Source organism: Spirulina sp. LEGE 11439, assembly GCF_059821285.1.
In genome coordinates this window covers 1-57,671 of record NZ_JCAMRX010000036.1, presented here as the reverse complement: position 1 = coordinate 57,671, position 57,671 = coordinate 1, and the positions used below count along the sequence as shown (strand labels likewise).

The window sequence follows — 57,671 nt, the reverse complement described above, 5'->3', positions numbered from 1 at the left end:
CCCATTTAACTGCTTTGTCCTTCGATTACCGTAGAAATTCGCGTACTCAATGCAATTAATGTACCAGCAAATGCCAACGCGATCGCGCCTCGGATTCCGGTTGCGGGAATCCCTTTCACGGCCAAGAATATGCCATCAAAGAAGCTCATAGCGGCACTAAACCCGCCAAAAAACAAGCCGATCCCCAATCCCGATCGCACTGGGGGGACTAATCCCAAGACAAAGGGAACCATCCCATTGAGAATGAGGCTAAAGGCAAAGGCCAAGAATACCGATGCGATCGCGACTCCGACTCCATTGGGAAAAAATGTAACAATTTCTAACAAAACGATCGCGCCGCCAATTCCCGCTAACATTCCTCGAGTATTGCCCAATTTGACTGCCAATTTTCCGGCGGGAAGGGCAAAAATTGCCATTCCCAAACTAAATCCCGTCATTCCCCAACCCACATTCTCGGCTAAGAAACTGCCATAAACCGGCCCCAAGGTGGCGAATAAAAAGCGAAATGCCCAAGCAATACCAATTCCGGTGCCAATAATGACTAACACAGTGGGTAAACCGAGATTCTCGCTATTTTGACTTTCTTCGGGTTGCGGGGAATCTGGCGGGGTGACAAAGCGTAAAAAGGCTGCCCCGATTAATAACGCGACAGAGCCGATCGCAAAGGCGAATGCGGGTCCAAAGCCTAAAATGAAGCCATAAGCGGTAAATCGCAACCCGCCGACCAATTGCTGAATCAGAGTCAAACAACTTGCTGCAACGGGTAAGGCGACGGGAGGGGCGGTTTTTCCCAGTAATACCACGGCGGGACTGCGGAAAATTGCCATCGCCGATGCCCAAGCGACAACAATAAAAGGAAAAATTGATTTCGCGATCGCGGAAGAACCACCGAAGATAGCGATCGCGGGAATGCCAATAAAACAAGCAGAAGCAAGAATTACCCCCCCTGCAATAAAAGGAAACCGCGTCCCCATAAACCGTTGAAAGCGATCGGACAAACCGCCAGCAATGGGTTCGATAACGGCTTCTAAGGCATGTTCGATGGTTAAAAGAACGATCGCGAATTCTTTGGCAAAACCTAACTGTTCTAATAATGGCGGTAAATATAGCGCATAAATCACCCATGTCAGGGTAATAGCGCCTTGCACTGCCGTAATTCCACCAACGCGCCACCACAAAACTCGATCTCGTGCCATTGTTTTTTTACCCAAACTCTTTATGATTCTATTTTGCCTTTGCTGTCAGTCGAAATGACTTGTGAAGCGATCGTAATCTTCTTTTGTCACTCTGAGGAAAGCGCCGATTCAAAAATGAAACGCGATCGCAGACTTTTCCCAACTCAACAAAAGCACGATCGCAATTCTTATAATACAGATAAATTTTGTAAATAATGTCATTTATTGCGTTATAATAGAACAAAATAGTTGTCTTTCTATCTCTCTAAATCAGCAGGAAAGGACAATGACTAAACATCAAAAAGTAGTTGGTATTATCGGCAGTTATCGCAAAAATGGGATCGTAGATTCGGCAATTACAGAAATTCTCACCGAAGCAGAGAATCAAGGGGCAGAAACCCAGAAAATTTACCTTCAAGATCGACAGATTGAGTTTTGTACGAATTGCCGTACTTGCGTACAGAAACCGGGCAAGGAAAGAGGAAAATGCGTCCTCGAAGATGATATGAATGAGATTTTACAAGAGATCGAACAAGCAGATGCTTTAGCGATCGGTGCCCCTGTTAATTTTGGCAATATTAATGCCTTAACGCAACGGTTTTTAGAACGCTGTGTGTGTTACAGTTATTGGCCGTGGGATGCACCCATTCCTAAACTGAGAAATCCTCAACCCAATAAAAAAGCGGTTCTGGTTTCCTCGAGTGCTGCCCCGGCTTGGATGGGAAGGTTTTTAAGCGGGGCTATGCGATCGCTGAAAAATTTGGCGCAAATGTTAGGGGCGAAACCCGTAGGTATATTATGGGTTGGACTGGTTAATCCGAAGGAAAATAAACTCAACGATCGCATTGTACGACAAGCTAAAAAATTAGGTCAAAAGCTGGCAACTGCAAGTTAAGAATTTGTGCCGACAGCGAACTTATTATTTTATTCCTCCGATACCTTAATAATAATTTTGCCAACGGCTCTTTCTGACTCGCTGTAATCATGGGCGATCGCCACTTCTGAGAGAGGGTAAACGCGATCGATAATTACACGCAGGCGATCGCTTTCAAGCCAATCTTTGAGAATATTTAAATCTTCTGCCTTGGGGTTCAACACGATCCATTTTGATTTTTTCCCCGGTAAAATACTCGTGACAACATTCCAAAATGCCCCCGAGAGATCGGGAAGCGTTGAAATATAAATACCTTTCGGTTTGAGAACCTGACGGCATTGAGGAAATGTCTTTTTGGCAACCACATCAAAAATGCAATCGTATCGGACAGAATTTTGAGTGAAATTTTCTTGAGTATAATCGAGGACGGTTTCTGCTCCCAGCGATCGCACTAAGTTTAAATTTTTTGTACTGCAAACTCCCGTTACTTTTGCTCTTAATTTTTTGGCAATTTGTACGGCAAAAACGCCAACTCCTCCCGATGCACCATTGATGAGAACGCGATCGCCTTCCTTAACTCGCCCTAGATCTCGCAATGCCTGCAATGCCGTCAAAGCCGCTAAAGGGACTGCTGCCGCTTCTTCATAGCTTATATTAGCAGGTTTAGGAGCAAGAATACTTTCGGCAACAGCAATATATTCAGCATTGGTACTGCCTTGAAAACCTGCACTCGTGCAAGCAAATACAGCATCTCCCGATTTAAATTGCGTGACGCGATCGCCAATTTCTTCAACAATTCCCGCAACATCAAAACCCAATATTTTCGGAAATTTCTTGCCCGAAAAGGCTTTCAGCATTCCTTTGCGAACTTTCCAATCGAGAGGATTGATACTACTGGTACAAACTTTAATTAAGACTTGTTCTGCTGTAATCTTCGGCTTGTCAATCTCGACATATTGTAGCAGGTCGGAGGAGCCATATTCTTCAAGGATAACTGCTTTCACGATCGCAAATTTAGAGAAATTATTCGAGCGATCGTTATCATAGGGAATTTTCCCTCGCAGAATGGTAAATCTTAATAAATCTTCAGAGGATTTTCTTGGACTTATTAACATATTAGAGAGAGCAAGTTTGACGATCTCTTGCTCTATCTTGAGTAACTTGACGATAACTCTATTGAACGGGTGCATCTCAGTTTTGCAACAACACCAGAATCGGAAGCTAAAACCCTGATTCTACCGTTGTCTAAATTATCGATTTACAAATTTGAGATGCACCCCTATTGAACTTTGTCTTGATTCAGACTGTCTAAATGTTGATTTCCATTCATTTGTACAGGAGATTGAGCTATTTTTCCTTTTTCTAATGCGTCCGTCCATTGTTTAGCTAAAGAAATTATATCGGAAGGCATCATTACTAAGGTAGTCGTGTTATTTTCCGCACCAATTTCGGTTAGCATTTGCAGTCTTCGTAACTCCAAAGCTGCCGGATTTTCCATGATTTTTTGCGAGGCTTCTGCTAGTTTGATTGAGGCTTCTTGTTCCGCAGAGGCTTTAATTAAACGCGCCCTTTTCTCACGTACTGCTTCTGCTTCTTTCGCCATTGCACGCTGCATGGCAATAGGAATTTCAACATCTTTAATTTCGACTCGTTCGATTTCTGCTCCCCAAGGGGCAGTAACTTCATCGACAATTTCTTGGACTTTATAATTAATCTTATCGCGATTTTGCAAGACATCATCAAGAATATTCTGTCCGACGACATTTCGTAAGGTGGTCATCGCCGTTTGATACACTGCATCTTGATATTTTTCAACTTTATTAATGGCTTTATTGGGGTCGAGAATGCGATAATAAAGGACGGCATTTACTTTAATGGTAACACTATCGGCAGTTACGGCTTCTTGTGGGGCGATGTCAACGGTTTTTGTGCGAATATCGACTCGAGCTTTCTGGTCGATCGCAGGAATAATCCAATAGAGTCCAGGTCCTTTAATCGCTTTATAGCGCCCTAAACGAAAGATAACCCCTCGCTGATACTCGCGATCGATTTTAAACCCACTCAAGGCATAAAAAAAGGCAATTCCACCTAGAAAAACTAGAACTTCCATCTCAATTCCCCCAAGATAATTCGCGCGGCTTCTATCTCTAGGTTGACTCAGAAAATAAGAATTTGAGCATTTGAGCCAAATTTTCAATAGTTTTTTACAATTGCTTTGCAAAACTTTAGAAATTGGTTACTCGTATTGTTCGCTAAAGTAAGGATATTTTATTTGATAAGGCGAAATTTTGCCATAATGGGGAGGTGATCCGAGGCTTGTTTAGCTTCGGTAATGACTCGCCATTCGAGGAGTTCTAAGCGATCGCGACTATAAAAAATATAGTCAATTTTGGCGATCGCTGCATCTGAAGGAAAGGTTTTGGCTTCGTCAGAGAGGAGGCGATCTCGAGGGACAGCAGAAGCCATTTCCGGCAGATCGAGGAGGAGGGAAATGGTCGGATCGGGATGTTCGGCAGTAGGAGGAGGACTGTTAAAATCTCCAATGAGTAAAATAGGATATTGTTTGTTATATTTTGTGAGTAATTGCTGGATAAATTGTGTTTGTTTGCGACGAGTATTTTGATTAAAGGCTTCGAGGTGAACGTTAATGATAATTACAGTTTCTTCTTGAATTTTAACTCGTGTAACTTGAGCGAGGCGATCGATATAAAAGGCGTTGTAATAAAAAGGATTCTCGGCTACTTTTTCTAAAACAATGCGATCGTGTTCTTGAATGGGATAGCGACTGAGAATCGCCTGTCCGGAAAGGATACGCCCAAAATGAGCAGAGAAGGGCAAATAAGGAAAGGGAACGTAATTTTTATCCCAATTCACTGCGATCGCGCGATTTGCAATCCCTAACCCTTTTGCTAATACGTCAACTTGATTGACCTGAAAAGAACGCTGAGAAGCTAAATCGATTTCTTGCAGTCCGATTAAGTCTGGTTTGAGAGGTTTTAACGCCCCAATTGCTGTTTGTAAATTATTCTCAAAAAACGCTGGCTTTCGAGGTTCTGTGGTATTATTGGTTAATCCCGATAAATAACCAATATTGTAACTCACAACCGTTAATGTTTCATTGGGTTTGCGATCGCTTTCAAGCTCATTGCTTTCAAGTTCATTGCTTTCAAGTTCATCCGCAATGATTTCTGCATACTTTTCTTGAGGATAGCCTCCCGAAGAAGCCCACAAATAAAAGAGAACAAGAGCAACAATAGGAATACTCAAGGTAATTCCCAGAATTTGTAAAATTCCGATCAAGTTTGCAGTTTTAATGCTTCCCTCCTTTTTTCTGCGAATAATTTCACTCAATCCTTATTGCTCAATAATTATTCAATCAGTGAAAAATTTATCCCATTAATAATCCTTTTGATTTTGCCATTTTTAACCAGTTAGGATACTCAGTCATTAACTTATCGTAAAGTTTATCATCGCTAAACGCGAGAGGATCGGGAACGCTGAAAAAGTCGGCATTATCGATGTAGCGATTTCTCAAATTGTCCAAACCTTCTAAAAATTCAAAATTCCCCGAACCAATCGCCATAAACTGCCAAAAGATAGGTTCATAGGAAGCCCGAGTCAGTTGTTCTTCTGTGACTTGGCGATCCATCGAAGCACCATCGGTCACAAACATCACATAGACGGGTTGAGAGGCTGCAATTGGTTCTTTTTGAGTTGTTTTTCCTCCACCAAATAAGCTGCCAAACATTCCGGTTTTCGGTTCATTTTTCGTCCCCGGAAAATAAAAATTACGGATTGTTTGCATCGCCTTTCCGTAATAAGTCCCCCCTTCCAAAGGATAGCGTTGCTGAAGAGTGCCAATAAAATTTTGGCAGTTTCTTAAATTCATATCTCCTGCTTCGTGAGATTTGAGACCGAAGAGAAAAATATTAATTGCGCCATCGTCATCAAATTGACAGCCGAGGGCGAGAATACGTTCGGCGAATTGTTGTATTTTTCCGGAAAAATAAAGAGAAGACATCGAACCGGAAATATCCAAGCACAAAGCAACTTTAGCGCGATGTTGAGTTAAATTCGCTTTTTTCAGGGAAATGTCTGCTTTTTTAGCTAGATCGATTAATTGCGGTGCTTCTTTTTCAATCTTTTCTAAAGAAATGCCCATGATTACAATTCTCCTGAATTTATTTTTGTGACAATGCGATCGCGAGAATCCTAATAATTTTGTCTCATTGAGGTGGGCATTGCCCACCCGACTATTATTAAGGGGCTTGATAATATTTTTCAACAAATGCAGATAAGCCAGCATTGTAACCTTGACCTACGGCTTGAAAACGCCAAGTTCCATCCTTACGATACAAGCGACCGAACTCGAGGGCGGCTTCTGTGGAAAAGTCCTCATCAAGTTCGTAGCGCGTAATTTCTTTCTCCGTTTTTGCATCAGCAATGCGAATAAAACCATTTCTGATTTGACCAAAATTTTGTCGTCTCGTTTGTGCTTCGTGAATGGTGACGACAAAAATCAATTCTTCAATACTGGGATCGATTTTGTCTAGATTAACTTCAATGGTTTCGTCATCACCTTCTCCAGCCCCAGTACGGTTATCGCCTAAATGTTCTATGCCGCCATCAGGAGAGGTTAAATTATTGTAATAAACAAAGTATTTATCGGCGGGGATTTTGCCATTTCCTCCTAGCATAAATACAGAGGTATCTAAATCAAAAGTCGTGCCTGTATCTGTGGCGTTAATATCCCATCCCAAACCGACCCAAGCATTGGTTAATCCGGGGGCTTCTTTGGAGAGATCGATGCGTTCGCCTTTACTTAAATTAATGGTCATGTTAACTCCCTAGGATTGCAATTTCGATCGCATTTGACGATGACTCAATTTTATACTCGATCCCTACAAAGCTGCCATTCAGATTCCGGATTTTTTACAATTGTTTAGCGATAGGATTGCAAAATTTCTTCGAGTCCATTAACATTAACTCCTTCACCGATGGCTTGCATGTCCCAGCCATTGTTATCGCGGTAGACTTCGGCTAAAATCATTCCCGTCATGCCGCTATAGGTAGCACCAGACAGATTGTAACGGGCAATTTCTCGATTATCGGCCATATCGATCAAACGAACAAAAGCATTTTTCACTTGTCCGAAATCTTGTTTGCGCTGATGGCATTTATAAATATTGACGACAAAGACTAATTTTTCAATTTCAGCAGGAATTTGCGGAAGTTCAACGATAATTTGTTCGTCATCTCCCATCCCTTCTCCTGTTAAATTATCGCCGAGATGAGCGATCGCACCGGAATTATGACGCAGATTGCCAAAGTAAATCACATCACTTTTGTCACGGAGTTGTTGTTGCGAATTTAAACAAATTATCGACGCATCGAGATCGTAATCGTAGGTGCTGCCAAACAGCCCGAGAAAACCGCCGGAACTCGGGGCTACATCCCACCCTAAACCGCAAAGCACTCGGGTTAAACCGGGAGACTCTTTAACAAGAGAAATTCGCTGTCCTTTTTTGAGATTAATGGTCATAGTTCGATTTTGACAGACAGGGTTCAAGAGTTGCGGGCATTGCCCACTTTTATATTCTAGAGAAAACCAAGGTAAAAACAGAAGATATCCCACGTCAAATATTTATTTGACGTGGGATAGTCTAAATGTTCTCATTAAAGTTTATTGGGTGGCTAATTCAACCACTTTAGCAAAGGCATCGGGATCGGCAACAGCAAGTTGAGCCAACATTTTCCGATTGATTTGGATGTCTGCTTTTTTTAACTTACCCGTGAGTTGACTGTAACTAATGCCATGCTGTCTGGCGGCGGCATTAATCCGGACGATCCATAAGCGGCGAAAATCCCGCTTGCGACGGCGGCGATCGCGATAAGCCGATCGCAGGGCTTTCATTACCTGTTGATTGGCAGTGCGAAATAGTTTGGAATGAGAGCCTCTAAACCCTTTCGCCAATTTGAGAATTTTTTTACGGCGCTTGCGGGCGACATTGCCTCGTTTTACTCTAGTCATGGTTCTGATTTACCTATTTTTATAAGGTGGAAAAATTGCAAAGGAACAGGAAGCAAAGTTTGCCAGCGCGATCGCATTGCGGCAAATTTTATAACCACTGATTACATATAAGGCATCATCAAATGCACATTTTTTTCGTCGCTCCCATCAACCAATGATAAATTAGAGAGGCGGCGACGCTTGCGTTCGGCAGATTTATGCTCGAGCATATGGTTTTTATAAGCTTTGCGGCGACGAATTTTACCGCTTCCCGTCGGTCTGAAACGTTTGGCGGCAGCTTTACGAGTTTTTAGTTTAGGCATAGATTTGTCTGAATTCGACACAATTTATTATTTTATCATACTTTCGATTTCCGATTCCCAATTTATAAATTTATGACGATCTGGCAAGCCGATCTTTATCTATCTTCCCGCTTAAGTACGGCACGACAAGCGGTTTGGGAGTTAGTGCTATGCGATCGCCAAGGCAATCTCATCTCTGAGGCAATCTGTTCTCAAAAACAGGTTGATACTGATTGGTTGCTCACTCAAATACATAATATAAATAAAAATTATCCCGATCGCATTCAAGTTTTTCGCCCACAATGTGCAAACTTATTCGAGATTGCCAGCAAACAATTGGGAATTCCTCTCGAAACGACACGACGTACCCCCGCCCTCAAACAACTTCTGAGACAGCGAGGAGAATCCACCGAAATAGAAAAGCCTCCCCCACAACCTCTGCCCGATCGCCTTTGGGGGGAAAAATGGCGTTTTGCCAGTTTGCCAGCCGGAGAAGTCGTGAGAGAGTTTTGCGATCGCCCGATTCCCATTCTTGATATCCCTGAAGATTGCGCTCCCGATAGATTGGGATTATCTTCCTCTTTGCTCATCCCCGGCATTATTATTGAAGGTGGGAGACAATCAATGCAACTGGCTCGATGGGTGCAAGAAATACGTCCTTATTGCCTCGATTATATTTCCGTAGAGGCTGAGCGATCGGGGGGAATTGTCTTGGAAGCGGGACTTTGCGATCGCTGGGTTTTCCAAACGTTTGACGATCCGGAAGTCTCTTTAGCCGCCCGGGAATATCAAAAAAGACAACAACACAGTCAGGGTTTGCACTTTCTCCTCATCCAACCCGATAATGTTAGCAGTAATTTTACGGGATATTGGTTATTAATGAACGAAGAGTGATAAATATTCATCTCCTAATTCCCCATGCAACTTCGACACAAAACCTTACTCGCGATCGGCGGGCTGTTAACGGGCTTAATTGCAGTTCTTTCCGTTAGCTTGTCCAGTATTCTTTCGGGCAGTTTTGCGCGGGTCGAGAAAAAGAGCGCGATCGCAAACGTACAAAGAGCGATGGAAGTTCTCAAAGAAGAAATTAACCTCTTAGGGATTTTATCAAAAGACTGGGCGTATTGGGATGATATGTATGAGTTTGTCGAAGATGGCAATCAAGAATTTATCGAGGCTAATTTAATCAGTGCCGGGATCGAGAATTTAGAATTAAATTTTGTTGCCATTCTCAACACCCAAGGACAAGCAATGTATGAAACAGAATTCGATTTGGAAAACTTGCAAGAAATCCCGCTCACATCCAGCCTTAAAAAACATTTATCTGTCGATCTTCCCCTACTTCAACACGAGACTATTGAGAGCAATTCTCAAGGGATTCTCCTCTTACCCCACGTCATTGCTTTAGTAGCCTCTCAACCAATTTTAACTTCCAACGAAGAAGGTCCCGTGCGCGGAACCCATGCCATCGGACGCTATCTCAGTCCAGCTAAAATTGAAGAAATTGAAAAACGCACGCGACTGACTTTAAACTTTTATCGCTTGGACGATCGCAATCTTTCCCCAGATATACGCAATATTTACGCTCAACTTGATGAAAAGTCCGTCATTGAGCCGAAAGCCGTCGCGATCGTGACTCAACCTCTCAATGAAGAAGAAATTGCCGGATATACAGTTTTTCGCGATATTTACGATAACCCAGCTTTAATTCTACAAGTGACCATACCTCGAGAGATTTATCAACAAGGTCAAAACAGCTTACGTTATTTGATTTTATCATTATGGGGAGTTGGCATTACTTTTAGTATTGGAACTTTAATTTTTATTGAAAGGATGGTTCTTTTGCGATTGAGCCATCTCAGTACGGAAGTCAAAAAAATTGGTGTCGCTCATGATTTATCTCAGCGCATCCGCTTATTTGGTAATGATGAATTAACCGGTCTTGCTCAAACTATTAATTGGATGCTGGAATCTTTAGAAAGTAGCGAAGAAGAAGTCAAACGAGAGCGCGAAAAAGCAGAAGCATTGCTCTTAAATATTTTTCCTGAACCAATTGCACGCACTCTTAAATCCGAGCGCAGGGCGCTTCCTCAACATTTTGAGAGTGTTACTATTTTATTTGCCGATCTCGTCGGTTTTACAGAGTTATCCGGACGATTATCTCCCATTGAACTCGTTGAATTGCTCAACGAAATTTTTTCCCAATTTGATAAATTAGTCGATGACTTTGGCTTAGAAAAAATCAAAACTATTGGTGATGCGTATATGGTTGCTGCGGGGTTGCCTATTCCTCGAGAAGATCATGCCGAAGCGATGGCAGAAATGGCATTAGCCATGCACAAATCAATGCAAAAATTTCATCGAAATAATGGTGAAACTTTTCAAATGCGAATTGGCATGAATACGGGAGTTGCTGTTGCGGGGGTCATTGGAAAAAAGAAATTTATTTACGATCTTTGGGAAGATGCTGTGAATATTGCATCGCGCATGGAATCTTTAGGAAAACCGGCTGCCATTCAAGTTAGTACGACCACTTACGAACTTTTAAAAGAGCGCTATCATTTTGAGAGACGAGGGCAAATTTGGGTGAAAGGAAAGGGGATTATGACAACCTATTGGTTGATGGGCAAAAAGGAAACTATCGAAATATCAATTTAGGCTCAATAATTGTGTCTAAAATGAGATCGAGAAAAAGACAAAACAATCCAATAATATAATAGAGACAATGTATCTATTCTGGTCTTTGATACAAAAAATGCTATAATAAAAATAAAATAAAGACCCATGCCCCTTCGTCAAAAAACTTTAATTATTATTAGCAGTCTTTTGTTAAGTTTAATCATTGTTCTTTCTGGTAGCTTATCTCTTGTATTTTTAACCAGCTTTTCTCAACTTGAAAAACAGAATACGCGGCGAAATGTAAAACGGGCAATCGCTGTTATTCAACACGAGCTTTTTCTTTTAAGTATTTTAACAGAAGATTGGGCATATTGGGATGATATGTATGATTTTGTTAAAACTCGCGATCGGGATTTTCTCAACAAGAATTTACCTTCTACAACAATCGAAAATTTAAATTTAAATTTTCTTTCTATTTTAAATCTACAAGGAGAAAAGATTGTTTTTAGAGAATTAGATGAAGAAAGTAATTCTCATTCTGAGATGCTTTACGAACGCGAAATAACTATCCCATCCATTTTGCAGCAGCAGTTATCTCCCAATCGCCCTCGCTTGAATCAAGAAAATTTTGATAGTAGTTTGCAAGGAATTATCTTATTAGAAGATAAGATTTTAATGGTTGCCGCAAAGCCAATTTTAACCAGTGGAGAGAAGGGACCTATTCGCGGTAGTTTAGCGTTTGGGCGGTATATCAATCAGAAAAAAATTCAAGAAATTTCCCAACAAACTCAGCTTGCGTTACAAATTCATCGTTTAGACGATCGCCAACTTTCAGAAAACTTGCAAAATATTCACGATCGCTTGGAAACGCGATCGCTGCGACATCCCGATGAATCCCCAATTTTAACGCAAACCCTCGATACTAAAGAAATTTCCGGATATACAATCTTTCGAGATATTAACAATCGCCCAGCCTTTCTGTTAGAAATTACCACGCCTCGCCATATTTATCAACAGGGTCAAAAGAGCTTATATTTCCTAATTTTTTCTCTATTAGTCGTTGGCATTGTTTTTAGTGTTGGAATGGTTATTCTATTAGAAAGAATGATTTTATTGCGTTTGAGTCATGTCAGTCAAACCGTCCGACAAATTGGTATTACCCACGATCTCTCTCGACGCATTTTCATCAAAGGGAGCGATGAATTAAACCATCTTGCCAATATAATTAATTGGATGCTGTCATCTTTAGAAACCAGCGAACAAGAACTAGAACAAAAACAACAGCGATTAGAAGAAGAACAAGAAAAATCAGAACGTTTGTTACTGAATATTTTACCCGAACCCATTGCTCAAACTCTCAAAAGTAATCAAGATGCGATCGCGCAAAATTTTGACGAGGTAACAATTTTATTCGCCGATATTGTCGGTTTTACGGATTTATCTTCTCGATTATCTCCTATTGAGTTAGTTAAATTACTCAATGAAATCTTTTCTCAGTTTGATAGATTAGTCGATGAATTTGGCTTAGAGAAAATCAAAACTATTGGCGATGCGTACATGATCGCTTCGGGCTTGCCCACTCCGAGATCGGATCATGCGGAAGCGATGGCAGATATGGCATTAGCCATGCAAAATGCTGTCCAAGAATTTCAACAAACATACGAGCAATCTTTACAAATTCGGATCGGCATTAATACTGGAGTTGTTGTTGCTGGGGTGATTGGTAAAAAGAAATTTATTTACGATTTATGGGGAGATGCTGTCAATATAGCCTCTCGCATGGAGTCGTCAGGAGAACCTTCTGCTATTCAAGTGACAGAAGCCACTTACGTCCGTTTAAAAGATAAATACAATTTGGAAAAACGAGGAATCATTCAAATTAAAGGGAAAGGAGAAATGATAACCTATTGGTTGAAAGGAAATAATAGTAAATCGGAGTAAAAATAAAAGAATAAGCGATTATTACTCGCTTATTCTTTTGCTTAAAAACGGCATAAAGGAATCGATCGCGATTCGATCCAAGTTCCTTGAGATTCGCTACAAGTCGAGCGCAAAACTTCCTCATTGAGGGATGTTTGTCCGGGGATGCACTCAACCATTTTGCTGTATTGTAATTCGGTATCTTCCTCAGAAGCGCGTTCTCCTTCATAGTAAGTAGAAATCGTGCCGCCTTGTCCTTCACACGCATTCATAAAAGGATTATTGGGCGTTACAGCAACAGGGGGGCGAGAAGGTGAAGGAGGGCGAGAAGAAGGGGAAGAAGGAAGAGGAGAGGTTGAATTAACACCTTCTCTGCATTGTCTTCTCAAACTTTCTAATTCGCGGTTTAAACTGGCAATTTCTTGCCCGGAAGATTGAGGTTGACGGGCGCGGAGAGTTTGCACTTCTGAAGCGACTTCCATCAGCATTCCCATCACTTCCGTCGGCTCGAGATCTCCTGAAGTGCGGCGCATAATTGAAAAAACGCGATCGCCGACAGTTTCGATTAATTCTGTCATGCTGTTATCGGAATTTCCTTCAGGAATATCTACGCCAGTAAAGCCGATAACTTGTTCGAGAATTCCAGTGATTTTTTCAATGTCGCGACCGCCTTCGGGAACTAAGCGAGAGAATAAGCCAATCATATCTTTCATATTAGACAAGCCAAAACCGTTTTGCGATCGCTCTCTTTCGGCTTGTTCAATGGCACTGATTAAAATGAGTTCTTGGCGGGCGGCTTCAGGGCTGTAGGTCTCGCAGGTTAAAGATTGGGCGAGGAGAAAGCGATCGGAGGTAGTTTGCGATCGCCCAGTGAAGGTCATTAGTGGCGATAGTAACAGCAAACTGGAAAGGAGAAGAGGGGAGAGAGATTTGGGTCGCATGGTTGAGGGAAGGTGGAATTTGGGTTGGGCATTCAATTTAATAATGAATGCGATCGCGCTGCAAATGTTCCCGATGAGAGGGCGATCGCTGAGTGTTAGAGGCTCTCTCAATCCTGAGTTGGCGATCGCGATTATTGTTATTTTATTTATAATAGTTGCTAGAATTTCTCATTGTTCTTGTGAGCAGAAAAGTTTCTCCTGATTTCTCCAAAGCTAAACATACTCTTGCTAAAGCCGTTCAATGCGAAATTGAACGCCGTTTACACTATTCCCTACATAATCGAATTTTTCTCACACTGGAACTCCAAGAAGATTGCGATCGCGTCAATCCTCTTGAGGCGATCGAGGTCAAAATTGGCACTGAGGACAACACCACACGACTCGAAAATAATATTAATATTGTCGATCTTTGCGATCGCGCAGAAATGGGTGGTAGATTGCTCATTTTGGGCGCTCCTGGAGCAGGGAAAACAACAACATTACTGAATTTAGCCAAAGTTTTAGTCGCGCGAAGTTTGATTGAAAATACCCCCATCCCTATTCTCTTGTCTCTTTCTGCATGGAAAGAAGACAAACAAAGTATTCGTGACTGGATTATTACTCAATTAAAAGAGAAATATGGTCTTCGTAAAGATATTGGCAAATATTGGGTCAATACAGGAACAATTTTTCCTTTTTTAGATGGTTTGGATGAGGTTAAACCCAAAAGACAAGAATGTTGCGTTAAAGCAATTAATACATTTTTACAGGAATGGCCAAATCGCGTCATTGTTTGCAGTCGTATCGAAGAACACGATCGTTTACAAATTCGTTTAAGATTAAATAGTGCGATCGTTTTACAACCGTTAAATGAGGCATTAATCTATGATTATATCCAACGGACAAATGAGCCTTCTCTCTGGGATAATATTTGTAATGATGCCAATTTACGAGACTTGATGAAAACTCCTTTATTATTAAATATAATTGTCTTAGCTTGCGAGAAATTTTCCTTAGCAAAATGGCAAGAGTTAGATTCTTCTGAAGAGCGATTGGATTGTTTATTTGAGGCTTACATCGAGGAAATGTTAACGCGATCGTCTCATAAACAATGGCAGTATAACGAAAAAAAAACTAAACATTGGTTGGGATATTTAGCAAGACAATTGATCGAAGAAAATATTACTGAGTTTTATATTGAAAAAATGCAGCCTTCTTGGTTAGAAACTCGTCAACAAAAGTTTATTAATGGATTAATTTACGGATCGATTTATGGAAGCAGTTTTGGAGTAGCGATTGCAATGGTACACAATTTAATTAATGGACTGCTTGTAATTTTAGGTTATGGGCTGCTGAATGGACTATTTTCTGGGCTATTTTGTATGCGATTTCGTTTCGGAAAAATAGAACCTATTGAAAACATCAGTTTTTCTTTTCAGGTACTGCGTAAAAAATTCTTGAAATCCTTTGGTATTGGATTACTTTGTGGGTCAACTAGCATTATGATAGGCTCTTTGTGGGCAATTGACTGGCAGCATGATAACTTAGATATCGTATTGATTTCCAGTCTCATTCTTAGCTTAACTCTGGGTTTGATTTGTGGTTTTCTTTTTGGAATTATTTCAGGATTTTTTAATACTGAAATTGAAAACAAAACAATCCCCAATCAAGGAATAAAACGTTCAGTTTTAAATAGTATTATAGTTTTTATCATTGGTTGTTTTTTGATTAGCATACTCCTGATATCTTTTCTGTCAATATCAATTAAATCTCTTATATTAGTAAAGTTTTTGATGATGCCAATATTATTAATGATCTTTAGTGGTATAACTATGGTTGGTGGGCTTGCTGCTATTCAACATTTAGCACTTCGTTTTGCTCTAACACAGAGTAATAAGATACCTTGGGATTATGCTCGCTTCCTCAATTATTCCGTCGATCGCCTTTTCTTGCAACGAGTAGGAGGGAGTTATCGTTTCCTGCACGATCTGCTTCGACAGCACTTTGCTAGAAAATATGGTTAAATAGAGAGAGGAATGTAAGTTTTCTCGATTTGACACGCTTCATTTTATCAATATTTTTGTTAGGTTTCGTTATATTTAACCCAATTTACTAATCTGTTTTCTTGCGATCGTGCAATCTCCTCCTACTTTTCCTCAAGCTAAGAAAACCCTCGCCAAAATCGTCCAACGCGAGGTTGAGAATCGCTTGCATTATACCTTACACAATCGAGTATTTCTCGAGTCAGATATTCAAGAAACATCTCAGTCAGTTAATTCTTTTCGAGCGCTAGATATTGAAGTTTATTTTGAGAACGCAAAAACATTAGACAAAAGCACAAATATTGCTTCTATTTTTGACCGAATGAGTGGACGATTTCTCATTTTAGGTGCTTCGGGTGCGGGGAAAACAACACTGCTTCTAAATTTGGCTAAAGTTTTGCTAGAGCGGAGTCTGATTGAAAATACACCTGTCCCGATTATACTCTCTTTATCTGCATGGAACGATGAAAAACAAGGTGTTCGTGATTGGATTTTTTCGCAATTACAAGAGAAGTATAGAGTTCGAGGGGATATTGGTAAACATTGGGCCAAAACAGAAGCAATTCTTCCTTTTTTAGATGATTTAGATGAAGTCGATCCAGAACAACAAGAATCTTGTATTCAAGCAATTAACTTATTCTTGAAAGAACAATGGCAAAGTAGTGCTGTTATTTGCAGTGCTTGCGAGGAAAGCGATCGCTTGGAATTAAATGGCGCGATCGCATTACAACCATTAGATGATAAGTTCATTCGTGATTATATCCAAAGAACAGGCGATCTTTCTCTCTGGGAACAGATCTACAATGACGAGCATTTACGAAATTTAGTTAAAACTCCTTTATTGTTCAATATTATCCTACTGACTGGCGAAAAATTTTCCTTAGAACAGTGGCGAGAATTGCCGTCTTCAGAAGAGCAATTGAATTACTTATTTGAAACTTATATTGAGAAAATGTTGGCGCGATCGCAAAATGAAAAGAAATGGCAATATAACGAGGATGAAACTAAACATTATTTAGGAATATTAGCAAAGCAATTGATTCAGGAAAATACAATAGAATTTTATCTTGAAAAAATGCAAGTGTCTTGGTTAGACAATCGCAAGCAATGGCTTCTAGAAGGGATACTTTATGGATTGATGTGTGGATTATTTTATGGGACGAGTGTTGGCTTGATGCAAAAAGCAATTTATGGATGGGGTTTCGGATTGATTTTTGTGTTGATTGGTGGTTTAGGTGGCATATTAACAAATCCTAAAAATATTAATTCTAAAAATGCCAAACCTGTTGCTCGTTCAATTTTTTTATCTAGTATTGAATCCATAAAAAACTCACCTTTTTCCTTTTCTGAAATCCGTAAAGGATGTTTAATGGGGATTTTCAAAGGCTCCTTTATTGGCATGATTATTGTATTGATTATTGGATTTTTTTTATTATTATTTGAATCATCGAGTAATGATATTATCTCTAATGTACTCGCACTAATCACCATTCTGATTGTTGGATTGATTTTTGGAGCTTTTATCGGATCGATTATAGGGCTAGTATCGGGATTAGGTAATGCTGAGATCGCCAATACAATACTTCCCAATCAAGGAATTAAGCAGTCTATGAAAAAAAGTATTTTTATTCTCTTTGTTGGTTTGTTTTTTGGTCTTTTCTTCTCAATCGGTGTTCCACAAATTATGGATAAACTTATAGGAGTTGCCTTAATGATATCGCTCATGTTTATTGGCATGTTCGGTGGATTTAATATTTTTCAACATTTAGCACTTCGCCTCGTTCTCACATACACTCGTAAAACACCTTGGAACTATTCTCGTTTCCTCAATTACTCTACCGATCGCCTTTTCTTGCAACGAGTCGGTAGTGGCTATCGTTTCCTGAATAATAGCCTGAAACAACACTTTGCTAGAAAATATGGTTAAATAGAGAGAGGAGTGTAAGTTTTCTCGATTTGACACGCTTCATTTCGTCAATATTTTTGTTGGGTTTCGTTATATTCAACCCAATTTACTAATCTGTTTTCTTGCGATCGTGCAATCTCCTCCTACTTTTTCTCAAGCTAAGAAAACCCTCGCCAAAATCGTCCAACGCGAGGTTGAGCGTCGCTTGCATTATGTTCTATATAATCGAGTTTTTCTCGATCCAGATAATCAAAAACCCCTTGACATGGTGACTCCTTGTTCGACGCTCGATCTCCAAGTGAGCTTTGGAGGGATCGGCACTTTAGATAAAAGCATCAATATTGCTACCATTTTCGACCGGCTGGGTAGGCGATTTCTCATTTTGGGTGCTTCGGGTGCAGGCAAAACAACATTGCTTCTGAATTTGACAAAAGTATTGTTAGAGCGGAATTTGACTGAATATCCCCCCATTCCTGTTTTGCTTTCTCTCTCTACATGGAACGATGAAAAGCAAAGTATTCACAACTGGATTATTGCTCAATTACAAGAAAAATATGGCGTTCGTGAAGATATTAGCAAAAATTTGGTTAATAGTGTAGCAATTCTCCCTTTTCTAGATGATTTGGACGAGGTTTCTCCTGAAAGAAAAGAATCTTGTTTGAAGGCGATTAACTTATTCTTGAGAGAACAATGGCAACATGGTGTAATTATTTGCAGTTCTATGAGCGATCGCTTACAAATTCGTATCGGATTAAGTCGCGCGATCGCATTACAACCATTAAATAAAGAGTTCATCTGCGACTATATCCAAAAAACAGGTAATTTATCTCTCTGGGATAATATTTGTAACGATCGCTATTTACAAGATTTAGTCAAAACTCCTTTACTCTTAAATATTCTCCTATTGACTGGCGATCGCTTTTCTTTAGAACAGTGGCAAGCGTTAAAATCCTCAGAAGAGCGATTGGATTATTTATTTGAGGCTTATATCGAGGAAATGTTGATGCGATCGCATCCCGAAAAATGGCAGTATAGTGACGAGGAAACTAAGCATTGGTTGGGATGGCTGGCAAAGCGATTGATTGAAAACAAGATGACAGAATTTTATCTTGAAAAACTAGAGCCGCATTGGTTAGAAAATCGTTGGCAAAGACTGATTGAAGGATTGATTCTTGGACTCTTGTATGGACTACCTGCTGGGGGAATTCTTGGTTTAATGAGTGGAGTCGTTTATGGGTTAGCTTTTGTACCAAGTTCTGTATTATTTTTTGGACTATGTTGTGTATTAATTAATCCAGAAACTGCTAAATCCGATCGCAACAATCGTCAGTTTCTTGAAAACTCAGCATTTTCCGTTTCTGCCATGCTGCAAGGATCTGCCAGAGGACTCCGGATCGGATTGATTGCTGGATTAATTCTGGGAATGCTTTTTGGAGTGCTGGTTTTTTTAGTAACAGGTTTGGATAACGGTGCGATCGCTCATTCAATTGTTGAGTTAATTGCCAAGCTAATCTATGTCGTATTTTCTGGACTGATTATCGGACTAGCGATCGGCTCGATTGTTGGGTTAATTTGTGGATTTGTTTTTGGGCTAATGTCAGGATTTGGGAATGTTGAAATTGTTAATAAAGTAGTTCCTAATCAAGGGATTAAGCAATCTCTTGTTCGGACGATTATCATTCTTTTGATTGGCTTTATTTTTGGCAGTCTCTCCTCGATCGGTGCCGAAAAATTTATGAATGGGTTCACAGGATATATTTTATTGATGTCTTTTAATTTTGCCAATATCCTTGGGGGATCTACTGTCCTCTGGCATTTATCTCTCCGTATTATTCTCACGAAAACCAACAAAATACCTTGGAACTATGCACGCTTTCTGAATTATTCCGTCGATCGCCTTTTCTTGCAGCGAGTCGGGAGTCACTATCATTTCTCTCACGATCTTCTCCGACAACACTTTGCCAAAAAGTACGGAAATTAAACGATCGCCGCGATCGCCATCTCCTTGATAATGATTAATTTTTAATTCATTAAATCCCGATGGTATACTTCTGCCATTCCTGATGGCGACCGCTGCGAATATAGCGAGCAATTTCAAAATGAAGACTGCTATAAGGACGACGAGGTTTAGAGAGAAGGGGCATATGAGCTTCATCAGGGGTGCGACTGCCTTTTCTGACATTACAGCGCACGCAAGCGGCAACTAAGTTATCCCAACTGTCTCTCCCTCCGCGAGAGCGAGGATTAACATGATCGAGGGTTAATCCATCCCCTTTATAGGAACAGTATTGACAAGTGTGGTTATCTCGTTCTAAGATATTTCTCCGGGTTAAAGGAATTTCCTTGTAAGGAACTCGGACGTAATAACGAAGACGAATAACCGTGGGAATGGGAAATCTAGTCCGCAATTCCGCTTTTTGGTATTCGAGTTGCTCGGCTTTGCCCTTGAGCAATAAGACAACCGCTCGTCGCCAACTGGTGATATTGAGCGGTTCGTAGGAGGCGTTTAGCACCAGAACCTTGCCCATTTTTCCTCAAAAAATTTTTGTGCAAATATATCACAGATGGTAACACAAGCCCGCAAAAAAGTGTTTGCGGTTGCGATCGTATTATGTTAAGCTCAGCGTTCTATTTTCTCAAATCCCGCTTCATCTGCTCGATTTCCTCATCCATTTCCCATTGACGGAAGCGATCGTCGAGGGGATCGTATCCCGTGTTGTTACTATATTTGGCGGCTTTTTCCCAACCCGAAGTCGAACTCGATCGCGGGGCTTCAGCTTGCGATCGCGCTTCTTCGGCTGCTTTAGCTTGAACTTCTTTCCGTTTTTGCTGAGTTTGTTGCAATAATTCTTTAGCTTTGACGAGGTTTTGTTTGACTCCCTCCATTTGCCCCCATTTTTGATTCCCCTGACGCAGGAGAGTCGCTTCTCGTTCTTTTGCAGCCCGAGCTAAGTCGGGTTCATTTGCACTTTCTGCTTTACTCACTCGCTTGTGCCAAAGTTCGATATTTTTCGCGATCGCTAAAATTTCATCTTGAATTTGCTGTTCTTGCCGTTGCAAATTCAGAATTAAACGGCGAGTATCCTCTTCTTGTTCTCTTAATTGATCTTCGATCGCCTGCAATTCCAAATGCGGATTATCCCGCAAAAACTCATCCAAGCGTTCTTCTAAAAATTTACCAATATCATCAAATAAACCCATCTTTTCAGTTATCAGTTATCAGTTATTCAGTGAACAGTTATCACCTGTTTAAAAAGTTTGGCCAACGTAGATAGAGCGAATTTCTCCATTGCGCTGAATAACGGCTGTTTCACCTTCAATTCTGAGTAATGTCCAGCCGCTTGCACCGATAATTTCTCCGATCGCTATGCGTTGGGTTGAGTCGTCAATGCGAAACAGAGCGCCTGAACTGCCTCCCGCTTCGAGAACGCCTGCGAGTTTAATATTATAGTCCTCGGCAGCCGGAGGGGGTTCAAAAGATTCGATCTCAATATTTTCCTCGTCCAAACTAGGCAACTCATCCGGACGATATGCTCCTAAACGTTCGCTTGGGGGTTCGGAAGGAGTGGCTTCGCTAGTATCAACTGTATTATTTTCTTGTGTCTCGCTAGGAGAAGGAGAAGGAGTAGGAGAAGGAGTAGGAGAAGCGCTAGTACTGGGTTGCTGTTCCTCAACTGGGGGAGGGGGTGGAACAACTGCTTCTGAGAGATTATTGGGAGTGGTTGAATTGGGGTTGGGGGGATAAACGGGAATATAAACTCGTTCGATGACTTGTGGGGAAGAAGTGGAATTTGTGGGAGTCGCTGAAGGGCGATCGCCACTCGGTGTCGGTAAAGTGGCAGTTTGTTGAATTTGAGGATTCTCTGGATTGCGGGCAATGACTTTCAGCGATCGCAGCATATACTCGATAAAGGGCGTGTCTTTAGAGGGAGCGATCGGGGTTTTAGATTCATTTTGGGGGGCAGGTAAGGTGGGTTCTGCGACCGGAGGATTGAGATTGAGTCGCCCTCGATAAAAGAACCAAATACCGACTCCGAGCAAGGAAAAACAGGCAACACCAAAGAGAATTTTATCGGCATGTTGCCCGATTGGGAAAGAAAATTGCGTTTTTTCTGGGGAAGATTGTCTCGACTTGGCTTTATTTTTTTTCAAGGAGAAACGCGATCGCCGTTTTTCCTTCTTATCGAGAGATTTTTGCCTAGCTTCTCTATTCTCTTGGTCGGGGGTGGGGAGAGTAATGGAAGGAACGACAACGGATTGCAACGTTACATATTCAGCTTTAGCGGCTTGGGCGGGCAATTGACCGCTTCCTTCCAGCAGAATATCAATTTCTGAGAACAAATCGTCCATGAGAGCATCGGCATTTTTTTCTAGCGATCGTGGCTCGATCGCAGTAGAGTTTGGGAATAAGGACGATTGACTCGTGCTTTGGGTCTGGCTATTCTCCTCGGACATGGTTGCTCCCTCAAATCATTCTTCGTTCCAAAGCTGAGGAAAATTTTCCTCAATGAGATGATGATATAGCATTTTTTCAGTCGTGGCGAATGAACCCCATAGGATTAGCGGCAATTTTAGAGATTTTGTTTGAGGGGGAGTGCGATCGTGAATTCCGTCCCTTCTCTCTTATGGGAAATTAAAGACAATTCGCCGCGATGTTTTTGCACGATTTCGTAACAAATTGCCAGCCCCAGTCCTGTCCCTTTCCCGATCGGCTTAGTCGTGAAAAAGGGATCGAAAATTTTATCGTGGATTTCTGGAGGAATACCGGGACCATTATCGCGAATGCGGATTTGCACGCGATCGCTTTCGATTCTTTGTGTCATAATTTCAATTCGCTTGTTTCTATTTTCGGTTTGCGTTAGTAATGCCTCGATCGCATTACTCAAAATATTCATAAAAACTTGATTGATTTGTACGGGATAACAAGCGACTTGGGGCAGATCTTGATATTGCTTGACAACAGTAATCTTATTGTTCATCTGACCGCTCAGAATCAACAGCGTACTATCAAGACCTTGATGCAAATCGATTTCTTTAATACCGGCTTCATCAAGGCGAGAAAAAATACGCAGGGATAAAATAAGCTCTCTAATTCTCTCGGTACCGACTTTCATGGATTTTAAGCATTTAGGCAGATCCTCAGCCAAAAAATCTAGATCGATTTCCTTGATTTTCTCTTGGATATTACTCGGGATTTTGGATTTTTTGTCTTGATAGAGATTGGCAATGATTAATAAATCCTCAACATATTCGCTGACGTAAGTTATATTCCCGTGAATAAAACTCACGGGATTATTAATTTCATGGGCAAATCCTGCAACCATTTTCCCCAAGCTGGACATCTTTTCATTTTGCACTAATTGAGATTGTGCTTGTTTGAGTTCCTCTGCTTGTTCTTTATATTGTCGTTCTGAGGTTTGTAAATCTTGGTGCTGGGTTTGAATGATGCGATCGGCACGTTTGACAATCAAAAATAAGGCAATATACAAAATACTTAAAATCAGCGTACAAACCAATGTGACCGATCGCTGAAGTTGTCCTATTTTTTCGTAAAGTGGCGTAACATCGCTGTATAATTCGAGAACGCCTTCAATTTCCGCGCTATTTTTTCCTCTTTGAATGGGAACATAACTTGAGAGTAATTGCCGATCTTGAATGCGTTCGGTCAAAGCAGAAAATGTTTCTCGATGACCGAGTTTACTTTCTACCAAGCCCGATCGCGCGACAACAAATCCCGAGTAATTACTTTTATCATCGCCAATTTGTTCGGATTCTGTAGAAAAAATGGTTCGTCCGGTTAACGAGAAAACTTTGACTTTGACAACAGGCAATCCTTCCATTTGCGTCAGGATTTTTTGCCGCAACCGCTCGATTTCTGGATGCGCTTTCAGTTCTCGATCGCTTAAACGAGAAGCTGTGGCAAAAAAGTCCGAAAACTCCGACCAAATCGTGTTGGAAAAACTCTTAGCTAAAATTACATTATTTTCTTCTCCTTTTTCAATTAAAACCTTAATTGATTGTTGGCGATAAAATTCCCCTAAGACTAAAATTACAATAGAAAAAGCCGTCAAACTCGCAACAGAAAAATAACGAACGAGTTGAAATCTCGTGACCTTAGAGCGAGAGAAAGATAAACGAGCAGGAAAATTTATTTGCATTATTACTATTTATAGTGTTAATCAAGCAAGTAATTGAAGTGCCAACAACGTGAGAAAGGACTAAGAATCCTTGTTCTTCTATTTTTCTCCTCAAGATTAATTTTTCCGGATAAAAACAGTAAAACTCTCAATTTTGAGTTTCAATTTTTTATTGGCATTGAGATAACACACCGATCTATGTTCGTTTATCGTAGCAGCAAGTTCTGAAAAGATCCTGAAAATTTACAGTTTTTAAGCTAACAAAAAATTGTCAAGAACTTGTTAAGTTTTGCCGCGTAATAATGAAGATAAACTGCTAATATGAATAATTATGAAGCCAGCGATCCAGTCTCTCCCCCCAGAAGTCATCAATATCATCGCAGCAGGAGAAGTCATTGATTCTCTCGCTTCGGTGGTGCGGGAGTTGGTAGAAAATGCGATCGATGCTGGGGGGACTCGCTTAACCCTTTCCCTGTTTCCCGATTTGTGGCGAGTGCGAGTTGTGGATAATGGGCAGGGGATGGACTTGACAAATTTAAAATTTTGTGCAAAGCCCCACAGTACCAGCAAGATTCATACTTCAGAAGACTTGTGGAAAATTACAAGTTTGGGATTTCGCGGGGAAGCCTTACATAGTTTAGCGCAGTTATCGGAGTTGGAAATATGCAGTCGATCGCCTTTAGAAGAAGCGGGATGGCGCATGAAATACGATCGCGATGGCAAACCGATTGAGGAAGAAATAACCGCGATCGCACCGGGTACAATTGTTACCGTAAGTCATTTATTTGGTAATATTCCCGTGCGCCGTCAGGGTTTACCTTCAAAATCTCAACAACTGAAAGAAGTTCAAGAAATCATTCAAAATTTGGCGCTCTGTCATCCGCAAATTGCTTGGCAAATTTGGCAAGAGGAGCAACTCTGGTTGCGGATTTTTCCGGGGAAGACAGTTAAGGACATTATCCCGCAATTTCTCAAGCGAGTTCATGTTAGCGATCTGCACTATTTAAGCAAAGAAATTAACCCGGAAAATTCTGCATTTTCCTCAGCTAAAATCGAAGTCGCGATCGGATTGCCCGATCGCTGTCATCGGCGGCGTTTGGATTGGGTAAAAGTGGCAGTGAATGGTCGTTTTATCCGTTCTCCTCAACTCGAACAAACGATTATTTCTAGTTTTGCGAAAACTTTACCTCGCGATCGCTATCCCCTCTGTTTTCTGCATTTACAAATCGATCCGGGGCAAATTGACTGGAATCGTCATCCCGCTAAAACAGAAATTTATCTTCACGATCTGGACTTTTGGCGAGAACAAATTGGTAATGCGATCGCAGAAAGTTTGCGAATCAGTCCCACGGATCTCGGTACGACTGCTAATAATCGTAGAATTGGCAAATTATTGCAGATTTCTGAAGAAAAAGCCAGCTATAATCTCAATCGCCAAATCGCACCGCAAACCCATCCTAGAAATGAAATCGGTTTACTGGAATTGCGAGCCGTGGCACAAGTCAGTAAAATGTATATTGTCGCCGAACATTCGGGAGGATTGTGGTTAGTCGAACAGCATATTGCTCACGAACGAGTTTTATATGAACAATTACAAGACGCTTGGGAACTTATCCCCATTGAACCGCCGATGATTCTCTCGCAATTAACCCTTTCTCAAGTCGAACAATTGCAGTGTATTGGTTTAGAAATTGAATCCTTTGGGGAAGAAATGTGGGCAATTCGGACAATTCCAGAAATGTTAGCAAAAAGAAGCGATCGCATTGAGGCAATTCTGGAACTCAGTTGGGGAGGAGATATCCGAGAAGCGCAGGTTGCGACGGCTTGTCGCAGTGCCATTCGTAACGGTAAAATCTTAAGCGTACCGGAAATGCAAACCTTGCTAAATCAATGGCAAAATACGCGCAATCCTCGTACTTGTCCTCATGGGAGACCGATTTATTTATCCCTCGAAGAAACCTCCTTATCGCGCTTTTTTCGCCGTCATTGGGTCATTGGGAAAAGTCACGGGATTTAGATTCACCAATTCACCAAGGAAACGCAACACTGAGGAGTAAAGGGCATAGCATTAGAATGCTAAAACTATTTTCTTGTATAGCTTTACATTTTCGAGACGATCTCTAGAGAATAGGATAAGTTTTTAATTTCTCTTGTTTAAGAATCTTATCAATATCATTATTTTGTTTTAGGTATAAAACTTTGAGCTTGTATTCAGAGTTTATTGGGATCTCCAACACTTTAGCATTCTTGGGAATTATAGTAGTGTCAAAATCTCGGTAACACATAAATTTTTGCAAACTATTACGAGAATATTCCTGTATTCGGGAGTTTGAAACTGACTCAACTTGTGGATGACCGAGAACGAGGTTGACATTACGTTTGAGTAAATATTCGATTGGTGCACACTTGCTATGTCCGGGATGTACGTCAATAAAGATACCATTCTTTGCAATCCATTTATCATTTAATCCTAACATATCAACACTCGGAAGCTTTGAATAGTAAGGGATTGCTCCGGCTGCTGTTGTCGCAATTTTTACAGGTTCTTCGGTGCCTGCAAACATATTATTTAGAACTAATCCAACCTTAATCCAGTTTTCATCTTCATTAACTAAATACCCTTGTAATTTACTAATTGATTCGATACTTGTATAGCCTTTTGTGCCAAAAAACACGTAGGTATGGTGTAGAGAACCTACTAATACCATTGCGATCAGTGCAGCTTGAAACTTGATGTTTTTAAGTAACAAAATTAAATAAGATATTAATATAAACAAAAAAGGTAAGATAGGAACAATAAATCTAAATTCCATAAAGTCCCCACCAACTTTAGAAACATATAGTAACCAAATAGAGATTAAGACAATAAACATTCTAATTATATAATGTTCAAATAACTTATTCACATAAAAAATACTTAAAAATATAAAAGGAATCAAAAAATAGGACAGAAAAAAAGAGTAAACATAAAAAAGTCCTTCTATCAAAAATGATATGGATAGTGATAGTGATGAATGAGAAGCTTTGACATAGTATGTATTGGGAAGGATACTACCATAGTAGCTAATTTTCCATAACAACCAAGAACTGACGACGATCAGAGATGGTATAGCTAAGTAGCCCAAAGCAATTATTTTCCTAGTAGTAGATTTGTGTTGTTGTTTAAATATATTTGAATTCAGAATACAAAAAATAGGAACAATAATTATTACAGAGTCTAATCTCGTCATCATATCCAATGCAAATAAAAATGAAATGATAACGAGACGAAACGAATCAAAAGATTTTGCCCTAATTAGAGAAGATGATAAGTAGACCATGAAAACATTCAAAAAAGTTTGGAGTTGTGTCTCTAAGCCTCCAGTCATATAGCTACTGAATGTATAGTTTGTTCCCAACAAAATTAGCGGGAGAAAAGTCCAAAATTTATCTTTGAAGATCAGTAAAGATAAGCGATAAGTAAAAAACAATGTTCCCGATGCTGAGATTAATCCTAAAACTATTGATGTGGGGACGGGATCTAATCCTAATTTGATAAACAAGGAGATCGCAATCGTCCAGAGAAAATTTGTATATCCCTCAACTTTGTCCAATTCTCCTGAGTTCCAATTTAGTTCGCCACTAAAGATAAGATTATGTGCATATCTAAAGGAAATAAAAGCATCATCTTGAATAAAAGCATTTTTAAATCCGAATAGTAAAAAAGTAAAAATCAAGAATAAAGCTAGATATTTTTGGGATTTTGATGAAATTCGAGGAGCAAATTGTTTCATTTGTGGGGTGCATCTTAGTTTTACAAAAATACTCAATAAAATACTCAATACTAAGCAAAATCTCTTTTCTATTTTACTGAGGAATGGGCATCTTGCCTGTGGATAATTTTCTATAATCATCGAACAAGCATCCTGCTTGTTCGATGATTAGTGATTTTGTTCTTGCTGGCTGAATGATAGATTTACAAAGTTGAGATTCACCCAGTTTTTTACTAAATATAGACACGCCTAAAAGCCTGTAAGTATGGATTTTACCAATTGTAGCATTGCGAAAACAATCGAATAAGTATTTGTGCGACTTCACCTAACCTAAAAGTGGAACTGTTTATTTTCGATAGAAGAAATATCATCCATTGAGTTTTTCAACCATTCTTGAATACCGGTTTCCCAGCCTTGAGTAAATTCTGTTTTTAACCAAGTCTCGACAATATCCTTTGCGATGGCATTCGTTGTCACCAGAGAACCGAGGGTTAAGATATTTGCATTATTAATTGAACGCGATTTTTCGGCGGCAAAGGTACTTTCACACACAGCCGCATAAACGCCTAAGTGCTTATTGGCAATTATAGACATTCCCATTCCCGTTCCACACACTAAAATTCCTCGCTCAAACTCTTTATTGCTTACAGCTTTAGCAACTTCATCAGCAGTTTGATAATAAGGTGTGAGGTCAGAAGAATCGTTAACCCCATAATCTTGTATTTCATAATCATTACTCAGCAAATATTCTTTAATTGATTCTTTTAATGGTAATCCATATGAATCCGCACCGATCGCTATCTTCATGATCTTTCCTCTCAGGTTTACATAACAACACTTTACCGCATCACAGCAGCGTTACTATTGCCTATCCCTGAAATAGGGGTAGCCTTGCGATCGGGATTATTTGCGATCGGTTGAGTTGGGTTTGACTTTGTGTTTGTTATTATGCTGTTGGATTTGCTGGTAACAGATGAGCAGGGACGCGAAACATACGCTCTTCAATGTTATCCCAAGTAGCAGGAGAAACTCGGGCGACGGCTTCTTTGCATTCAATTAAAACTCGTGTGGCGTAATGATAATTATTGATTTCTTTAACTTCTTCCGCCGATTCAAAAATGAAACGCAACACGGTCGGGTAGCCTAAAGGAGACTCATCGGGTATACTCTGATGTTTACCACAACATTAAAAGTAAAACCAATGAGTCACCAACATCTTAGCATAGAAGAACGCCAAAAAATTTATGAACTGCGAGAGAAAGAGAAATTATCAATTTCTGCGATCGCGAAAATCTTAAACCGTCATAAAAGTACAATATCACGAGAATTAAAAAGGAATAAAGACGAGTCAGGAAACTATTATCCAGAAAAAGCTGAAGAAATAATGAAGAAAAGAAGAAAAGAGTCAAAAGAAGAATTTAATGGAATTGGAGAAAGGACAATAAAACTAATAAAAGAAAGGCTAAAAAAATATCATAGTCCAGAGTAAATAGCAGGTAGACTAAAGAAAGAAGGGGAAGGAAGTGTAAGTCACGAAACGATATATAAAATGATATACAAAGGGCATAAAGAGCTAGATAAATATCAAAAATATCTGCGGCAGAGTCGCAAAAAAAGAAGGAAAAAGAATAGTGTAAAAGCAAAGCGAGGAGGGATACCGGGACGAGTAGGAATAGAAGAAAGACCTAAAATAGTGGAGGAGAAAAAAGAAATAGGACACTGGGAGGGAGACACAGTAATAGGGAGCAATCATCAAGGAGCAATAGTGACATATGTAGACAAAACCTCTAAATTTTTAATTGGAGGATTATTAAGGAGGAAAACAATGGAAGAGGTGAATCGAGTAACTCAAGAAAAGTTTAGTAATCTGGAGCAAAAGAAAAGAAAAACGATAACCTATGACAACGGCAAAGAATTTAGTGGACATCAAAAAATTAGTGAAGAATTGGGAGTCCAATGCTACTTTGCTCGACCATATCATTCATGGGAACGAGGATTGAATGAGCATACAAATGGATTGCTCAGACAGTTTTTTCCCAAAGATACAAACTTTAAAATAGTGACCGAAGACGAGGTGCAAAAAGCTATTAATTTAATCAATAATCGACCTCGAAAATCTCTTGACTATCGTACCCCTTATGAGGTTTCTATAGTCACACATCAGAGTCTGTTGCATTTCAAAATTGAATGGGCGCAATATCAAGACGCAAGAGGAGATTTAATCGATCGCTTGAGTCAATATTGTTCTTACTGTGAAATGAAATTAACTGTTTCACTTGCAGTAGAACATATTCAGCCTAAATCGATTGATCCAGAACTCGATAAGGAATGGGATAATTTCCTCTTAGCTTGTACAAACTGTAACTCTACCAAATCCCAAAAAGATATTGCGTTAGGAGAGTGTTATTGGCCTCATCTTGATAATACTTTTCGTGCTTTTGTGTATTTAAAAGGTGGGCAAATTCGTCCTAATCCTACTTTAACTGACGTAGAGAAACAAAAAGCACATGCAATGATAGAATTGGTAGGTTTGCAAAAACTATCGCCAAGAGATGACAGACGCAGCGATCGCAGACAACAAAATCGAAGCGAAACGTGGGAAATCGCCAAAAGAAGTCTTGCTAATCTTAAAGCAAACAACAATATTAACCTCGACCTAAAGGAAAATTATAAATACTTTTTTGTATAATCTATTTTGGTGCGTTAGTTGATAAAATATAACGCACCAATACTTATTCAACTATCTTTTATGCTCTGGATTCTTAAAGTCGCTTTTGCAACCGGCATCCCAAACATCCGGTTGATTTCCGTGGCCGGGAATGCCGCCATTATCTTTCAACATTCTTGCCAAGTGCAGACAATTCCAAACTAAAAATGTTGTATTTCTGTTGGTAAAATCATTTCCCGGACCACCAGATCCCGGATCTAGATAGGACGGTCCGGGGCCAACTTCTCCCAACCATCCTGCATCTGCCTGTGGCGGAATGGTATAACCAATATGAGAGAGGGAAAACAAAATATTCATTGCACAATGTTTTACCCCATCTTCATTTCCAGTGACTAATGTTGCTCCGACTTTTCCATAATCTCGATATTGCCCTTTATCATTAAAAAGGTGAGTATAACCGTACATTCTTTCTAGCACTCGGTTGCAAACTGAACTTTTTTCGCCCAGCCAAACTGAAGTACATAAAACCAAAATATCGGTTGCATCAATTTCTTTTTGAATTTGCGGCCAGTCATCTTTATCCCATTCATCGGTTTGAGACATATCTAAACCCAAACCCGCAGGAATATCATAATCAACAGGTCGAATGACTTTAGTTTGTACGCCATTAGTTTCAAAGATACCTTTAGCAATATCAATCACACCTCTTGTATGAGATAAAATAGGCGTTCGATTGAGAGTGCAATTCAAAAACAACACTTTGAGATCGTCATATTTTTTCGGTGCATTTTGGTATTGATCCTTGGTAATTCGAGTTAACTGTTCTGTCATGAGATTAAAAACCTATTTTTGCGAGAGAAATGAATTTTAATTTTTTCTCATTCGCTCTGTTTTTACCCTACAAAGTCTGCGATCGTCAAGATTTTATGCTATTAGGAAAAGAAACTTATTAATCAAAGATACATTTCCTGATTAACAAGAAGGTTTATTTTAATGATGAACTGTAAATCGTTTGCGATCGCAAGCCCTCCGTCAAATAATCAGTATTGATTATAATAAAAAATCTAGGGTATAATTTTTTGTTATAATTCTTAACTCTTACTTCCTTTTTAACGAACTACGATGGGAGAAAATGCAAGGGAGTTGAGATAAAATATTTTATTCTGATTGAGAGAATTATCGAGAATGGTTAACTGATAAAGGCTTGTCCTATACGCTTCCAACAGGGCTCGAACCTGTAACCTACCGCTTAGAAGGCGGTTGCTCTATCCAATTGAGCTATGGAAGCAAAAACGTTTTCGGTTGACAGCATTGATATTGTAACGAGAACGACCGGACATGGCAACGATTTCATGGTGCGATACTACTCCGCAACGCTGCTGTGAATCTAGAGCAGACACAAAATAGGGTTTGCTCTTATCTTGAAATTAGACTGTTTTCCGAAAAAAAAATATACGCAAAAGGTTTTTTCTTGACAATGATGAGTATTTAGGGTTATTGTAGCAAAGTATCTACAACTCAGACAATTCAAGGGGTTGATGTGCTTGATATCTTACAAAACGATCGCAGAATATTCTGGTTCGCGAGTTTCTGAGCAATCTTTTATCATAAGAAAAATGATAAATGCGTGCGATGGAATTCTCTCCCGAACATTGGAAAAGTCACGACCAGGGTAAGAAGACGCGCCTTCGTCTCCTCGAATATCTCGATGATAATCCTAAAGCTAGTACCTCTGAGATTGCCAGCAATCTCGGGCGCAGTCGAAGGCAAGTCGAGCGTCAAATTTCTCGCTTAAAGGAAGAAGGGATATTGCGTTATGACCAAAAATGGTTGATTACTCATAATAATTCTTTCTTTGTCCCCAAGTTTTTGCGGCGAGTAATGGCATTTCTCGGTCGTCCGGCGCGGCGAAGACCTCGAGGGAAACGATGTTCTCCCATTCAATTTCAATTCGATCGCTCTACTTCCGAGGCAGTATACCTGATCTTAAATGCTCTGGATTGGTTGGAATTAAGTCTAGCTCTTAATTTCCCCGAACTAAAAGCTCAAAAAAATATTCCCCCAAAAAATGTAGAAACAAACAACGATCGACTAGAAACAGAAAGTTCCTCGCATTTTATCAAGCTAACTATTGCCCATTTATGTTTTCTAAAGAAAAAAAACCTTCGTTTCAAAACCTTGTGCGAGGAGATGGAAAAAATTAGCCAAGGGAAAACCATCTATATTGCTAAGGCTTTGAAAAATAAGGCTTTGAGGAAAACTAAGGATTAATTCAGTAGATATTCTAGAAACTAGAGATTTCTAAAAATTTCAATTGAGTTAGTTTTCAGTTTCCAATATGAGGGATATCTCCTCCTCATTAGAAAAAATTAGTGAGATAAAGACATTTCTATTTCTTCTTGAGAAGTTACAGTCTTGCCAATGCGATCGGCAAGGCTCTCAAAAATGTCGTAAAGTTTACCTTCGGTTTCCAAGTAATTCTCGATTTTGTTGCCGAAGACTTCATCCCACATCTCTTTTAATTCATCAGTACCTAGCAATTCGCTAACGAGTTGCTTTTTTTCTTGCAAGGAGAGATCTTCAATGAGGCTTTTAACACGATCGCCTGCTCGTGAAGTTCTCAATAGTGTATCGCTGGTAGAAATCATAATTCGGATACCTCTCTTACTCTTAGTAGGGGACGCATAATTATATACGTCATTATCAAAAAACACAAGGCACGTTCAACTTTTTTGTGCGAACGCGAGGGAAAATCATCCACAACAAGGCTTACGCCAAATGAGTGGCAACTTGAGGAATAACTAAACCCTCACCGATGCGATCGGCAAGACTCTCAAAAATGTCACCTAAATTTCCTTCCGCTTGCAAATAGTGTTCGATACGAGTATCAAAGACATCATTCCAGACTTCTTTGAGGTCATCAGTACTTAGTAATTCATTAACCAGTTGCTTTTTTTCTTGGAGCGAGAGATCGCTAATTAATGTTTTAACGCGATCGCCTGCAATCAAAGTAGAGTGAGTAGAAATGGCCATCAGAACACCTCTTTTTTTTTGGGGATGCGGTATTCTATATGTCATGTCTAAAAAAAGCAAGCAATTCTCAATACCTTTATTGTAAAGATTTGTAACAACTCAATGACCTGTCCCTACGATCGCAAAGGCCGCCCAGTTTTTCGGATTGGGAAATTGCGCTTTGGTGGCGAGCATAGCTTGTCGCAAGGCTTCTGCTTTACTCATACCCCCTTGCCAACTGCGATAAAATTCCGTCATCAAAACAGCAGTCGCCGCGTCGGGAACCGGCCACAAAGACATGACCAGATTAGACGATCCTGCACTCAGAAACGCCCTTGCCAAGCCGACCACCCCTTCGCCATCGTAAAACTGTCCTCGCCCCGTATCGCAAGCACTTAACACGACCAATTCTGCATTGAGGTTGAGATTGGCAATTTCGCGAGCGGTCAAGAAGCCATCATCGTCGGGAGTGGGGGCTAAAGCTAGAGATGCGAGCAAACCGGAGCGATCGAGAAGTCCGTGGGTGGCGATATGGATAATTCCAGCCTTTTCCATACGCTCGATCGCTTTGTTTTTTGTGGCCGCAGAACCGATAATAGGCTTTACGCCGAACATTTGAGCAATTTCTTTGGCTTCCGTTTCCGCACCGGGCAAACTGTCAAGGACATGAGGATCGGTATGGGGCGTTCTCGGTAACGTTGGCATATCGGGATTGCCCAACACAAAGGCTTTTTGATTGGGTTTGAGACGCTCTTGAATTTGGCGAGAGAGGGATAAAACTTGGATGGAAGGTGCAGTGAGAATGGTATGTTTTTCGATTAAAGATTGGCCGTTAGAGTCGGTAAGGGCAGGAAAAGGAACGTAGAAGAGTATCTCTTGAGGAATAAATGTAACGCGATCGCTTGGATCTGTAGGTAAGAGATCGGCAATGGGTTCGACGAGTACCCCATGCAGCTTTTGCAGGGAAACTTGCAAGCGGCGAGAGAATTGCTTGCTCGAGGCGATCGCGCCTCTTGCTTGACGAACCAATTTGATTAAATCTTTTTCGAGAGGCACTTCGCGAAAATGAACTTCTCCAGTCGGTTTAACCACCCAAATATAAAGTTTTTTGGCAACTCTTTTAGCGCGATAGCGAGCATTGTTGGTAAAAAGATGTGGATTGACATCAAAAATAATACTGTATTCAACAATAGTCGTTTGTTCGGCTTTAGCGATCGCTTTTATTTCTTCGATATTGGGGGAGGAAAACTCGATGAGCGGATGGGATTTATCTTCCAAGCGACGTGCCATTAATTGGGAGAAAGCACGAGCGCGTCCGCTTTCCGAGGCTTCTAAGGCCTCTTCTACGCGATCGCGAGCAATGTAAAGTTCTTGTTGCAAGCGATAAGGATCTGTGAAAGTATTCTGTCCGGATAAGTTAGAGCGATCGGTGGATAATCGACCCGAATCAACACTAGCGCGGTATTTTTTATACCAAATATCGTATTCTTCAAGGGCGATTTCTAAACTTTTTTCTGCTTCTTGCAGGCGACCGGAACGGAGGAGAAAAAAAGCAAGTTTGGTTCGGGCTGAAGGGAGGGCTGAAAAAATAGAATTCGGATATTTTCGGTAGACGGCCAGATGGCGATCTATAGATTGTTGTTGTATTTCTATCCCTCGGGTTAAATCTCCCTTCCAGAACAAATTGCTGCTCAACAGCCCAAAAAGATTGCCCTTTCCCGAATCCTCAGAATCTTCTTGCTCGATCGCAATTTTTTGTTCCAAGGCGGCGATCGCGTTGTCGTAATCTTCGGCGGCGGTGTAAATATAAGAGCGACGAACTAAGCCCCAGCCTCGGTAATCTACATCCTTTTTTCCTACCATGCGATCGAGAGTTTGATGGGCTTCTCGTTCGCGATCGAGGGTGGTAAGGGCGGCATCAAAATCTCCATTTTGTTTTTGATATTCAGAAAGATGCGCTAAGTACATTGCGATCGCTCCATATTCATAGAATTGGTCGCTGAGGGAAATCGTTTGGATAGCTTGTTCTAGATACTCAATCCCGCGATCGTAATCGTTGAGTTTGACATAAATGTACCCTAAATGAAAGAAAGAGTTAGCTTGTCCGAGACGATCGTTGGTTTGTTTTGACAGTTGTAGATGTTCTTGCCAAACTTCAACGGCATCGGCAAAAGTGGCCTCGCCAAGATAACCATTATAAGAAATCCCTAAAACATTTAAAATCATTTTGCGGCGGTCTATATCCGTAGTAGCCGCTAATTCCGATTCCAGAAAATTTAATCCTTGAACATCGCCCAATTTCTCGTGAGCAATGACCAGCGAGTCAAAAACCTCCCGTTCCATCGGTCGGAATAAAAAGGCGGCAAGTCCTTCTTCTTTTGTGTCTGAAGCGTAGATTTCTCGATAGAGTTGGAGGGATATTGTTAAATGCTTTTTGGCTTCTTCATAGTTCCCGACTTCAAGATAAGCGCTCCCGACTTGATTGAGAACATAGGCCTCTTCTTCTTTATCTTTTTGTCGTGCGGCTTCGAGATTGGCTGGAAAGTCTGCAATTGTTTGGCGAGCGCGTTCGAGTCTGGGATAGCTTTCTTGTGCCAAACTGGGAAAGGGAGAAAAACAAATTGTCAGAACTCCCAAACCTGTTATTAAATGACGCGCGATCGCTTTGATTGAGAGAATTTTTTTCATGGCTGGTTGTATTGTTACAAGAAGGTCATTTTAAAGATATTTTCACGATAGATCTATTCTGAATGATTGGCCGAGTCAATCATAATTTAATCCCCTGTCCCAACGATCGCAAAAGCCGCCCAGTTTTTCGGGTTGGGAAATTGCTCTCGGGTTGCGAGCATGGCTTGTCGTAAGGCTTCTGCTTTACTCATGCCTCCTTGCCAACTGCGATAAAATTCTGTCATGAAAATAGCAGTTGCTGCATCGGGAATCGGCCATAGAGAGATAACGAGATTAGCCGCCCCTGCTCCCAAAAAAGCCCGCGCTAAGCCAATTACGCCATCGCCATCGCTTAATTCTCCTCGTCCCGTATCGCAGGCACTTAAAACCACCAATTCGGCATCGATATCGAGGTTGGCAATTTCTCGAGCTGTCAAGAAGCCGTCATCATCCTCGGTGGGTGCAAAAGCCAATGAGCCGAGCAAGCCGGAATAGTCAAGAATTCCATGAGTGGCAATGTGAATAATGCCTGCATCTTTCATCTGGGCGATCGCTTTGGCTTCAGTAGCGGTAGAGCCGATGAGAGGGCGCACGTTAAACATTTGCGCGATCGCTTTGGCTTCTTCTTCAGCACCGGGCAAACTGATGAGAGGTTGAGGGGGAAGATCGGGAGTTCTCGGTAAAGTGGGCATATCGGGGTTGCCAACAATCAAGGCTTTTTGATTGGGAGTCAAGCGGTTTTGAGTTTGCCGCGAAAGGGATAATACTTGGATGGAGGGAGCCGTAAGAATGGTATGTTTTTCGACTAATGATTGACCTTCAGCATTAACGAGGGCGGGAAAAGGAACGTAGAAGAGAATATCTTGGGGAATAAAAGTAACGCGATCGCTCGGATCGGTGGGTAAAAATTCGGCAATGGGTTCGATGAGAACTCGATACAGTTTTTGCAGGGAAACTTGCAGACGGCGAGTGAGTTGCTTGCTCGAAGAGATCGCCCCTCGAGCCGTCCGGACTAATTTAACGAGATCTTCTTCGAGGGTCACTTCTCGCCAATGCACTTCTCCAGTGGGTTTCACGACCCAAATATACAATTTTTTAGCAAGATTATCAGAGGTGTTGCGACCAATGGGATTAACAAAATATTTGTTGTATTCAAAAATAACGCTGTATTCAACAATGGTTGTTTGTTCGGCTTTCGCGATCGCTTTAATTTCTGCAATATTGGGTGGGGAAATATCTCGTACAAGATGGGGAGAATCTTGCAAGCGAGTGGCGATCAATTGCGAAAAAGCCCGAGCGCGTCCGCTTTCAGAAGCTTCTAGTGCTGCTTCTACGCGATTTTGCTTGAGTAAAACTTCTTGCAATAAACTGTAAGTATCGGTGAAAGCGGCCTGACCCCAAATGTTAATAATATCGGTGGGTAGCCTGCTTGAATTCGCATCCTGAAAGTATTGCTTGTACCAAATATCGTATTCATCAAGGGCTAATTGTAAACTTTTTTCTGCTTCTTGAATGCGATTGAAACGTAAGAGCAGAAAAGCTAGTTTTTCTCGGGCTGTGGGAATTGCTGAAAAGAGAGATGAATTATTGGCTCGGATGTAATCGAGGTAGCGATCTAAGGCTTTTTGTTGGGTTTCTAAGGCTTTGGCGATATCTCCCTGCCAGAAAAAATTACTGCTTAAGGCATCGAGGCTGCTGGCTTCATCGATCGCTGAGGAAATGTCTCGGGCGATCGCGATTCTTTGCTGATAAGTCGCGATCGCTTTTTCGTAGTCTCTCGCTGCCGTGTGAATGATGGCTCGATCTTTGAGAACGCTTAATTCCCATTGCTTTTGGATTTTGCTGTCTACCCCAAGTTCTGCGGCTAAAGTGCGAAATATTGCGGCCAGGCGATCGGTTGATGCAAGGGCGGCGGTAAAATCTTGATTTAATCGCTGAGCATTGGCAAGATGAGCCAAGTAACCCGGAAGTGAGGAGGAGTCGGAAAGGGTTTCTCTGAGGGCGATCGCTTGTTTCAAGTAATCGATCGCGCGGGGAAAATAGGGTTCTCTGGCATGAATTTGCCCCAAAAAAAAGAGAGCTTCGGCTTGTTCTTCGATATTATTGGTTTGTTTGGCCAGTTGTAAATATTCTTGCCAAACATCAACGGAATCGGCAAATGTCGCATCGCCAAGATAACCAAAATAGGAAGTTCCTAAAATATTTAAAACAATTTTGCGACTTTCTATATCTGTTGCGGCTGCGAGTTCTGCTTCTAAGAAATTTAATCCTTGAATATCTCCCAGTTTGACATGAACTGTGGCTAATTGTTGGAGACTGCCATATTCTAAATGGCGATCGCCGAGTTCTCGAGATAGTTGGAGCGCTCGGGTAAATAGTTTTTTAGCTTCTCTAAAATTACCGATATATAAATAAGCATCTCCGCCACCATATAAAGCAAAGAGTTCGCTTTCTTTGCCTTCTTGTTGTGCTGTTTCAAGATCGGCTGGAAATGTTTCTAGGGTTGTGCGAGCGCGTTCGAGCCTGATATTATCGATTTCTTCTGCGAGAAGAGAAAAAGGGGTCAAGCAAATTGCGATCGCGCCTAAACCGGTCAGAAAATGACGCGCGATCGCTTTGATTGAGAATTGAGAATTTTTCATTGAGAATTGTCGATCGCTTCTTGTAAATGTTTGCGTAAAATCGCAGGCGAAAGGGCAGTTTGTAGATGCTCCCAAGGCAAAACTCGATCGGGTTTCCAATCCTGATGAACGTAATAGTCAAAAGAGGGAAGTTTGCCTCGCAATTCTTTAAAGGCTCGTTTATAACTTCCTACAGAATCGCCATAATGCCGAGTCAGTTCTAATAATGGGGTAAGCCTGCGATCGCCTCGAGAAATCAAGGCTTGAATCAGAGACCAATTATAACTTTCTGGGCGAAACTCCATCCCATTTGATTTTAACTGTTTCTGTAAATATTTTAAGCGTTTTTGTGCCTCGGGATTGACTCCCAACCATTGAAAGGGCGTATGTGCTTTGGGAACAAAAGTGCTACAGCCCAAGGTCAATCGCAATCCGGGGACGGCTTTTTTTAATGTTTTCATCATTTGGGCAGTTTCTTCGATATCTGCTGTATTTTCTCCCGGTATTCCCACCATTCCATAGAGTTTCATGGCTTTTAGTCCACCGGCTTTAGCATGAATTGCAGCTTGCACGATTTCATCATTTTGCAACTTTTTGTTCACAATTCTTCGCACTTTTTCTGAGCCACTTTCAACGGCAATCGTAAGCGATCGCGTATCTCGTTTGGCTAAAGTTCGGGCTAATTTTTCTGTAACGGTATTGGTGCGAACTGAGGCAATACTGAGGCGAACGTTGTCATATTGCGGCTGTGCGATATAATCTAATAAGCGATCGAATTCCGGGTGTTGGGTAACAGATGCGCCTAATAAACCGATGCGATCGGTAACTTTTAATCCTCGTTCGATCGCCGGAATTAAAGACTCTTCAATACTTGCTGTCCGAAAAGGTAAAGTTAGATAGCTTGCTAAACAAAAACGGCACATTTCCGGACAACTTCGCACTACTTCTACCATATAAATATTCTCCCATGCTGCTTTCGGGGTCACAACAGTAGAAGCGGCTAACGTATTACTGCGATAAGTTTGCTTTTGAATAGTTGTAGGAATATCAATATCTACAGGCAAAATAGACTCGATTTCTCCTTCGATATCCCGATAGCAAACTTCATATAAACTGGGAATATAAATGCCCGGAATTGTTGCTAAATGTTTTAATTGAGTTTTGCGATCGCTTTGACGAACTTCTTGATAAGCGGCAATAAAGCGATCGAGAAGTTCTTCACCATCTCCTAGCAGAATGATATCAAAAAAGTCGGCAAAAGGTTCGGGATTTGCGGTTAAAACAGAACCGCCACCAAAAATAAGAGGATGTTTTTCTTCTCTCTCTCGACTGCGAAGGGGAATTTGCAAAGATTCTAATAAATTTAAAATATTAATATAATCGAGTTCCCAAGATACGGAAAATCCTAAAAATTCGGGATTTCGCGGTAAAGATTCGCCAATATCCGTAAAAAGTCGGCTGACTGCTACATCTGGATTTAAAGCAAATGTAGACCAAACAATCTGATAGCCCAAACTGGAAATCCCAATCGTATATTCATTGGGAAAGGCAAAAATCAAAGAGATCGGATTTGTATTTTTAGGTACGGGAGTAAATAAATATTTCTCTTCTGGGAAAATTATCATTCTTGTTCTGAGGTAGGATAGCTTAAGAAACTGTGCCAGTTGCAGCGATTGAGTTGAATAGCGAGAAAAAAGTTGAAATTGAGAATTTAGCGATCGTGCAATTTGCTACTCTGGATGTTTTCGAGGTGAATTTGTAATTTTCTTCTATCTAGCGTAACAGATTGTCTAGAGGAATTCTGAATAATGTGTCGTGCTGCTTCAGCAATCTGCATTTCGTCGGTAATATCCATCGCTTGACTTGTAAAGCGAATAATTGAGACGCAGTATCCCGATCGCGATAAGTTGCGTAAATTTTGGCGATACATGGATATTGTAAAAGCTGAGTGACAAATCCCAAACCGATTCCTTGACTTGCTCCTGCGATCGCGACGTGCAAGCGATCGATTTCTGTGAAAATAGTCATTGTTTCTCATATTCTTTAAATATATTTAATCAATTAGGAAAATTGCAAAACAAAATTAGCACTCTCCGTTTTTGAGTGCTAAGAAAATCCTGAAATTTTCTTTTGAGAATAGATAAATAAATTAGCACTCTAACCTTAAGAGTGCTAATTCAAAACAAGTCCAAAAAATCAATAAATGTTACATTTTATACCTACAAAATGAAAAAAGACTTTAAAATAGAGACAAATCAAATAACGAGTTAACCCTTCTTTATCATGCCTTATTCGTTTGATATCATTGGTGTTAGTCCAGTCATCCAATTTTTTCAATATCAACAACAAGTCGAACAGACTCGCGATCGGGCTAAAGCCTATTTAGGAAGTTATGATTGTACATTAGATAGCTTCATCAATTCTACTGAAATGGTTTGGCAAAAACCGGATTGGAATTGGGATAATGTTGTTAGTGAGATTGTTAATTTTTGGCTCGATCATGAAGACAAAATCAAAAGATGGAAACTCGAACTCGATAAACTGGAAGGAAATAACTTAATTGTTGCAAGAGTTGCTAATATTGAGCGCCTGCGATCGGAATTTGAATCTCTTTTTTAAGAGTTATTAATTTAGTTGTTGTCATGTGTTCATTATTCACTTTTCATTGCTCAAAGGCTTTGCCAAATACGAATAATTTTATTTGCACTACTGCTAATTAAAATTTTTCCTTCTGGATGAAAAGCAAGAGATAAAATATCCGAGGAATCTTCTTTGATTTTGACAATTTTTTTGCCTGTTTTAACGTGCCAAAGAATAATAATACCATTCCAACTTCCAGTAGCAAGAATTTCACCATCAGGACTAAAAGCGAGACAAGAAATACAATCGCCGTGACCGAGTAAAGTCAAAGGAACTTCTTTTGTATCTAAAGACCATAATCTTATTGTACAATCATATCCTCCCGTTGCCAAGAATTTGCCATCGGGACTAAAAGCTACAGTTAAAATAGCAGAATTCATCTTCAGCGATCGCACTAATTTTCCGGTTTGAATTTGTCGCAAACGTACATTATGTTCGAGTCCTCCACTAGCAAATATTTTACCATTAGGACTCAGAGCTAGCGCATTAATTTTTTCACCATATCCTTTCAATGTATCGAGTTCTTTTCCTGTATCAATATCCCAAAGTCTCACAGTTCGATCCCAACTTCCACTCGCAATAATTTGACTGTTATGATTAAATGTAACACAGGAAACTACATCAAAATGACCGGAAAAGAGTCCTCCAAAAGTGCGAATAAGATGACCTTTTTTGAGATTCCAAAGTTTAATTGTTTTGTCGCTACTGACACTAGCCAGAATTACGCCATCAGAACTAATCGCTAGATCTTTAACTTCCCCAGAATGTCCTTTTAAAGTTTTAATCAGTTGATTCGATCGCATTGTCCAGAGCTTAATTGTTTTATCACTACTACCACTGGCAAAAAATTCTCCTTTCGGATCGATCGCGATTGCATTTACTCTCCCACGATGTTTTTTAATAATATTAGTTTGTTGCCAAACAAGTTTACTAAAACTAGCAGGTTCAGTAATAAAAGGTTCGGTAATAGCAGGTTCGGTAATAGCAGGTTCGGAAATGGGAGGTTCGGGAATAGGAGGTTCGGGAATAGGAGGTTCGGGAATAGGAGGTTCAGGAATAGGAGACTTAGGAGAAGATTGCGGTTTAGAAGATTTATTTTTTGGTGCTTTAGGTGATTTTCCTGTCAATTCGGCTATTTTTTCAAAATCAGATTTTGCTCGATTTTCATATCCTAATTTTTCATTGAGAAAGGCGCGATATTGATAGGCTTTAAGATAGTCGGGTTTGAGTCGAATTGCACGAGAAAAGTCAGCTAAAGCATCTTCATACGCTTCAATTCCTGCATTGTCTATACCGCGATTGTAGTAAAATTCTGGACTGGTGGGATGAGCTTTAATTCCTGTTGAATCAGGATATTGTTTTGTATCTAATTGAACTATTCTTAAGCGTTCGTAAGCCTCAGTAATGCGTCTAAAATTTTCTGCTGCTTCTTGTTGATAATGAGGTGCATCGATAAAACGATCCGGATGCCAAATTTTTGCCAGCCTGCGATAAGCCTGTTTGATCTGCTCGAGGGATGCACCGGGTTGAAGTTCGAGGATTTCGTAATCGCGATCGAGATTACTCATAGTAAGCGACACCTTAAGTTAATTTTAGGATACCCTATAAGTAATTCAAAATTAAGCAATTTCAACAAAATATAGAGGAATTTCGCGATCGCATCCTCGTCATTAAAATCTAAGTCATTAAAATCTAAACTTTTCTTGGAAACAAGCATCTCCCAACATGACTTTAATACTAAACATATCGCCGCGATCGCATTTTAATCCGCATTGAATGATATTGTCTGCCTGACGCGATACGACGCGATCGAAAATTTGACCGTCTTTATCCAAAATTTCTAATTGTAAATCTACGGGTAAACAATCTTGCGAATTTAGGGAAGTAATCCGAAAATGAACCTGTACTTTACTATCTTTATCTGGAACAAGAGTCACAATTAAAGCCATTAAATGAATATCAAATTTAATCCCAAAATCAATAAGTTTTGCTCGTCGCACGCCTCCTGAAACATTCTGAGGATCGATTTTTTTCAAAGTTACAGCCGCTTGACGACGAAAATCTGGATCGTTTTCCTGTCGAACAATATCGGTTAATACAGCAATCGCGTCAGCATGTCCTTGTCCTATTTCTCCCAAAAAATTAGTTGCTTGCCAGCGAATTTCTGGTGTCTGATTGGTTTTTAAAAGGTTGACAATTACAGGGATTGTGGAAATAGAGTTTTTCCGATCGCTTGCATTCTTATTTCGGAACGCATAAACTGGTTTCATAGCAGCATCATTTGCAGTTTCGCTAATATTATCTACTATATCTTCTAATATCTGCCAGCCATCTTCAAAAACATCTTTTAACCATTGACTTAAACAAATAATTGACTGAGAATTAAGACGACGTTCGTACAAATCTAAACGCTCGCGATCGCTCGATAATAAAGCTGCCCATGTTAATAGTTCCTTCTCATTTAATTCCAAACGAGGAGAATATGTTGAAATTTGACTCCATTTTGCGATAGAATCTTTTTGCTCTCGCTCTCCTAAATTCGGTAATTTAAGTTCCTCAAGTTTTGCTCGTTCGGGAGGACAAATTTCCCGTGCAACCCACAACACTTCAATATCCTCGATAAGATCGTCTTTATTTAAGTTATAAGTGCGATCGCGACTTTCATAGAAAGCTTTTGCTTTAATTTTTTGATGAGTTGTATAGCCCCAAAATTGCAGCCATTGCTGTTCTAAGTTAACCTCAACAGCCAGATAGTAATCTCCAGCAAGTGTAGGAATATCAACCCATTCCCAAGGGATAGAAAATTCATCTGAACTGACTGTATCTCGAGGCAGGAGAATGAGTCGGCGATCGCCAATTTCAATAGCCGTTCCATTAATAAATTCCCAAAGACTGCTTTTCTTTGTTTTTTCTAGATCGCTAAAACAGATCTTTAATGGTTCATTTTGCAGATCGGGATCGCTATAAATGTATTGAAGAAAACTTTCTAAACAGAGAAGATTGAGATATGCAGTCCAACGAGAAGACTGATTAGAATAGTTTTGAACTTGTGTCCAAGCTCGATCTCGTTCTTCTGAGGAAAATCCAAGCCAAAGGCGATCGGGAAAAATTTCAATAAGTTGTTCGAGAGTAAAAGACATGATTTTGTATTCCTTGAAATTTGAAGGTTTAATTAATATTTTCTTGCAAAAAAGTATCGAGATCGTCTGCAACTTTGCTAAGGTTCTTGCTGTTTAAATTTAATCTTTGAGAAATAGACTGGGAAAATTTAATTTTCAGCATTGGATCGGAACGATTGCCAGAGATCGGTAAATGACGAGAAATAGTGCGATCGAATTCTGGTAACAGAGATTTGAAAAAATTCCGAGATTGTTTGGCGAGAACTTCTTCCATTTGTTCTTTGACACATTCGATCGCGTCACTATTCAGATTGCGATCGCTAAAATGTTTTTGAATTCTTTGGCTGAATTCTTTCAGCATTAATTGGCGTGCTTTTTTAAGTCTCCGGCTAACAGTATACTGAGGCAGATCGATAACAAGCCCAATTTGCGTTTGATTTAAGTTTAGCCCTTGCCATAACACGAGCAAGGTTTTATTTTCCGATGATAAGCTCTCAAAAGAAGCCCGAACGAGCGTTGCTATTTCATCTTGTTCTTCTTCTCGAGCAATGGAGTTTAAAGGAATATTTTCAACCCATTCGTTTCTATTCATAAAAACTTCATCCCAGCGATCGCGATCGTTCTCAATATTTAAAACTCCATCAGGATAATACAGTTTCAATTTGCGATGATTTTGCATCGCTTTAATACAAGTTTGCAGCATTTGTTCGATTTGTTGTTCCTTGACAACCGCCTCAGAAGAGGCTAGAGATAAATAGTGATTTTGGTAAAGATGGGCGAGATCTTGAAGTTCTTGAAAATTTGGAGGCGGTGAAGCGCGATCGCTACGTTTTCGATCGGGTTTGCAAATTTCTTTAAAACAATGCCAAACAAAAAGATATTGTTCGATTTTGGTTTCATCAATGTGGCTCTGTAAGGCAACTTTAAGTTCTTTGAAGGTGGTATCATATCGGAGAATCCCCCAATCCTTATATTTACCGAGGATACTTTCTTGATTGTATTTATACAATTCATCTTTAACTTTGCGTTCTAGGACAGCTTTAGCAAAAGTTTTAACAAAATAGAGTTTGCCATCTTTATGCCTGCGCTGAAAGTCAAATCCACCGAGTAATTTACAAGGATCGTTCGCATATTGCATTGCAATTTGTAAGTAATCTCGTTCATCGTAACGATGTTGAAAAAATTCGATTTTTTGATACTTTTGCTGTAGACTTCTTGCTACGATATAGCTGCTCCTACAAAGATAAGCAGTTAAGTGTTTTTGAGCATAGATCAGATCGTGAGAATGTTCTGGTGCGATCGCCTCTTGTAGCAGTTGTAAAAAATATCTTGCGCATCTATCTTCCGAAGGGTTATTGTGATTGTCGAGAAAACGTTGCATATTCTTGTGTAATACCGGATGCGATCGCCAACTGAGACGATAGTGGTTTCCGGTATCGTTAAACCAAGGAAAGCGCGAAAAAAGGTGTACGAGTTGTAAGGAGTCATGCACGTTTAGCATCCTCCCGAGAAGCTAAAATCCACATTTGATTGAGTTTTTGAATAGATTGTGGGAGAGTCTATCGTTATTTTGGGAGGATTCGCGAAAGTTTATGCAGGAAAGATAAAAGAATTTTGAATTTGAGGGAGTTTTCGAGAGAGATTGTTACATTTCTTGACATTTTACATATTTGTAAATCGCTTTGAATTTACGTTGCTGTTGATTATGATCGACAATTGGAGCAGGATAACTGCAATATTGTAATTCCAACGGTGGAATTTTTCCCGTTACTAAATACTCTGGATCGAAAGAGCGCAATTCATCCACCCATTGGCGAATATATTCTCCTTCTGGATCGAACTTTTTCGACTGACTGGCAGGATTAAAAATGCGTAATGGTTTTGGATCCATTCCACTTGAAGCACTCCACTGCCATCCCCCATTATTAGAGGCTAGGTCTCCATCCCATAATTTTTGCATAAAATACTTCTCTCCCCAACGCCAATCAATTATTAAATCTTTCGTTAAAAAACTTGCGACAATCATGCGGCATCGGTTGTGCATCCACCCTGTTTCATTCAATTGTCGCATGGCAGCATCAACGATAGGATAACCTGTTTTTCCTTGACACCATGCCTGAAAATAATCCTCGTTATTTTCCCAAGGAAAATCCTGAAACATCTCGCGATACGGACCTTTTGCCAGTTCGGGAAAAAAGTATAAAGCGTGTTGATAAAATTCTCGCCAAACAATTTCTTGTTGCCATTTTTGTACATTTTTTCTTGCTTCATCGCTACGGCAATTCTCGTAAGCAATACGCGTGGCTTGCCAAACTGTACGAATACCGATCGCGCCAAATTTTAACGCCCCACTTAGTCGCGATGTGCCATCGATCGCAGGAAAATCTCGCTGTTCGTTATAATTGAATAAAGCAGAATGACAAAACTCTTCTAATCTCTCTTTTGCTGCTGTTTCTCCCGGTTCTAAAATAAAACCATTTTCCCAAATATAACCTAAATCTTTTGCAGTGGGTAATGAGATTGCCCCGGCTTCTTTAGCGGCTAATTTTTCTGCTTCATTTAATCCTAATAGCGATTCTAAAGGCTGAGAGGGTTCTTGTTTTCTCTGTTGGCTGGAATTCTTCCAAAAGGGGGTATAAACTGTATAAGGCTGTCCTGCTCTTGTTTGAATTGTACCGGGTGCGTGTAACAATTTATCCCAATAGGTTTGAACTTCAATTCCCTGAGATTCTAATGCTTGCTTAACTTTGCGATCGCGTTCTCGCGAATAGGGTTCGATATCTAAAGTCCAAAAAACTTTTTCACAATTTAAAGCTGCTGCGAGTCTAGAAATCCCGCGATCGGGTTCATCGTAAATAATAAGAAGTTGACTGCCAAGTTTTTGATAATTTGCCTGTAATTCCTGCAAACAACCGATCATATAAGTCACTCGCGCTGGTGCAATATTATCCCCTTTGAGAATATTCGGATCGAGACAAAAAACGCCGATAATTTTACGGCTTAATTCTCGAGCGGCACTCAATCCCAAATTATCCTCAATCCGCAGATCGCAACGATGCCAAAACAAAATATACATAGTTTGCTAACAACCAATAACAAGTAACCAATAACAAGTAAACAATTATTAATTTTCTTCAGATAAACTTTGTTGCATCCATCCTAAATAAAAATGATTGAGTAAATCCGTGCTATCTTTATCTGCGGGTGTAATAGTCGGTTTGACTAAGATATCTGATTGAATATAAGGTTGTCTTTGTTTAATTTCTAAGACTGCCAAACAAGCACGCGGCTGATTATCTTCTGCATCGATCTCAGATTTAGTTAAAGTAATACTTTGCACGACAATTGAATCGATCGCATCGGGATAATCGCTCGGGGTTCGATAGGGGTTGGGTTGAGAATTCTCTGAAAAAGATTTCATCCATGCTTCCGAAGAAAGCATAACAATCATCGGGCAAATATCTCGACCCCATGCTTGATAAAAAATTGAACCCAACTCAGCCAAGATTTGACGACGATTGACAGAATTATTAAAATCTGGTTCGTTGGGAATTTCTAAAAATTGCCAGCGTCCTTCCGAATCTAAAACTTGTAATGTCGGTGGGAAATGTTCGACTTTTTCTTCTTGGCAAAATCCCTGAATAATTTTTAATTCTTGTTCGATCGTGGCCATTAATTCATCATTGGAGATTGTATCGCGATCGAGATTCTCTAACATTTTGACTCCCTCTAATTAAGTTCAGAATTCGGAAGCAGAATATTCTCCCAGATTCCCCATTGACCCATCTTAGCAATACAACTGCGATCGGGGGCTTTTTGAGGGCGATCGAGGAATTCTAATGCCATGATAACAGGACAATTTCCCTGTTCTAGAACGCCATGTCCCAAACCGGGATATTCAAAAACATAGGCATTGCTGAGAAAACGGGCAACATATTCGCCATAGGGTAAAGGGGTAATGGGATCGTATTCTCCATGCAAAATCAAGGTCGGAATAGTGCTGCGAATGGGTTCGTAAACGCTTTGGGGAAGGGATGTTACGGGATAAAGTTGACAAAAATTAGATAGTGTGTTTGAGATAGATAGAATTTCTTTGAGAAAAGATAGTGGGGGGTATAAGGCGAGAAAAGGGATAGGAGGATTAGGGGCGGCGCATATTGTTGCAAAACGCATTCCATTCGCAATAGAAAAGGCTTCTAGGCGACGCTGACGCTGGCGATAGATATTTTTAAAAAGCGTAAAGTCTTCGGCACTCAAATCGTGAATGAGGCGAGGAAGTTGAGGGGCATATTGATGGGCATCGTAGAGAAAATCGCGCACGAAAAATATGAAGTTATCGCTGTTGAGATAATAATGTTCTTGTTCTTCTTCTTCAAGAGGAATTGTTAGAAATTGAGGATCTTGGTACAATTTTTTCAGTAGATTGGTGAGTTTTTGTTCTAAATGCGGATAATTTTGCTGACAGAGACGATCGCGATCGCAGGCTCGAAAAATATTCCTCAAAGCACGACTAAAACTCTCTAATTGATAAGCTCCAATATCAGAGTCAGTAGCAATAGTCGCATCGAGGATAATAGTGCGAAGTCGTTGAGGGTATTGGCGTAAAATATAGAGCGCAAGTTGGGAGGCGTAAGAAGTACCGTAATAGTTAAAGCGATCGTAACCAAGAGTTTGGGCTACGAGGGCAATATCATGAGCGTGTTGCACCATATTAAAGGCATCGAGATTAATTCCTTCACTTTCCCAACGTTCCTTGCATATTGTGGGGAATTCATCGCGATCGCATGGTAAATAGGGTTGAGAATAATAGGCTCCTCGCTGTTCGATGAAAAGGATATCTCGTTGTTTTTGCAAAGGCAATAAAATTCCGTTTGGGGTAAAGCGTCGAATTCTCAGAAAACTGGAGGCACCGGGTCCTCCTTGTTCCATAATCAAGGGAGTTGAGTCGGGTCGATCGCTCGTGCTTTTCAGTAAAACAAAGGCAAGTTTAAAGTGTTTTTCTGGAGTGCGATCGTGAAATTCTGGGACGGTGACGTAACCGCAACTTGCATTTTGTACAGTGGAAGGAATATCAAACTCAGCACAAGTATGAGTTGCGATCGCTTCACTTGCTTGAAGAGGAAATTGTAACAAACAAGTTATTATTGCCGAAATTGAGAAATAATAATTGCAGAATTTAGGAGCTATTTTCATTTTTTGGATTGCGATCGCTTGATGACTATATTGAAAAAATTTTGCATGATTTTAATGCAAAAGATAAATATACGCAAAAACCTTCTTCACCAGATTTTCATTCTTTTTTTCTAGAGTTGGCCTAAAATTTAGTCGTTTATCCCATCACCTGCACATCTACTCGAGAAAACCATGAGATTATCCGAACTTTCTCTGTCCCTATTAGAGTGTCTCGGCTTGGCCTACTGGATCGAAATCAGAACAGATGCACCTGAATGCTTGTATTATTTTGGACCTTTTACCCATGCAGGAGAAGCCCAGAAAAATTTACCCGGATATCTTGAAGATTTAGAACGAGAAGGGGCCAGCAACATTAAATATGCGATCGCGCAATGCAAACCCAAAAACTTAACTGTTTTTGAGGAAGACTCCTCCAAGCGATCGCCAACGTCCCCCTCTTTCGCCTAATCCCACTCCCCCATCGGGAAAGAGCGGGATCGCAAAGCGTATGATAAGGTGTAAGGGCGACCTCGCCCTTGTCCCGTCAAACGCTAAGAAGAAAATGCACGAATCGTTCAAACGTCTTTCCAACGCGGTACGGAATGCCCTTTGCTACTCGACAAATCTCCTCTACGAACGACTCGAGGAAGCTTTGCAACAGGGTACAAAAGTTCGCATTGAGACTAATAACGATAGTTTTGCTGGCGTTCCCATTCATTTGGATTGGGAGTTTGTTGAACTCCTTGCTCTGTCTACCTCTGACGAAGAAGAAGTGGAGGATAAGGCGTATCGTCGCACCACATGGTTAGTTCGCTTATCGGCGATCGAAGCCGTTGCCTATTTTAACGAACGGTGGTCAAAGGAACGCTTCGAGAATTTGCTGGCTGGCGAAGAAGCAGATAGTCAATAGGTTAGTTATTGGTTATTGGTTATTGGGATTCAAACAGCAACTAATCACTAACAATTAATCTGGTTCTACCCAACGTCCATCGGCTTTAATCAAATTAATCAATTCTTCTACGCCTTGATCTTCAGGAACGCGCTTAATTTCTTCCCGACCACGATAGAGAGCAATAGACCCTGCTTGTTTGCCCACATAGCCATAGTCAGCATCAGCCATCTCCCCCGGACCGTTGACAATACAGCCCATGACAGCAATATCTAGACCCGTGAGGTGCTTCGTGGCTGCGCGAACTTTATCTAAGACGCTTTCTAGATTGAATAGCGTGCGTCCGCAAGATGGACAGGCGACGTATTCAACCATGGTTTTCCGCAATCCCAAGGCTTGCAGAATGCTGTAACACACCGGAATTTCTTTTTCGGGGGCTTCGGTTAAAGAAACGCGAATGGTATCGCCGATTCCTTCGGCCAAAAGAGTGCCGATCCCGGCTGTGGATTTAATCCGTCCGTATTCTCCATCTCCTGCTTCTGTCACGCCTAAATGCAGGGGATAATCCATTCCTAATGCGTTCATGCGCTGCACCATGAGACGATAGGCGGCCAGCATAACGGGAACGCGGGAGGCTTTCAGGGAAATAACCAAATTATAGTAATTCAGGGATTCGCAGATCCGGATAAACTCGAGGGCAGATTCTACCATCCCTTCCGGGGTGTCCCCATAGGTAAATAGCATCCGTTCGGCCAGAGAACCGTGATTAACCCCGATCCGCATCGCCTTATTTTGGTCGCGCAGACCGATCACTAATGGCTCGAGGGTTTCTCGAATGCGATCGCCAATATCTGCAAATTCTATCTCGGTATATTCGTTGCGATCGGCTTTCGGTTTTTCAAAAACGTATAATCCTGGATTAATCCTAACTTTATCAACGTGTTTGGCAACTTCAAGGGCAATTTTCATACCGTTGTGGTGAACGTCAGCCACGAGAGGAACCGGTTGATAAGTCGCAAGCAGTTTTTGCTTAATTTCCGTTAAGGCTTTCGCATGAGCCATACTGGGAACGGTAACACGGACGATTTCGCAACCAATTTCATGCAGGCGGCGAATGGCAGCAACCGAACCGTCAATATCGAGGGTATCCTCGTTGATCATGGATTGCACGACCACAGGATGACCGCCACCAATGATGACATCGCCGACGGGAACAGAGCGGGTTTTACGTCGATGAATGGCAGTATCAGTCAGCACGGGAGATGCAGCGACTTTGGGGGAATCGAGAGTTTGCATAACGGCTCGCGAACTAGGGTAGCGAAATGATCTTCATTTGTTATCATACCGCCGAGATGCTCCCCATCTATGACTAATTCGCAACAGGGCGATTGATGCAATATTTTTGTTCTTTCCGTAATTCTCCTGATTTTCGCTCCATTTTTACAAAAATTTTTGATTTTGCCTTCTGATAAAATGGAGTTATAATCTTATGTTAATTCAACTTAAGAGTTAACGATAAATTGTGAGTCCAACAATCGAGATCGATCGAGCAAGTGAAGTAACGCGATCGCAAAAAAATTTGGGGATAATTCTATTATGATACAAAAAAGTCTCATTCAATCTTCCAGTTAAAACCCACTTTAGATCCCAATGGATAAAGCGACAACAAAAACTTATAAAGGCAATATTGTTATTGTTGACGATAACCCAAATAATTTACGGTTATTGGATAATTTATTAAGTCGGAGTGGTTACAAGGTTCGCCCTGTTTCTACAGGAAAGCTAGCTGTCTCGACAACAAAAATACATCCTCCCGATCTCATTTTGTTGGATATTAATATGCCAGAAATGGATGGTTATTCAGTTTGTCAACAATTAAAGCAAGATATCAGGACGAGTGACATACCTATTATTTTTATTAGTGCTTTAAATGAAGCTTTCAGTCGAATTAAGGGTTTTGAAGTAGGGGGAGTTGACTATATTACCAAGCCGTTTGAATTTAGAGAAGTTTTAGTGCGCGTGTCAACCCACATTCAACTCTATAAATTCCAGCAAAAATTACAAAAGGTCAACTCGATACAAAGTCAGGAGCTTATTAAAAAAAATCAACAACTGCAACAGACTAATAGCGAACTCGAGAGCCTTAATCAAGTTCTTAATTTGAAAGTCGCAGAACTTCAACAAACACAACTTCAGTTAGTGCAAGCCGAAAAGATGTCTGTATTGGGGCAGTTGGTTGCTGGCATCGCCCATGAAATCAATAATCCTTTAGGGTTTTTACATGGTAATTTAAAACATGGTCAAGAATATTTACAGCATTTACAAAAACATTTACAATTATACAAAAATGAGTTAAACAATCCCAGTTTTGAAATTCAAGAGCATGCTGAAGAAATCGATCTTGATTATTTATTAAAAGATTTTCCTAAACTATTTGATGCTATGAATCGAGGCGTAGAACGTCTTGATGCAATTAGCGAATCTCTCCGCATTTTTTCTCGGAAAGATATCAAGTTCAAGGTGGATTTTGATATTCACCAAGGAATCGAGAGTACGCTAACTATTTTAAAACATCGCCTCAAAGGAGATCGAGAAGGTTCGGAAATTCAAATCATTCAAGAATATGGCGATATTCCTTTGTTGCAATGTTTCCCGGGGCAACTCAATCAAGTTTTTATGAATATTTTATGCAATGCGATTGATGCTTTAGAGGAAGACAAAAATCGAGAAAAAAAGCAAATTGCGATCGCAACAGATATAAGAGAAGATTCTGAAATTGGTAAAGTTATTCGGATTCGGATTCGCGATAATGGTGTTGGGATTGAAGAAGAGATTCAAAAACAGATTTTTGAATATTTGTTTACAACAAAAGCAGTGGGTAAAGGAACGGGTTTGGGGTTAGCTTTGAGCAAACAAATTATTGAAGAAAAACATGGAGGAACGATCGCTTTTCAATCTGAAATAGGCAAGGGTACGGAATTTATTATTTCTTTACCTCTTGAACTGAAGGAAATTAACCCACAAGAAACAACACAAATCAGTATGGTTTATTAATATTGTGATGTCAGAAAAAGTTAAATTAACAGAAAACTTTCTTAGAGAAGGACAAAGCGATCGCGGCAGTTGGTCGAAGGCACAATTAGAACTTTTAGGTGTTGGTTATCCCTTGCAATCGGGTTGGAAAGAAGCCTTGATCGGTCGGGAAATCGATTGTACAATAGCAACAGAATTTATCGCTTTGAAAAATAAGCATTTAAAGAAATCTTCTCCTCAAAACAAAGAGGGAAATATTCAACAAAAAGTTGCTAAACAAGTTAAGATTCCGCCTTCCATTTTCTCTAAATCTTCAGATTCATCGCGAAAAGAAGTGATTATTTATACCGACGGAGCCTGCTCGGGAAATCCCGGTGCGGGAGGATGGGGGGCTATTTTAAAATATGGCGAACATTATAAAGAATTATCGGGTTCGGCAGAGGAAACAACAACGAGCAATCGCATGGAAATGACAGCAGTTATTGAAGCCTTAAATGCTTTAAAATATCCTTGTTTAGTGTATTTGCATACAGATAGTCAACTCATTGTTAATACCATGACATTAAACTGGAAGCGCAAAGCGAATCGGGATTTATGGTCGGAAATCGATCGCCTCTCTCAAGTTCATCAAGTCGAATGGATTTGGGTGAAAGGACACGCAAGCGATCCTTTAAATAATCGCGTCGATCGCTTAGCGGTTGCAGCATCCAAACAGGCTTTAAATGGGGAGGAAGAATAAGCTACAGTTGAAGCTAAATCGCTGAGGATTAATTCAAAATGGAGATTGTGGGAACGATCGAACGGAAGGATATTGGGACAGGTGCTTGGGCATTAGTGGCAGAGTCGGGGGAAACTTATGAATTGCAGGACGCACCCTCAGAACTCTGTCAAAATGGACTCAAGGTGAAAATTGCCGGACAAATTCGCGAAGATGTGATGACGTTTGCCGCGATCGGTCCGGTTTTGGAGGTGAATTCTTTTGCGATCGCTGAGTAAAAAAAATCCCTAACTCATCTGATGAATTAGGGATTTGCCATCGGGGTGCATCTACCATTACTCTCTTCTTTCCACAGTTGATAGATCGGGAAAGTTTTCTAGAAATTCCTTTCTTGGTACAATTGAACTGAGAAGTATCCTTTTTGCTTGCCGTTGATTTTGATATGCGATCGCTTTCGATAATTTAATTATTATGGGAATCATTCTCTAGTTATGAAGTATGAAGATTAAACGGTTTGCCTATCACGATAAATATAGAGATTGGAAATTAGAACCGATAGATTTTGACGATCTCGATCTGGTTTTATTGGTCGGTGTTTCAGGAGTAGGTAAAACTAAGATTTTAGATGCGATCGCTAACTTAAAAAAGATCGCAAGCGGTATTTCTTGCAATGGCATACAGTGGGATATTACTTTTGAAGCCGAAAATGGCAATGAATATCGTTGGTGTGGAGAATTTGAGATTCAGGACAATAATAAAGCTTATATTCTCAGTGAAGAAAGCGAACAGAGGTTATTCTCTGGAGTTGATTATCAAATTCTCGATGAGTTTATCTATGTCCAACAAGAATTAATTCTGGAAAGGCATTTACATAAAATTATCGCTCCTACAATTGATAATAGTATATCTTTTCCTGTTGCACGAAGCCTGTTATCTTTGTCCTCGCTAAAGAAAGAAGCAATACAACAAATTGAAAGAGAAATTAAAAAGATTTTCGCACAAAAAACAAGTCAATCTATTCTATCTGAACCATTTTTATATAGTTACAAAATAATAGACTTATATTTCAACAATCCTCAAGCTTTTGTAAGAATCAAAAATATTTTTAGAGAAATCTTTTTTCAAATAGAAGATATTAAAATAGAAGAATTAACAGATTTCAATCCTATAAATACTGATAAACGTTATGCACTTCAATTTAAAGAAAGAGGTAATAAAAAATGGATATTTATAGATTCGCTATCTTCAGGAATGTTAAAAGCATTAAGTTATGTTACCGAGCTTTGTCTTGTGTCCGAACATAGTACAATATTAATTGATGAGGTTGAAAATAGTTTCGGGGTTAATTGTCTAAGTTCTATAATAGAAGAATTAAACATTGCTCATGACAATCTACAATTTATTCTCACCAGCCATCATCCTTATATTATTAATAATATTGATATGAAATCTTGGCGAATTGTTACTCGTCGAGGTGGAGTTGTCACCGTGAGAAATGCAAAAGATTTAGATTTAGGTCATTCTAAACATGATGCTTTTATGCAGTTGATTAACTCAGACGAGTATGCAGAAGGAATTGAAGTGGAGGGATTTGAGTCAATATGAATTTGTATTTTTTGGTTGAAGGACGTACAGAAAAAATAATTTATTCTCGCTGGTTATCTTATTTACTACCACAACTCAAGCGAGTCAAGAACTTTAATAAAGTAACCCAAAAAAGTTATTATATATTTAGTGCAGATGGTTATCCTCGTATTAAGAATCGAACGCTTCCTAATGCGATCGCAGATATTAACGCCAATGGAACATACAATTATCTCGTGGTTTGTCTCGATGCTGACGAGAATACCGTGGAGGAACGAGAAAAAGAAATCTTTGCAGTTTTAGACGACCATCAATTAACATTGAAAACAGCAAAACTCATCGTCATCGTACAAAATCGGTGCATTGAAACTTGGTTTTTAGGCAATCGAACAATCTTTCGGAAGGATTTTCTCGATGTTCCGCTCCGGAATTATATTCACTATTATAATATCTCAGAAAAAGATCCAGAATTAATGGGACAATATAAAAAATTTAATACTCATTCTCAATTTCATGCAGCATATTTCAAAGAACTTCTCCGAGCCAACCATAAAAATTATTCTAAAGGAAAGCCTAGCGATGTTCAAGAAAAATTTTATTTAGAACAATTACAGTTGAGAATTCAACAATGCCCCAAACACTTAAAAACTTTTGGGAAATTTATCGAGTTTTGCGATCGCGTCAAAACAAACCTTTAACTTGTAAGTTAACTCCCTTTTTTGGTATATTCGATGCCGTAGCATTAAAGTTTAAGACTTAACCATGATATTCAAAGGCCGAATGCTCCTCGCCCATAATTTTGCGTTAACCGATGCAATTGTCCCCGAAATCTCTCGCGACGCATTTACTGCTATTTTTATAGAGGGATTGGGTGCTAACAATGAGATTCACTGTCTCGCTTCAACCCATTCTCATTGGATGGTTGAATTACTCTTCGATCCAGAACAGATAGAACCTCAAAAAGTCGGACAAATTTGTGCAGAAATCTTTGCAGAAACTCGAAAAGCACAAAAAGTATACCCTAAAGACTCTTACCATCTTCTTCTTCTCGCCGGACAGAAACAAACCCCCGTCACCAGTTCCGATCCCAATAGCCTGCAAACGGGACAATGGGGAGTAGATGTTGTCGAAACCGAATCAATTGCTGATTTTCTTGCCTCAATTAATTGGCAGGAAGAAAACGATCGCAAACCCACGATTTTCCGAGTTGAAGTCCAAGTCTAACGCTACCCGTTCCCCCATGTTGAATTTTCAATACTCAACCCTTATCGATGCTTCTGTCAAGACTGTTTGGAATTTTCACGAAAGAGCCGATATTTTGCAAATTTTAACCCCTCCTTGGCAACCCGTAAGGATTATTCGCCGAGAAGGAGGTTTAGATGTGGGGGCAATTTCTGAATTTCGTCTCTTTCTCGGTTTGATTCCCGTCACTTGGGTGGCGCATCATACCCAGTGCAAACCCTATCATTTTTTTACAGACGAACAGATCGAGGGTCCCCTCGTCTCTTGGGTTCATCGTCACCAATTTGACGACGAGGAAGGTAAAACAAGATTAACCGACGCGATCGCTTACGAACTTCCGGGGGGATGGTTGACAGAATTTTTCCTCGGGGGGTGGGTAGAGTCGCGCTTGCGGGAGATGTTTCGCTATCGCCATGAAGTCACGCAACGAGAATGCGAACAGAATACAGTCTCTTAGTTATTGGTTAAATTTATTTTGAAGTTACTTTTCTTTATGAAACGTAAACAAGTTCCTATGTACTTCAGGGATTTTCAGGATCTGCATATCAAGCTCAGATAAATTAAAGTTGATTTTAATTAAAGTTCAGCTAAAGTTATAGCGTTTCTTGAACATATGAGGTACAATATGAGGGAAGAAAAAAATAGTACA

52 protein-coding genes, 1 tRNA gene and 1 pseudogene (1 of these 54 running past the window's edge) are annotated in these 57,671 nt (G+C 40.2%); 21 read left to right on the top strand and 33 right to left on the bottom strand.

The window, feature by feature from the left end:
- Together AC6RV6_RS20765 and AC6RV6_RS20760 are read right to left on the bottom strand one after the other, a co-directional pair.
- A protein-coding gene (locus AC6RV6_RS20765) for a thiamine phosphate synthase (RefSeq protein WP_500242785.1) crosses the window boundary here: on the bottom strand, positions 1-5 show its beginning. It extends 1,036 nt beyond the left edge of the window; only the first 5 of its 1,041 coding nucleotides appear in the window; the start codon lies at positions 3-5; its stop codon lies beyond the left edge, outside the window.
- The gene (locus tag AC6RV6_RS20760) at positions 6-1,196 is read right to left on the bottom strand and encodes an MFS transporter (protein ID WP_500242784.1); all 1,191 of its coding nucleotides are present in this window, start codon (positions 1,194-1,196) and stop codon (positions 6-8) included. It abuts the gene before it with no gap.
- A 265-nt stretch (positions 1,197-1,461) separates the two neighbouring features.
- Between AC6RV6_RS20760 and AC6RV6_RS20755 the strand changes: the two genes are divergently transcribed.
- Positions 1,462-2,070: a flavodoxin family protein gene (locus AC6RV6_RS20755; protein ID WP_500242783.1), complete on the top strand. Its 609-nt coding sequence runs from the start codon at positions 1,462-1,464 to the stop codon at positions 2,068-2,070.
- Positions 2,071-2,099: 29 nt separating this feature from the next.
- Here the strand turns inward: AC6RV6_RS20755 and AC6RV6_RS20750 are convergent, their stop codons facing one another.
- The 8 genes from AC6RV6_RS20750 to rpmI form a co-directional block, all read right to left on the bottom strand.
- Positions 2,100-3,053: an NAD(P)-dependent alcohol dehydrogenase gene (locus tag AC6RV6_RS20750; protein ID WP_500242795.1), complete on the bottom strand. Its 954-nt coding sequence runs from the start codon at positions 3,051-3,053 to the stop codon at positions 2,100-2,102.
- 275 nt (positions 3,054-3,328) lie between these two features.
- On the bottom strand, positions 3,329-4,159 hold the full coding sequence (locus AC6RV6_RS20745) for a slipin family protein (RefSeq protein WP_500242782.1): 831 nt from the start codon (positions 4,157-4,159) through the stop codon (positions 3,329-3,331).
- 158 nt (positions 4,160-4,317) lie between these two features.
- Positions 4,318-5,400 (bottom strand): endonuclease/exonuclease/phosphatase family protein, encoded by a 1,083-nt coding sequence (locus tag AC6RV6_RS20740; RefSeq protein WP_500242781.1) that lies wholly within the window; start codon positions 5,398-5,400, stop codon positions 4,318-4,320.
- A 37-nt stretch (positions 5,401-5,437) separates the two neighbouring features.
- The gene (locus AC6RV6_RS20735; RefSeq protein WP_500242780.1) at positions 5,438-6,211 is read right to left on the bottom strand and encodes a VWA domain-containing protein; all 774 of its coding nucleotides are present in this window, start codon (positions 6,209-6,211) and stop codon (positions 5,438-5,440) included.
- 97 nt (positions 6,212-6,308) lie between these two features.
- Positions 6,309-6,887, bottom strand: a complete 579-nt coding sequence (locus tag AC6RV6_RS20730; protein WP_500242779.1) for a TerD family protein — start codon at positions 6,885-6,887, stop codon at positions 6,309-6,311.
- Between the two features lie 104 nt (positions 6,888-6,991).
- Positions 6,992-7,591: a TerD family protein gene (locus AC6RV6_RS20725; RefSeq protein WP_500242778.1), complete on the bottom strand. Its 600-nt coding sequence runs from the start codon at positions 7,589-7,591 to the stop codon at positions 6,992-6,994.
- A gap of 141 nt (positions 7,592-7,732) precedes the next feature.
- On the bottom strand, positions 7,733-8,080 hold the full coding sequence (gene rplT, locus AC6RV6_RS20720) for a 50S ribosomal protein L20 (RefSeq protein ID WP_500242777.1): 348 nt from the start codon (positions 8,078-8,080) through the stop codon (positions 7,733-7,735).
- 101 nt (positions 8,081-8,181) lie between these two features.
- Positions 8,182-8,382, bottom strand: coding sequence for a 50S ribosomal protein L35 (gene rpmI / locus AC6RV6_RS20715; protein WP_500242776.1), 201 nt, complete (start codon positions 8,380-8,382; stop codon positions 8,182-8,184).
- Between the two features lie 72 nt (positions 8,383-8,454).
- Here rpmI and AC6RV6_RS20710 point away from each other — a divergent pair, with 72 nt between their 5' ends.
- The 3 genes from AC6RV6_RS20710 to AC6RV6_RS20700 all read left to right on the top strand — a co-directional run bounded on the left by AC6RV6_RS20710 (position 8,455) and on the right by AC6RV6_RS20700 (position 12,921).
- On the top strand, positions 8,455-9,255 hold the full coding sequence (locus tag AC6RV6_RS20710; protein WP_500242775.1) for a Tab2 family RNA-binding protein: 801 nt from the start codon (positions 8,455-8,457) through the stop codon (positions 9,253-9,255).
- Positions 9,256-9,279: 24 nt separating this feature from the next.
- Positions 9,280-11,019 (top strand): adenylate/guanylate cyclase domain-containing protein, encoded by a 1,740-nt coding sequence (locus tag AC6RV6_RS20705; RefSeq protein WP_500242774.1) that lies wholly within the window; start codon positions 9,280-9,282, stop codon positions 11,017-11,019.
- Between the two features lie 126 nt (positions 11,020-11,145).
- Complete coding sequence (locus tag AC6RV6_RS20700; RefSeq protein ID WP_500242773.1) at positions 11,146-12,921, top strand: adenylate/guanylate cyclase domain-containing protein; 1,776 nt, start codon at positions 11,146-11,148, stop codon at positions 12,919-12,921.
- 41 nt (positions 12,922-12,962) lie between these two features.
- Here AC6RV6_RS20700 and AC6RV6_RS20695 read toward each other — a convergent pair whose 3' ends face one another.
- Positions 12,963-13,952, bottom strand: a complete 990-nt coding sequence (locus AC6RV6_RS20695) for a hypothetical protein (protein WP_500242772.1) — start codon at positions 13,950-13,952, stop codon at positions 12,963-12,965.
- A gap of 68 nt (positions 13,953-14,020) precedes the next feature.
- Between AC6RV6_RS20695 and AC6RV6_RS20690 the strand changes: the two genes are divergently transcribed.
- The 3 genes from AC6RV6_RS20690 to AC6RV6_RS20680 all read left to right on the top strand — a co-directional run bounded on the left by AC6RV6_RS20690 (position 14,021) and on the right by AC6RV6_RS20680 (position 19,749).
- Positions 14,021-15,844 (top strand): NACHT domain-containing protein, encoded by a 1,824-nt coding sequence (locus AC6RV6_RS20690; protein ID WP_500242771.1) that lies wholly within the window; start codon positions 14,021-14,023, stop codon positions 15,842-15,844.
- A 109-nt stretch (positions 15,845-15,953) separates the two neighbouring features.
- A complete protein-coding gene (locus AC6RV6_RS20685; RefSeq protein WP_500242770.1) occupies positions 15,954-17,789 on the top strand; it encodes an NACHT domain-containing protein in 1,836 nt (611 codons plus the stop codon).
- A gap of 109 nt (positions 17,790-17,898) precedes the next feature.
- Positions 17,899-19,749 (top strand): NACHT domain-containing protein, encoded by a 1,851-nt coding sequence (locus AC6RV6_RS20680; protein WP_500242769.1) that lies wholly within the window; start codon positions 17,899-17,901, stop codon positions 19,747-19,749.
- Between the two features lie 49 nt (positions 19,750-19,798).
- On the opposite strand, the gene AC6RV6_RS20675 is transcribed toward AC6RV6_RS20680, so the two are convergent.
- The 4 genes from AC6RV6_RS20675 to AC6RV6_RS20660 form a co-directional block, all read right to left on the bottom strand.
- A complete protein-coding gene (locus AC6RV6_RS20675) occupies positions 19,799-20,296 on the bottom strand; it encodes an HNH endonuclease (protein ID WP_500242768.1) in 498 nt (165 codons plus the stop codon).
- Positions 20,297-20,396: 100 nt separating this feature from the next.
- Positions 20,397-20,969, bottom strand: coding sequence for a TIGR04376 family protein (locus tag AC6RV6_RS20670; protein ID WP_500242767.1), 573 nt, complete (start codon positions 20,967-20,969; stop codon positions 20,397-20,399).
- A gap of 48 nt (positions 20,970-21,017) precedes the next feature.
- On the bottom strand, positions 21,018-22,223 hold the full coding sequence (locus tag AC6RV6_RS20665) for a hypothetical protein (protein WP_500242766.1): 1,206 nt from the start codon (positions 22,221-22,223) through the stop codon (positions 21,018-21,020).
- Between the two features lie 116 nt (positions 22,224-22,339).
- A complete protein-coding gene (locus AC6RV6_RS20660) occupies positions 22,340-23,926 on the bottom strand; it encodes a sensor histidine kinase (protein WP_500242765.1) in 1,587 nt (528 codons plus the stop codon).
- Positions 23,927-24,236: 310 nt separating this feature from the next.
- Between AC6RV6_RS20660 and mutL the strand changes: the two genes are divergently transcribed.
- A complete protein-coding gene (mutL, locus tag AC6RV6_RS20655) occupies positions 24,237-25,922 on the top strand; it encodes a DNA mismatch repair endonuclease MutL (protein ID WP_500242764.1) in 1,686 nt (561 codons plus the stop codon).
- A gap of 103 nt (positions 25,923-26,025) precedes the next feature.
- On the opposite strand, the gene AC6RV6_RS20650 is transcribed toward mutL, so the two are convergent.
- The 3 genes from AC6RV6_RS20650 to AC6RV6_RS20640 all read right to left on the bottom strand — a co-directional run bounded on the left by AC6RV6_RS20650 (position 26,026) and on the right by AC6RV6_RS20640 (position 28,789).
- Positions 26,026-27,678 carry a DUF8728 domain-containing protein gene (locus AC6RV6_RS20650; RefSeq protein WP_500242763.1) on the bottom strand — a complete coding sequence of 551 codons (1,653 nt, stop codon included), beginning with the start codon at positions 27,676-27,678 and terminating at the stop codon, positions 26,026-26,028.
- 309 nt (positions 27,679-27,987) lie between these two features.
- On the bottom strand, positions 27,988-28,464 hold the full coding sequence (locus tag AC6RV6_RS20645) for an RpiB/LacA/LacB family sugar-phosphate isomerase (protein WP_500242762.1): 477 nt from the start codon (positions 28,462-28,464) through the stop codon (positions 27,988-27,990).
- A 139-nt stretch (positions 28,465-28,603) separates the two neighbouring features.
- Complete coding sequence (locus AC6RV6_RS20640; RefSeq protein ID WP_500242761.1) at positions 28,604-28,789, bottom strand: NACHT C-terminal helical domain 2-containing protein; 186 nt, start codon at positions 28,787-28,789, stop codon at positions 28,604-28,606.
- A gap of 69 nt (positions 28,790-28,858) precedes the next feature.
- Here AC6RV6_RS20640 and AC6RV6_RS20635 point away from each other — a divergent pair.
- Together AC6RV6_RS20635 and AC6RV6_RS20630 are read left to right on the top strand one after the other, a co-directional pair.
- Positions 28,859-29,844, top strand: a pseudogene (locus tag AC6RV6_RS20635) (IS30 family transposase).
- Positions 29,828-30,346 carry an HNH endonuclease gene (locus tag AC6RV6_RS20630; protein ID WP_500242760.1) on the top strand — a complete coding sequence of 173 codons (519 nt, stop codon included), beginning with the start codon at positions 29,828-29,830 and terminating at the stop codon, positions 30,344-30,346. Before AC6RV6_RS20635 ends, AC6RV6_RS20630 begins: the two are co-directional and overlap by 17 nt.
- A gap of 51 nt (positions 30,347-30,397) precedes the next feature.
- Here the strand turns inward: AC6RV6_RS20630 and AC6RV6_RS20625 are convergent, their stop codons facing one another.
- Both AC6RV6_RS20625 and AC6RV6_RS20620 read right to left on the bottom strand, forming a co-directional pair.
- The gene (locus tag AC6RV6_RS20625) at positions 30,398-31,156 is read right to left on the bottom strand and encodes a flavodoxin family protein (protein ID WP_500242759.1); all 759 of its coding nucleotides are present in this window, start codon (positions 31,154-31,156) and stop codon (positions 30,398-30,400) included.
- 383 nt (positions 31,157-31,539) lie between these two features.
- A tRNA-Arg gene (locus AC6RV6_RS20620) sits at positions 31,540-31,613 on the bottom strand.
- Between the two features lie 335 nt (positions 31,614-31,948).
- Between AC6RV6_RS20620 and AC6RV6_RS20615 the strand changes: the two genes are divergently transcribed.
- Positions 31,949-32,596, top strand: coding sequence for a winged helix-turn-helix domain-containing protein (locus AC6RV6_RS20615; RefSeq protein ID WP_500242758.1), 648 nt, complete (start codon positions 31,949-31,951; stop codon positions 32,594-32,596).
- 98 nt (positions 32,597-32,694) lie between these two features.
- Here the strand turns inward: AC6RV6_RS20615 and AC6RV6_RS20610 are convergent, their stop codons facing one another.
- The 6 genes from AC6RV6_RS20610 to AC6RV6_RS20585 form a co-directional block, all read right to left on the bottom strand.
- Positions 32,695-32,973: a hypothetical protein gene (locus AC6RV6_RS20610; RefSeq protein ID WP_500242757.1), complete on the bottom strand. Its 279-nt coding sequence runs from the start codon at positions 32,971-32,973 to the stop codon at positions 32,695-32,697.
- Positions 32,974-33,094: 121 nt separating this feature from the next.
- Complete coding sequence (locus AC6RV6_RS20605) at positions 33,095-33,358, bottom strand: hypothetical protein (protein WP_500242756.1); 264 nt, start codon at positions 33,356-33,358, stop codon at positions 33,095-33,097.
- A 99-nt stretch (positions 33,359-33,457) separates the two neighbouring features.
- Positions 33,458-36,025 (bottom strand): CHAT domain-containing protein, encoded by a 2,568-nt coding sequence (locus tag AC6RV6_RS20600; protein ID WP_500242755.1) that lies wholly within the window; start codon positions 36,023-36,025, stop codon positions 33,458-33,460.
- An 86-nt stretch (positions 36,026-36,111) separates the two neighbouring features.
- Positions 36,112-38,646: a CHAT domain-containing protein gene (locus AC6RV6_RS20595; protein WP_500242754.1), complete on the bottom strand. Its 2,535-nt coding sequence runs from the start codon at positions 38,644-38,646 to the stop codon at positions 36,112-36,114.
- Positions 38,643-40,250, bottom strand: a complete 1,608-nt coding sequence (locus AC6RV6_RS20590; RefSeq protein ID WP_500242753.1) for a B12-binding domain-containing radical SAM protein — start codon at positions 40,248-40,250, stop codon at positions 38,643-38,645. The genes AC6RV6_RS20595 and AC6RV6_RS20590 overlap by 4 nt, the downstream gene beginning before the upstream one ends.
- Before the next feature lie 148 nt (positions 40,251-40,398).
- Entirely contained in the window at positions 40,399-40,653 is a 255-nt protein-coding gene (locus tag AC6RV6_RS20585) for a hypothetical protein (protein WP_500242752.1), read from the bottom strand.
- Positions 40,654-40,908: 255 nt separating this feature from the next.
- Between AC6RV6_RS20585 and AC6RV6_RS20580 the strand changes: the two genes are divergently transcribed.
- On the top strand, positions 40,909-41,244 hold the full coding sequence (locus AC6RV6_RS20580) for a hypothetical protein (RefSeq protein ID WP_500242751.1): 336 nt from the start codon (positions 40,909-40,911) through the stop codon (positions 41,242-41,244).
- 50 nt (positions 41,245-41,294) lie between these two features.
- On the opposite strand, the gene AC6RV6_RS20575 is transcribed toward AC6RV6_RS20580, so the two are convergent.
- The 6 genes from AC6RV6_RS20575 to AC6RV6_RS20550 all read right to left on the bottom strand — a co-directional run bounded on the left by AC6RV6_RS20575 (position 41,295) and on the right by AC6RV6_RS20550 (position 49,577).
- On the bottom strand, positions 41,295-42,833 hold the full coding sequence (locus AC6RV6_RS20575) for a WD40 domain-containing protein (protein WP_500242750.1): 1,539 nt from the start codon (positions 42,831-42,833) through the stop codon (positions 41,295-41,297).
- A 117-nt stretch (positions 42,834-42,950) separates the two neighbouring features.
- Complete coding sequence (locus tag AC6RV6_RS20570) at positions 42,951-44,405, bottom strand: DUF1822 family protein (protein ID WP_500242749.1); 1,455 nt, start codon at positions 44,403-44,405, stop codon at positions 42,951-42,953.
- Between the two features lie 28 nt (positions 44,406-44,433).
- On the bottom strand, positions 44,434-45,885 hold the full coding sequence (locus tag AC6RV6_RS20565) for a sigma-70 RNA polymerase sigma factor region 4 domain-containing protein (RefSeq protein WP_500242748.1): 1,452 nt from the start codon (positions 45,883-45,885) through the stop codon (positions 44,434-44,436).
- A gap of 144 nt (positions 45,886-46,029) precedes the next feature.
- The gene (locus tag AC6RV6_RS20560; RefSeq protein WP_500242747.1) at positions 46,030-47,460 is read right to left on the bottom strand and encodes an FAD-binding domain-containing protein; all 1,431 of its coding nucleotides are present in this window, start codon (positions 47,458-47,460) and stop codon (positions 46,030-46,032) included.
- Between the two features lie 48 nt (positions 47,461-47,508).
- On the bottom strand, positions 47,509-48,102 hold the full coding sequence (locus AC6RV6_RS20555) for a hypothetical protein (RefSeq protein ID WP_500242746.1): 594 nt from the start codon (positions 48,100-48,102) through the stop codon (positions 47,509-47,511).
- Positions 48,103-48,113: 11 nt separating this feature from the next.
- On the bottom strand, positions 48,114-49,577 hold the full coding sequence (locus AC6RV6_RS20550; protein WP_500242745.1) for an alpha/beta fold hydrolase: 1,464 nt from the start codon (positions 49,575-49,577) through the stop codon (positions 48,114-48,116).
- 171 nt (positions 49,578-49,748) lie between these two features.
- Between AC6RV6_RS20550 and AC6RV6_RS20545 the strand changes: the two genes are divergently transcribed.
- On the top strand, positions 49,749-50,024 hold the full coding sequence (locus AC6RV6_RS20545; RefSeq protein WP_500242744.1) for a DUF1816 domain-containing protein: 276 nt from the start codon (positions 49,749-49,751) through the stop codon (positions 50,022-50,024).
- A 94-nt stretch (positions 50,025-50,118) separates the two neighbouring features.
- The gene (locus AC6RV6_RS20540) at positions 50,119-50,466 is read left to right on the top strand and encodes a hypothetical protein (protein WP_500242743.1); all 348 of its coding nucleotides are present in this window, start codon (positions 50,119-50,121) and stop codon (positions 50,464-50,466) included.
- Between the two features lie 54 nt (positions 50,467-50,520).
- Here AC6RV6_RS20540 and ispG read toward each other — a convergent pair whose 3' ends face one another.
- Complete coding sequence (gene ispG, locus AC6RV6_RS20535; RefSeq protein WP_500242742.1) at positions 50,521-51,741, bottom strand: (E)-4-hydroxy-3-methylbut-2-enyl-diphosphate synthase; 1,221 nt, start codon at positions 51,739-51,741, stop codon at positions 50,521-50,523.
- A gap of 354 nt (positions 51,742-52,095) precedes the next feature.
- On the opposite strand from ispG, the gene AC6RV6_RS20530 reads away from it, so the two are divergent.
- The 7 genes from AC6RV6_RS20530 to AC6RV6_RS20500 all read left to right on the top strand — a co-directional run bounded on the left by AC6RV6_RS20530 (position 52,096) and on the right by AC6RV6_RS20500 (position 57,479).
- The gene (locus tag AC6RV6_RS20530) at positions 52,096-53,499 is read left to right on the top strand and encodes a hybrid sensor histidine kinase/response regulator (RefSeq protein ID WP_500242741.1); all 1,404 of its coding nucleotides are present in this window, start codon (positions 52,096-52,098) and stop codon (positions 53,497-53,499) included.
- Positions 53,500-53,506: 7 nt separating this feature from the next.
- Positions 53,507-54,217, top strand: a complete 711-nt coding sequence (locus tag AC6RV6_RS20525) for a ribonuclease H family protein (RefSeq protein ID WP_500242740.1) — start codon at positions 53,507-53,509, stop codon at positions 54,215-54,217.
- A gap of 38 nt (positions 54,218-54,255) precedes the next feature.
- Entirely contained in the window at positions 54,256-54,474 is a 219-nt protein-coding gene (locus AC6RV6_RS20520) for a hypothetical protein (RefSeq protein ID WP_500242739.1), read from the top strand.
- 220 nt (positions 54,475-54,694) lie between these two features.
- Positions 54,695-55,801 (top strand): AAA family ATPase, encoded by a 1,107-nt coding sequence (locus tag AC6RV6_RS20515; RefSeq protein ID WP_500242738.1) that lies wholly within the window; start codon positions 54,695-54,697, stop codon positions 55,799-55,801.
- Positions 55,798-56,478, top strand: coding sequence for a hypothetical protein (locus AC6RV6_RS20510; RefSeq protein WP_500242737.1), 681 nt, complete (start codon positions 55,798-55,800; stop codon positions 56,476-56,478). The genes AC6RV6_RS20515 and AC6RV6_RS20510 overlap by 4 nt, the downstream gene beginning before the upstream one ends.
- A gap of 64 nt (positions 56,479-56,542) precedes the next feature.
- Positions 56,543-57,004 (top strand): DUF2656 family protein, encoded by a 462-nt coding sequence (locus tag AC6RV6_RS20505; protein ID WP_500242736.1) that lies wholly within the window; start codon positions 56,543-56,545, stop codon positions 57,002-57,004.
- A gap of 16 nt (positions 57,005-57,020) precedes the next feature.
- Positions 57,021-57,479 carry an SRPBCC family protein gene (locus AC6RV6_RS20500; protein WP_500242735.1) on the top strand — a complete coding sequence of 153 codons (459 nt, stop codon included), beginning with the start codon at positions 57,021-57,023 and terminating at the stop codon, positions 57,477-57,479.
- Positions 57,480-57,671: the final 192 nt, after the last annotated feature.

Coding starts and splice junctions, on each gene's coding strand:
- AC6RV6_RS20610 (WP_500242757.1), bottom strand. CDS start 32,973: ATGATTTCTACCAGCGATACACTATTGAGAACTTCACGAGCAGGCGAT.
- AC6RV6_RS20580 (WP_500242751.1), top strand. CDS start 40,909: ATGCCTTATTCGTTTGATATCATTGGTGTTAGTCCAGTCATCCAATTT.
- AC6RV6_RS20545 (WP_500242744.1), top strand. CDS start 49,749: ATGAGATTATCCGAACTTTCTCTGTCCCTATTAGAGTGTCTCGGCTTG.
- AC6RV6_RS20675 (WP_500242768.1), bottom strand. CDS start 20,296: ATGGGCAAGGTTCTGGTGCTAAACGCCTCCTACGAACCGCTCAATATC.
- AC6RV6_RS20520 (WP_500242739.1), top strand. CDS start 54,256: ATGGAGATTGTGGGAACGATCGAACGGAAGGATATTGGGACAGGTGCT.
- AC6RV6_RS20525 (WP_500242740.1), top strand. CDS start 53,507: ATGTCAGAAAAAGTTAAATTAACAGAAAACTTTCTTAGAGAAGGACAA.
- AC6RV6_RS20590 (WP_500242753.1), bottom strand. CDS start 40,250: ATGATAATTTTCCCAGAAGAGAAATATTTATTTACTCCCGTACCTAAA.
- AC6RV6_RS20560 (WP_500242747.1), bottom strand. CDS start 47,460: ATGTATATTTTGTTTTGGCATCGTTGCGATCTGCGGATTGAGGATAAT.
- AC6RV6_RS20615 (WP_500242758.1), top strand. CDS start 31,949: ATGCGTGCGATGGAATTCTCTCCCGAACATTGGAAAAGTCACGACCAG.
- AC6RV6_RS20710 (WP_500242775.1), top strand. CDS start 8,455: ATGACGATCTGGCAAGCCGATCTTTATCTATCTTCCCGCTTAAGTACG.
- AC6RV6_RS20605 (WP_500242756.1), bottom strand. CDS start 33,358: ATGGCCATTTCTACTCACTCTACTTTGATTGCAGGCGATCGCGTTAAA.
- AC6RV6_RS20650 (WP_500242763.1), bottom strand. CDS start 27,678: ATGAAACAATTTGCTCCTCGAATTTCATCAAAATCCCAAAAATATCTA.
- AC6RV6_RS20745 (WP_500242782.1), bottom strand. CDS start 4,159: ATGGAAGTTCTAGTTTTTCTAGGTGGAATTGCCTTTTTTTATGCCTTG.
- AC6RV6_RS20575 (WP_500242750.1), bottom strand. CDS start 42,833: ATGAGTAATCTCGATCGCGATTACGAAATCCTCGAACTTCAACCCGGT.
- AC6RV6_RS20540 (WP_500242743.1), top strand. CDS start 50,119: ATGCACGAATCGTTCAAACGTCTTTCCAACGCGGTACGGAATGCCCTT.
- AC6RV6_RS20600 (WP_500242755.1), bottom strand. CDS start 36,025: ATGAAAAAAATTCTCTCAATCAAAGCGATCGCGCGTCATTTAATAACA.
- AC6RV6_RS20760 (WP_500242784.1), bottom strand. CDS start 1,196: ATGGCACGAGATCGAGTTTTGTGGTGGCGCGTTGGTGGAATTACGGCA.
- AC6RV6_RS20510 (WP_500242737.1), top strand. CDS start 55,798: ATGAATTTGTATTTTTTGGTTGAAGGACGTACAGAAAAAATAATTTAT.
- AC6RV6_RS20505 (WP_500242736.1), top strand. CDS start 56,543: ATGATATTCAAAGGCCGAATGCTCCTCGCCCATAATTTTGCGTTAACC.
- AC6RV6_RS20500 (WP_500242735.1), top strand. CDS start 57,021: ATGTTGAATTTTCAATACTCAACCCTTATCGATGCTTCTGTCAAGACT.
- AC6RV6_RS20665 (WP_500242766.1), bottom strand. CDS start 22,223: ATGTCCGAGGAGAATAGCCAGACCCAAAGCACGAGTCAATCGTCCTTA.
- mutL (WP_500242764.1), top strand. CDS start 24,237: ATGAAGCCAGCGATCCAGTCTCTCCCCCCAGAAGTCATCAATATCATC.
- AC6RV6_RS20585 (WP_500242752.1), bottom strand. CDS start 40,653: ATGACTATTTTCACAGAAATCGATCGCTTGCACGTCGCGATCGCAGGA.
- AC6RV6_RS20660 (WP_500242765.1), bottom strand. CDS start 23,926: ATGCAAATAAATTTTCCTGCTCGTTTATCTTTCTCTCGCTCTAAGGTC.
- rpmI (WP_500242776.1), bottom strand. CDS start 8,382: ATGCCTAAACTAAAAACTCGTAAAGCTGCCGCCAAACGTTTCAGACCG.
- AC6RV6_RS20550 (WP_500242745.1), bottom strand. CDS start 49,577: ATGAAAATAGCTCCTAAATTCTGCAATTATTATTTCTCAATTTCGGCA.
- AC6RV6_RS20530 (WP_500242741.1), top strand. CDS start 52,096: ATGGATAAAGCGACAACAAAAACTTATAAAGGCAATATTGTTATTGTT.
- AC6RV6_RS20755 (WP_500242783.1), top strand. CDS start 1,462: ATGACTAAACATCAAAAAGTAGTTGGTATTATCGGCAGTTATCGCAAA.
- AC6RV6_RS20670 (WP_500242767.1), bottom strand. CDS start 20,969: ATGGGTTTATTTGATGATATTGGTAAATTTTTAGAAGAACGCTTGGAT.
- AC6RV6_RS20735 (WP_500242780.1), bottom strand. CDS start 6,211: ATGGGCATTTCTTTAGAAAAGATTGAAAAAGAAGCACCGCAATTAATC.
- AC6RV6_RS20700 (WP_500242773.1), top strand. CDS start 11,146: ATGCCCCTTCGTCAAAAAACTTTAATTATTATTAGCAGTCTTTTGTTA.
- AC6RV6_RS20570 (WP_500242749.1), bottom strand. CDS start 44,405: ATGTCTTTTACTCTCGAACAACTTATTGAAATTTTTCCCGATCGCCTT.
- AC6RV6_RS20565 (WP_500242748.1), bottom strand. CDS start 45,885: ATGCTAAACGTGCATGACTCCTTACAACTCGTACACCTTTTTTCGCGC.
- rplT (WP_500242777.1), bottom strand. CDS start 8,080: ATGACTAGAGTAAAACGAGGCAATGTCGCCCGCAAGCGCCGTAAAAAA.
- AC6RV6_RS20705 (WP_500242774.1), top strand. CDS start 9,280: ATGCAACTTCGACACAAAACCTTACTCGCGATCGGCGGGCTGTTAACG.
- AC6RV6_RS20515 (WP_500242738.1), top strand. CDS start 54,695: ATGAAGATTAAACGGTTTGCCTATCACGATAAATATAGAGATTGGAAA.
- ispG (WP_500242742.1), bottom strand. CDS start 51,741: ATGCAAACTCTCGATTCCCCCAAAGTCGCTGCATCTCCCGTGCTGACT.
- AC6RV6_RS20730 (WP_500242779.1), bottom strand. CDS start 6,887: ATGACCATTAATTTAAGTAAAGGCGAACGCATCGATCTCTCCAAAGAA.
- AC6RV6_RS20625 (WP_500242759.1), bottom strand. CDS start 31,156: ATGACAGAACAGTTAACTCGAATTACCAAGGATCAATACCAAAATGCA.
- AC6RV6_RS20725 (WP_500242778.1), bottom strand. CDS start 7,591: ATGACCATTAATCTCAAAAAAGGACAGCGAATTTCTCTTGTTAAAGAG.
- AC6RV6_RS20595 (WP_500242754.1), bottom strand. CDS start 38,646: ATGAAAAATTCTCAATTCTCAATCAAAGCGATCGCGCGTCATTTTCTG.
- AC6RV6_RS20555 (WP_500242746.1), bottom strand. CDS start 48,102: ATGTTAGAGAATCTCGATCGCGATACAATCTCCAATGATGAATTAATG.
- AC6RV6_RS20645 (WP_500242762.1), bottom strand. CDS start 28,464: ATGAAGATAGCGATCGGTGCGGATTCATATGGATTACCATTAAAAGAA.